Source organism: Amycolatopsis sp. NPDC104819 (assembly GCF_055583145.1).
In genome coordinates, this window is the sequence record NZ_JBVJON010000008.1 from 308,832 (window position 1) to 365,648 (window position 56,817).

The 56,817-nt window shown below is 69.2% G+C and carries 52 protein-coding genes and 1 tRNA gene (1 of these 53 cut by a window edge); 36 read left to right on the forward strand and 17 right to left on the reverse strand.

The genetic code is table 11. From position 1 onward, the window contains the following. Positions 1-126: 126 nt before the first annotated feature. The 6 genes from ACZ63E_RS26570 to ACZ63E_RS26595 all read right to left on the reverse strand — a co-directional run bounded on the left by ACZ63E_RS26570 (position 127) and on the right by ACZ63E_RS26595 (position 6,965). The gene (locus ACZ63E_RS26570; protein WP_465338819.1) at positions 127-846 is read right to left on the reverse strand and encodes a S1 family peptidase; all 720 of its coding nucleotides are present in this window, start codon (positions 844-846) and stop codon (positions 127-129) included. Positions 847-1,080: 234 nt separating this feature from the next. After that, positions 1,081-2,010, reverse strand: a complete 930-nt coding sequence (locus ACZ63E_RS26575) for an anchored repeat-type ABC transporter permease subunit (RefSeq protein ID WP_465338820.1) — start codon at positions 2,008-2,010, stop codon at positions 1,081-1,083. After that, the gene (locus tag ACZ63E_RS26580) at positions 2,007-2,729 is read right to left on the reverse strand and encodes an anchored repeat-type ABC transporter ATP-binding subunit (RefSeq protein WP_465338821.1); all 723 of its coding nucleotides are present in this window, start codon (positions 2,727-2,729) and stop codon (positions 2,007-2,009) included. The genes ACZ63E_RS26575 and ACZ63E_RS26580 overlap by 4 nt, the downstream gene beginning before the upstream one ends. After that, positions 2,726-3,550 carry a TIGR03773 family transporter-associated surface protein gene (locus tag ACZ63E_RS26585; RefSeq protein WP_465338822.1) on the reverse strand — a complete coding sequence of 275 codons (825 nt, stop codon included), beginning with the start codon at positions 3,548-3,550 and terminating at the stop codon, positions 2,726-2,728. Before ACZ63E_RS26585 ends, ACZ63E_RS26580 begins: the two co-directional genes overlap by 4 nt. Next, positions 3,547-5,067 carry an anchored repeat ABC transporter, substrate-binding protein gene (locus ACZ63E_RS26590; protein ID WP_465338823.1) on the reverse strand — a complete coding sequence of 507 codons (1,521 nt, stop codon included), beginning with the start codon at positions 5,065-5,067 and terminating at the stop codon, positions 3,547-3,549. Before ACZ63E_RS26590 ends, ACZ63E_RS26585 begins: the two co-directional genes overlap by 4 nt. Continuing rightward, positions 5,067-6,965, reverse strand: a complete 1,899-nt coding sequence (locus ACZ63E_RS26595; protein ID WP_465338824.1) for a TIGR03773 family transporter-associated surface protein — start codon at positions 6,963-6,965, stop codon at positions 5,067-5,069. The genes ACZ63E_RS26590 and ACZ63E_RS26595 overlap by 1 nt, the downstream gene beginning before the upstream one ends. 133 nt (positions 6,966-7,098) lie before the next feature. On the opposite strand from ACZ63E_RS26595, the gene ACZ63E_RS26600 reads away from it, so the two are divergent. Continuing rightward, positions 7,099-7,749, forward strand: coding sequence for a choice-of-anchor M domain-containing protein (locus ACZ63E_RS26600; RefSeq protein WP_465338825.1), 651 nt, complete (start codon positions 7,099-7,101; stop codon positions 7,747-7,749). Positions 7,750-7,768: 19 nt separating this feature from the next. Next, entirely contained in the window at positions 7,769-8,410 is a 642-nt protein-coding gene (locus ACZ63E_RS26605; protein WP_465338826.1) for a choice-of-anchor M domain-containing protein, read from the forward strand. On the opposite strand, the gene ACZ63E_RS26610 is transcribed toward ACZ63E_RS26605, so the two are convergent. After that, positions 8,394-8,771, reverse strand: coding sequence for a hypothetical protein (locus ACZ63E_RS26610; RefSeq protein WP_465338827.1), 378 nt, complete (start codon positions 8,769-8,771; stop codon positions 8,394-8,396). The two genes, ACZ63E_RS26605 and ACZ63E_RS26610, sit on opposite strands and share 17 nt — an antisense overlap. A 158-nt stretch (positions 8,772-8,929) precedes the next feature. Between ACZ63E_RS26610 and ACZ63E_RS26615 the strand changes: the two genes are divergently transcribed. From ACZ63E_RS26615 to ACZ63E_RS26665, 11 genes are all read left to right on the forward strand, one after another. After that, on the forward strand, positions 8,930-9,115 hold the full coding sequence (locus tag ACZ63E_RS26615) for a hypothetical protein (protein ID WP_465338828.1): 186 nt from the start codon (positions 8,930-8,932) through the stop codon (positions 9,113-9,115). A gap of 43 nt (positions 9,116-9,158) precedes the next feature. Beyond that, on the forward strand, positions 9,159-9,284 hold the full coding sequence (locus ACZ63E_RS26620) for a hypothetical protein (protein WP_465338829.1): 126 nt from the start codon (positions 9,159-9,161) through the stop codon (positions 9,282-9,284). Between the two features lie 4 nt (positions 9,285-9,288). After that, positions 9,289-10,104 (forward strand): DeoR/GlpR family DNA-binding transcription regulator, encoded by an 816-nt coding sequence (locus ACZ63E_RS26625; protein WP_465338830.1) that lies wholly within the window; start codon positions 9,289-9,291, stop codon positions 10,102-10,104. A gap of 187 nt (positions 10,105-10,291) precedes the next feature. Then, positions 10,292-11,833, forward strand: coding sequence for an FGGY family carbohydrate kinase (locus ACZ63E_RS26630; protein ID WP_465338831.1), 1,542 nt, complete (start codon positions 10,292-10,294; stop codon positions 11,831-11,833). Next, positions 11,826-13,340 (forward strand): FGGY-family carbohydrate kinase, encoded by a 1,515-nt coding sequence (locus ACZ63E_RS26635; RefSeq protein ID WP_465338832.1) that lies wholly within the window; start codon positions 11,826-11,828, stop codon positions 13,338-13,340. The genes ACZ63E_RS26630 and ACZ63E_RS26635 overlap by 8 nt, the downstream gene beginning before the upstream one ends. 23 nt (positions 13,341-13,363) lie before the next feature. Beyond that, on the forward strand, positions 13,364-14,446 hold the full coding sequence (locus ACZ63E_RS26640) for an NAD(P)-dependent oxidoreductase (RefSeq protein ID WP_465338833.1): 1,083 nt from the start codon (positions 13,364-13,366) through the stop codon (positions 14,444-14,446). A gap of 15 nt (positions 14,447-14,461) precedes the next feature. Next, the gene (locus ACZ63E_RS26645; RefSeq protein WP_465338834.1) at positions 14,462-15,535 is read left to right on the forward strand and encodes a substrate-binding domain-containing protein; all 1,074 of its coding nucleotides are present in this window, start codon (positions 14,462-14,464) and stop codon (positions 15,533-15,535) included. 13 nt (positions 15,536-15,548) lie between these two features. Beyond that, on the forward strand, positions 15,549-16,373 hold the full coding sequence (locus tag ACZ63E_RS26650; RefSeq protein ID WP_465338835.1) for an ATP-binding cassette domain-containing protein: 825 nt from the start codon (positions 15,549-15,551) through the stop codon (positions 16,371-16,373). After that, a complete protein-coding gene (locus ACZ63E_RS26655) occupies positions 16,366-17,625 on the forward strand; it encodes a sugar ABC transporter permease (RefSeq protein WP_465338836.1) in 1,260 nt (419 codons plus the stop codon). Before ACZ63E_RS26650 ends, ACZ63E_RS26655 begins: the two co-directional genes overlap by 8 nt. Before the next feature lie 47 nt (positions 17,626-17,672). Beyond that, positions 17,673-18,293, forward strand: coding sequence for a histidine phosphatase family protein (locus ACZ63E_RS26660; RefSeq protein WP_465338837.1), 621 nt, complete (start codon positions 17,673-17,675; stop codon positions 18,291-18,293). 595 nt (positions 18,294-18,888) lie between these two features. Beyond that, entirely contained in the window at positions 18,889-19,383 is a 495-nt protein-coding gene (locus ACZ63E_RS26665; protein ID WP_465338838.1) for a hypothetical protein, read from the forward strand. Here the strand turns inward: ACZ63E_RS26665 and ACZ63E_RS26670 are convergent. After that, positions 19,380-20,297 carry a LysR family transcriptional regulator gene (locus ACZ63E_RS26670; protein ID WP_465338839.1) on the reverse strand — a complete coding sequence of 306 codons (918 nt, stop codon included), beginning with the start codon at positions 20,295-20,297 and terminating at the stop codon, positions 19,380-19,382. The genes ACZ63E_RS26665 and ACZ63E_RS26670 overlap by 4 nt on opposite strands. Positions 20,298-20,659: 362 nt before the next feature. Here ACZ63E_RS26670 and ACZ63E_RS26675 point away from each other — a divergent pair, with 362 nt between their 5' ends. The 3 genes from ACZ63E_RS26675 (at position 20,660) to ACZ63E_RS26685 (ending at position 22,508) form a co-directional block, all read left to right on the forward strand. Next, on the forward strand, positions 20,660-21,193 hold the full coding sequence (locus ACZ63E_RS26675; protein ID WP_465339097.1) for a YbhB/YbcL family Raf kinase inhibitor-like protein: 534 nt from the start codon (positions 20,660-20,662) through the stop codon (positions 21,191-21,193). Between the two features lie 81 nt (positions 21,194-21,274). After that, positions 21,275-21,886 (forward strand): hypothetical protein, encoded by a 612-nt coding sequence (locus ACZ63E_RS26680; protein ID WP_465338840.1) that lies wholly within the window; start codon positions 21,275-21,277, stop codon positions 21,884-21,886. Then, positions 21,879-22,508 carry an alpha/beta hydrolase family protein gene (locus tag ACZ63E_RS26685; protein ID WP_465338841.1) on the forward strand — a complete coding sequence of 210 codons (630 nt, stop codon included), beginning with the start codon at positions 21,879-21,881 and terminating at the stop codon, positions 22,506-22,508. The genes ACZ63E_RS26680 and ACZ63E_RS26685 overlap by 8 nt, the downstream gene beginning before the upstream one ends. A gap of 134 nt (positions 22,509-22,642) precedes the next feature. Here ACZ63E_RS26685 and manD read toward each other — a convergent pair whose 3' ends face one another. Together manD and ACZ63E_RS26695 are read right to left on the reverse strand one after the other, a co-directional pair. After that, complete coding sequence (gene manD / locus ACZ63E_RS26690) at positions 22,643-23,884, reverse strand: D-mannonate dehydratase ManD (RefSeq protein ID WP_465338842.1); 1,242 nt, start codon at positions 23,882-23,884, stop codon at positions 22,643-22,645. Positions 23,885-23,898: 14 nt separating this feature from the next. After that, positions 23,899-25,845 (reverse strand): glycoside hydrolase 5 family protein, encoded by a 1,947-nt coding sequence (locus ACZ63E_RS26695; protein WP_465338843.1) that lies wholly within the window; start codon positions 25,843-25,845, stop codon positions 23,899-23,901. Between the two features lie 139 nt (positions 25,846-25,984). Between ACZ63E_RS26695 and ACZ63E_RS26700 the strand changes: the two genes are divergently transcribed. Genes ACZ63E_RS26700 through ACZ63E_RS26715 form a run of 4 tightly spaced genes read left to right on the forward strand, consistent with a single transcriptional unit; the run spans position 25,985 to position 30,115 of the window. Continuing rightward, positions 25,985-27,256 carry an ABC transporter substrate-binding protein gene (locus tag ACZ63E_RS26700; RefSeq protein ID WP_465338844.1) on the forward strand — a complete coding sequence of 424 codons (1,272 nt, stop codon included), beginning with the start codon at positions 25,985-25,987 and terminating at the stop codon, positions 27,254-27,256. A 12-nt stretch (positions 27,257-27,268) separates the two neighbouring features. Continuing rightward, positions 27,269-28,186 carry a carbohydrate ABC transporter permease gene (locus tag ACZ63E_RS26705; RefSeq protein ID WP_465338845.1) on the forward strand — a complete coding sequence of 306 codons (918 nt, stop codon included), beginning with the start codon at positions 27,269-27,271 and terminating at the stop codon, positions 28,184-28,186. Positions 28,187-28,231: 45 nt separating this feature from the next. After that, the gene (locus ACZ63E_RS26710) at positions 28,232-29,047 is read left to right on the forward strand and encodes a carbohydrate ABC transporter permease (RefSeq protein ID WP_465338846.1); all 816 of its coding nucleotides are present in this window, start codon (positions 28,232-28,234) and stop codon (positions 29,045-29,047) included. 36 nt (positions 29,048-29,083) lie between these two features. Continuing rightward, complete coding sequence (locus ACZ63E_RS26715) at positions 29,084-30,115, forward strand: LacI family DNA-binding transcriptional regulator (RefSeq protein WP_465338847.1); 1,032 nt, start codon at positions 29,084-29,086, stop codon at positions 30,113-30,115. Positions 30,116-30,124: 9 nt separating this feature from the next. On the opposite strand, the gene ACZ63E_RS26720 is transcribed toward ACZ63E_RS26715, so the two are convergent. Further along, the gene (locus tag ACZ63E_RS26720) at positions 30,125-31,147 is read right to left on the reverse strand and encodes a LacI family DNA-binding transcriptional regulator (protein ID WP_465338848.1); all 1,023 of its coding nucleotides are present in this window, start codon (positions 31,145-31,147) and stop codon (positions 30,125-30,127) included. A gap of 299 nt (positions 31,148-31,446) precedes the next feature. Between ACZ63E_RS26720 and ACZ63E_RS26725 the strand changes: the two genes are divergently transcribed. From ACZ63E_RS26725 to ACZ63E_RS26755, 7 genes are read left to right on the forward strand one after another with little or no spacing between them, the layout of a single operon-like run. Further along, positions 31,447-33,108, forward strand: coding sequence for an ABC transporter substrate-binding protein (locus ACZ63E_RS26725; RefSeq protein ID WP_465338849.1), 1,662 nt, complete (start codon positions 31,447-31,449; stop codon positions 33,106-33,108). Next, complete coding sequence (locus ACZ63E_RS26730) at positions 33,109-34,107, forward strand: ABC transporter permease (protein WP_465338850.1); 999 nt, start codon at positions 33,109-33,111, stop codon at positions 34,105-34,107. Then, the gene (locus ACZ63E_RS26735) at positions 34,104-35,000 is read left to right on the forward strand and encodes an ABC transporter permease (RefSeq protein WP_465338851.1); all 897 of its coding nucleotides are present in this window, start codon (positions 34,104-34,106) and stop codon (positions 34,998-35,000) included. The genes ACZ63E_RS26730 and ACZ63E_RS26735 overlap by 4 nt, the downstream gene beginning before the upstream one ends. Continuing rightward, positions 34,997-35,986, forward strand: coding sequence for an ABC transporter ATP-binding protein (locus ACZ63E_RS26740; RefSeq protein WP_465338852.1), 990 nt, complete (start codon positions 34,997-34,999; stop codon positions 35,984-35,986). The genes ACZ63E_RS26735 and ACZ63E_RS26740 overlap by 4 nt, the downstream gene beginning before the upstream one ends. Continuing rightward, a complete protein-coding gene (locus ACZ63E_RS26745) occupies positions 35,983-36,747 on the forward strand; it encodes an ABC transporter ATP-binding protein (protein ID WP_465338853.1) in 765 nt (254 codons plus the stop codon). The genes ACZ63E_RS26740 and ACZ63E_RS26745 overlap by 4 nt, the downstream gene beginning before the upstream one ends. A 47-nt stretch (positions 36,748-36,794) precedes the next feature. Beyond that, a complete protein-coding gene (locus tag ACZ63E_RS26750; protein WP_465338854.1) occupies positions 36,795-39,236 on the forward strand; it encodes a glycoside hydrolase family 2 protein in 2,442 nt (813 codons plus the stop codon). Continuing rightward, positions 39,233-40,384 (forward strand): lactonase family protein, encoded by a 1,152-nt coding sequence (locus ACZ63E_RS26755; RefSeq protein ID WP_465338855.1) that lies wholly within the window; start codon positions 39,233-39,235, stop codon positions 40,382-40,384. Before ACZ63E_RS26750 ends, ACZ63E_RS26755 begins: the two co-directional genes overlap by 4 nt. 300 nt (positions 40,385-40,684) lie before the next feature. Here ACZ63E_RS26755 and ACZ63E_RS26760 read toward each other — a convergent pair whose 3' ends face one another. Continuing rightward, the gene (locus ACZ63E_RS26760; RefSeq protein WP_465338856.1) at positions 40,685-42,229 is read right to left on the reverse strand and encodes a carboxylesterase/lipase family protein; all 1,545 of its coding nucleotides are present in this window, start codon (positions 42,227-42,229) and stop codon (positions 40,685-40,687) included. 59 nt (positions 42,230-42,288) lie between these two features. Continuing rightward, positions 42,289-43,293, reverse strand: a complete 1,005-nt coding sequence (locus ACZ63E_RS26765; protein ID WP_465338857.1) for a glycoside hydrolase family 26 protein — start codon at positions 43,291-43,293, stop codon at positions 42,289-42,291. A 295-nt stretch (positions 43,294-43,588) separates the two neighbouring features. On the opposite strand from ACZ63E_RS26765, the gene ACZ63E_RS26770 reads away from it, so the two are divergent. The 5 genes from ACZ63E_RS26770 to ACZ63E_RS26790 all read left to right on the forward strand — a co-directional run bounded on the left by ACZ63E_RS26770 (position 43,589) and on the right by ACZ63E_RS26790 (position 50,432). Beyond that, positions 43,589-44,950, forward strand: a complete 1,362-nt coding sequence (locus tag ACZ63E_RS26770; protein ID WP_465338858.1) for an extracellular catalytic domain type 1 short-chain-length polyhydroxyalkanoate depolymerase — start codon at positions 43,589-43,591, stop codon at positions 44,948-44,950. Between the two features lie 98 nt (positions 44,951-45,048). After that, the gene (locus ACZ63E_RS26775; protein ID WP_465338859.1) at positions 45,049-46,491 is read left to right on the forward strand and encodes a glycosyl hydrolase; all 1,443 of its coding nucleotides are present in this window, start codon (positions 45,049-45,051) and stop codon (positions 46,489-46,491) included. Positions 46,492-46,609: 118 nt separating this feature from the next. Next, on the forward strand, positions 46,610-48,085 hold the full coding sequence (locus tag ACZ63E_RS26780; protein ID WP_465338860.1) for a glycosyl hydrolase: 1,476 nt from the start codon (positions 46,610-46,612) through the stop codon (positions 48,083-48,085). Positions 48,086-48,103: 18 nt separating this feature from the next. After that, positions 48,104-49,675: a glycoside hydrolase family 30 protein gene (locus ACZ63E_RS26785; RefSeq protein ID WP_465338861.1), complete on the forward strand. Its 1,572-nt coding sequence runs from the start codon at positions 48,104-48,106 to the stop codon at positions 49,673-49,675. A 511-nt stretch (positions 49,676-50,186) separates the two neighbouring features. Continuing rightward, positions 50,187-50,432 (forward strand): hypothetical protein, encoded by a 246-nt coding sequence (locus tag ACZ63E_RS26790; protein ID WP_465338862.1) that lies wholly within the window; start codon positions 50,187-50,189, stop codon positions 50,430-50,432. Here ACZ63E_RS26790 and selB read toward each other — a convergent pair. The 3 genes from selB to ACZ63E_RS26805 all read right to left on the reverse strand — a co-directional run bounded on the left by selB (position 50,404) and on the right by ACZ63E_RS26805 (position 53,511). Beyond that, positions 50,404-52,143, reverse strand: coding sequence for a selenocysteine-specific translation elongation factor (gene selB / locus ACZ63E_RS26795; RefSeq protein WP_465338863.1), 1,740 nt, complete (start codon positions 52,141-52,143; stop codon positions 50,404-50,406). The two genes, ACZ63E_RS26790 and selB, sit on opposite strands and share 29 nt — an antisense overlap. Further along, on the reverse strand, positions 52,134-53,417 hold the full coding sequence (selA, locus tag ACZ63E_RS26800; RefSeq protein ID WP_465338864.1) for an L-seryl-tRNA(Sec) selenium transferase: 1,284 nt from the start codon (positions 53,415-53,417) through the stop codon (positions 52,134-52,136). The genes selB and selA overlap by 10 nt, the downstream gene beginning before the upstream one ends. Further along, positions 53,417-53,511, reverse strand: a tRNA-Sec gene (locus ACZ63E_RS26805). Before ACZ63E_RS26805 ends, selA begins: the two co-directional genes overlap by 1 nt. A 54-nt stretch (positions 53,512-53,565) precedes the next feature. Between ACZ63E_RS26805 and selD the strand changes: the two genes are divergently transcribed. Then, positions 53,566-54,558, forward strand: coding sequence for a selenide, water dikinase SelD (gene selD, locus ACZ63E_RS26810; RefSeq protein WP_465339098.1), 993 nt, complete (start codon positions 53,566-53,568; stop codon positions 54,556-54,558). A gap of 36 nt (positions 54,559-54,594) precedes the next feature. On the opposite strand, the gene ACZ63E_RS26815 is transcribed toward selD, so the two are convergent. After that, positions 54,595-55,122, reverse strand: a complete 528-nt coding sequence (locus tag ACZ63E_RS26815; RefSeq protein ID WP_465338865.1) for a MauE/DoxX family redox-associated membrane protein — start codon at positions 55,120-55,122, stop codon at positions 54,595-54,597. 167 nt (positions 55,123-55,289) lie between these two features. On the opposite strand from ACZ63E_RS26815, the gene ACZ63E_RS26820 reads away from it, so the two are divergent. The 3 genes in view from ACZ63E_RS26820 to ACZ63E_RS26830 are tightly spaced (at most 31 nt apart) and all read left to right on the forward strand, a layout consistent with a single transcriptional unit that may run on beyond the window. Continuing rightward, positions 55,290-55,955, forward strand: coding sequence for a hypothetical protein (locus tag ACZ63E_RS26820; protein WP_465338866.1), 666 nt, complete (start codon positions 55,290-55,292; stop codon positions 55,953-55,955). 11 nt (positions 55,956-55,966) lie between these two features. Continuing rightward, positions 55,967-56,491, forward strand: coding sequence for a hypothetical protein (locus tag ACZ63E_RS26825; RefSeq protein ID WP_465338867.1), 525 nt, complete (start codon positions 55,967-55,969; stop codon positions 56,489-56,491). A gap of 31 nt (positions 56,492-56,522) precedes the next feature. After that, positions 56,523-56,817, forward strand: partial view of a hypothetical protein gene (locus tag ACZ63E_RS26830; protein ID WP_465338868.1) — the 5' portion only. It continues 206 nt past the right edge of the window; the window shows 295 of its 501 coding nt (coding positions 1-295); its start codon is at positions 56,523-56,525; its stop codon lies off the right edge, out of view.

A 56,817-nucleotide genomic window follows, 5' to 3' on the forward strand; every position in this document is an offset into this window, starting at 1 on the left:
GGGTGGGTACCGACAGCGAGCCTTCTGCGTTTTCTTTCTTGCCGTGGTGGGGGGGGGGGGGGGGGTCCTCCCCCCCCCCCCCCCCCCCCCACGACCAACCGTACGGCTGGGAAACCCGGTGCGGGGTCAGGATCCGATCTGCTGCCTGATCCAGGTCAGGTGCTGGGCGATGCCGGTGTAGAGGGTGCTCGTCGCGCACTCGCCGCCGTTGTCACCCGGGCCGTGCGTCTCACCCACCAGCGTCCAGCTGCCGGTCGTGCCGACAACCGCCGGACCGCCCGAGTCACCGTGGCACGCCGAATGCGTGCGATCGCCGGAAATGCACACGTCACCCGAACCGCCACCACCGGCGTAGCACGAACTGCTCGGCAGCACCCGCAGGTCGATCTGGCGCAGCGTGGTCGGAGTGCTGCAGCTCGGCCAGCTCGTGCAGCCCCAGCCCAGCAACCGGGCGGTCGTGTTCGCCGCCGGGTTGCTCGTCGCCATCGGGACCGGCGCGGCGCGCACAGCCGCGGACAGGTGCATCAGCGTGAGGTCCGTGCCGGACTTGGTGATCCGGCGGTCGATCCGGCCGACCTCGCCGCCGGAGTTCTTGTTCGTGGAGCCGATGCGGCCCTGCGACGCGCTGCCGCAGTGGTTGGCCGTCACGATCCACTGGGGCGCGACCAGGCTGCCGCCACAGCCGTTGCTCAACGAGACCATGAAGCTGTAGGTCTCGGTCGCGGTCGTGCCGCCGATGATGCCGGGCTGGGCACCCGAGGTCTGCTGGGCCTGCGCGACTCCGGGTGTCGTGGCCACGAGCGCGGCGGCGAGCACCCCGAGTGCGGTCGAAAGAAGCCTGCGCATGATCGCTCACAATCAGCGGCGTCGTTGCCGCTCGGTAGTCGGAACGGTCGGGGAGAACCGGAAAAGACCGGCGCTCAGCACGATCTCCCGGCTGCGACGGGCGCGACCACCGTCATCGGTAGGAAGACGAAAGTAGCGGATCGTTCCGGGTCCGCGGCGAAACGCGGAACACCACCCTCCTGGGCTTCTCCATGGCCAGGCCGCCCTCCTGCGCCGATCCGGAAACGTTCACAGTCACGTCCGCGATCGCAGCCGGGAGATGTCGCCTTCGACGACACCGCGTCGACGATCACCCGAAGCATCGTCGCCCGTGACACTCCGGGAGGAGCCGGGGCGGAACCGCGCGAGGAGGCCGTGTCTCGGGGCAAGCACCCAGCACACGAGGAACACAGCGGTGGCGACCAGCACGATCAGCCCGCCCGCGGCGAGGTTGAGCGAATACGACAGATACAGCCCGATCGCCGCCGACACCATCCCGATCACCGGCGCCAGCACCATCATCACCCCGAGCCGGTCGGTGAGCAGCCGCGCGCACGCGGCCGGGGTGATCAACAGGGCCAGCACCAGGATGTTGCCCACCGCCTGCAGCGAAATCACGATCGCGACCGTGACCATCGTGTAGAGCGCGATGTCGAACCAGAACACCCGGATGCCCAGCGCCCGGGCGGTCTCCCGGTCGAGGCCGACCGTGACCAGTTCCTTGTGCACAGCGGCCGCGGCGAGCAGCAGGACCGCGCCGGCGATCGCGACCACGTGCACGTCGCCGTCGCTGATGCCGAGGATCTGCCCGAACAGGAACGACTCCAGCGAGCCGGAGTAGCCGGGCGCGCTGGAGAGGATCACGATGCCGAGGCCGAACGCTGCCGCGAAGAACACGCCGATCACGGTGTCCTCCTTGAGCCGTTTGTTCTGCGCGAACACCGCGACGCTCAGCGCGGTCAGCAGCCCGGCGACCGCCCCGCCGAGGGCGAGGTCGAACCGGAACACGAACGCGATCGCGACCCCGGGGAACACCGAGTGCGAGACGGCGTCGCCGATGAAGGCCATGCCGCGCAACACGACGTGGCTGCCGATGACCCCGCAGACCACGCCGGACATCATCGCGACGAGGAACGCTCGGCGCATGAACTCGTGCTCCCACGGCGCGAGCAGGAAGTCGATCATCGGGCGATCCCCAGTGAATGGATGAGCTGGTCGGAGCGGGTGACGCCGAACGCACGCAGCCACACCTCGGGATCCCGCAGCTCCTCCGGTGGTCCTTCGGCGACGATCGTGCGGTTGAGCAGGCACAGCCGGTCGCACAGCGCGGCCGCGGCGGGCAGGTCGTGCGTGGTCATCAACACCGCGTTGCCCTCGCCGGTCAACGTCCGGAACAGGACGGTGAGCAGTTCCTGGGTGGGCACGTCGAGCCCGGTGAACGGCTCGTCGAGCAGCAGCAGCCGCGGGCGGAGGGCCAGCGCGCGGGCGACCAGCACCCGCTGCCGCTGCCCGCCGGACAGCTCCCCGATCGGGCGCCGGGCGAGGCCGGTCAGGTCCACCCGGCGCAGTGCGTCGCGGACGGCGTCGCGGTCGTCCCGGCCCGGGCGGCGGAGGAAGCCGATGGCCGCGGTGCGGCCGGTGAGGACGGCTTTCTCCACCGAGATCGGGAAGTCCCAGGCGAACTCGTGGCGTTGCGGAACGTAGCCGATCGTGCAGTCGAGCCGGATCGTCCCGGTCGTCGCCGGGAGCAGGCCGAGCACAGCGCGCAGCAACGTTGTCTTGCCCGCGCCGTTGGGGCCGATCAAGCCGACCAGCTCGCCGTCGGCCAAGCTCAAGTCCACTTCGGACAGAGCTTCGCGGCCGCCGAGCCGGACGCTCAGGCCGGTGATCTCCAGCGCCGTCACGAGCCGCTCCGGCTGCGCCGGAACCGGAGCGCTACAACCAGCGCGCCCGCGAGGGCCACGCCGCCCGCCGCATACCACCATCCGTAGTTCGGCGCGCCGTCTTCGCGGGGCGCGACGACCGCCTGAGGTGGAGTTGACGTCCCGGATGTTGCCGGGGGTGCAGCCGCCGCGAAAGCCGCCGCCGGGTCGCCATCGCCGACGTAGATCCGCAGCTGTTCCCGGTCGCCCAAGGTCTTCCCGTCAGCCGCCGTCTGCATCTCGATGTCCAGGGCGTAGGCGCCGGGAGCCGAAAAGGCCCAGTTGCCGTGGACGTGCGAGACCGCCTCGATACCCGTCTCCTGGGGGAAGGGCCTGGCGCTGTCGAAAACCTCCTCGGGCCGGCCGAAGTTCCCGTTCAGGAACAGGGAAAACCGGCCCGGCCCCGTGACGGCGTGCAGCCGCCACGTGACTTCGCGGGTGACCAGCCCGGCGATGGACGGGTCCTGCGTGTTCCACCCCGGCCACAGCACTCCGGGCCGCTGGACCTGCGGCAGCAGCCACACCGGCGCGCCGGGCGAACCGAGGAATGCGTAGTCCGCGCCCGTCGGCACTTCCATCTTCGACGCCGACACGGCGTGCAGGACGACGTCGGGCAATGACCGCCAGGTCGCCGGCTGGGTGGTGTCGTCGCGGACCTGGATCTTCCAGGCACCGTCGACCATCCGGGGGCCCATGTCCACGTGGCCGTCGGCGATGACCGTCGGCGGAGCAGGTGCGGCCACAGCAGCCGGGACCGTGACGAGGGCGGCCGCGAGCACGAGGGCCGCGAGACGGCGGATCACACGCCACCGCCGAGGCAGCCGCGCAGCTCGTCGGCGTTGTGCCGCATCATGCTCAGGTAGTCGCGGGCATGCTCGTCGAAAGCATCGCCGTAGAGCAGGCACACCCTGACGTGCTGGTCGGCGGCGACCTGGGTGAGGACCGTGGCGCGCTGGGCGAGGTTGGGCTCCATGAACACGGCCGGGACGTGCAGGTTGCGGATGGTCTCGGTGAGCTTGCGGACCTGCTCGGCGCTCGGTTCCGAGGCCGGGTTCGGCACCACGAAACCGGCGACGGTCAGGTCGTAGGCCTTGGCGAGGTAGCCGAAGGCGTCGTGGGTGGTGATCAACTGTCGGCGGTCCTTCGGGATCCCGGCGATGCGCTGCCGGAGGTAGGTGTCCAGCTCGTCGAGCCGGGCGGCGTAGGTGCGGGCGTTCTCGTCGTAGGTGGCCGCGCCCTGGGGGTCGCGCTGCTTGAGGGTGTCGCGGATCAGCTGGACGTAGGCCTTGGCGTTGCGGGCGTCCTGCCACAGGTGCGGGTCGATCTCGCCGTGGACGTGCTTGCCGAGGACCGCCTGGGGCAGCTGGTGGATTGAGGCGCCCGGCTTGCCGAGGAACGCGAACCGCGGGTCGTCGGGCACTGTTTCCAGGGCCCGGTTGGGCACGTCGACGACAACGTCGTCCGCGGGAACCGGGTGCTGCTGCCCGGTGTCGTTGTCGGTGTAGGCGTAGACGCCGCCGGTGTCGAGGTCGACGGCGAGGTCGGTGTGCCCGACCCCGATGATCGCGGGCTTGCCGGCAACGGTGTGCGGGTCGACGCCGACGGCGAAGGTGAACGTGCCGGCGCCGATCGGCGCCGGGGCGGCCTGGCCGTTCACCAGCTGCGCCGACAGCGTCAGCCGGTAGACCCCGGGCGCGCTGAACGCCCAGTTCAGGTGCGTGTGCGCGGCCGGCGGCAGTGTGGTGGTGTCCTTGGCGTCGAGTCCGTCGGCGGAGTCGAAGTAGACATCGGGCTGTCCGAGGGCTTCGGTCAGGTAGACCGCGACCGTGCCGGGCCCGTCGACCTTCGTCGCGGACAGCCGGATGTCGGACGTGCGGGTCGCGCCCCGGGCCTTGCCCTCGCCGCGGACGGCGAGGCCGAGCCACGCGACGTCCAAGCCGATGTCCTCGACGAGCGGCATGACCGTGGCGCCATAGGTCTCCGCGGCTTCGGCCAGTGACACGTTCGGGGTGCCGGGCCGGGCGTTCGCGTCGATGGTCTTGATCAGGGCGTGCTCTTCGAGCAGCAAGTGGTTGGTGAACGTGACGTCGGCCTTGGCCACGTTCGTCGCGTCCCGGGGTGTCGGCTCGTAGGAGTGCGGGTCGCCGCCCGAGGGCACGATCGAGGTGACCGACACGCGGTCACCACCGACGTTGCGCACCAGGTCGGCCAGGATCTCGGTGGTCGTGACCACCTGCAAACTCCCACCGGTCGCCGCGCCGCTGGAGCACGCGGTCGCCAGCACGCCCACGGCCAGCAGCACCGAAATCGTTCGCCGCATCACCGCTCACCGTCCACGGCAGACTTCCGCCGGCGGACCAGGAGCAGGCAGGCCGTGCCGCCGAGCAATGCCAGCCCGGCCAGGGAAACCGGTCCTGCGAAAGAGAACCCCGTCGAAGCCAGCCCGGCTCCGTGTGAGCGGGCGGCGACATCGTCCGCGCAGGTGCCGACCGGTGGAGTCGACGTCGTGACCGGCAGCGCCTGCTTCGGATCGACCGGCCCGACGGCGAAGGTCACCGTCTGCTGGTCGCTCGACTGGGCTCCGGAGGCGAGCTTCGCGCTGTGGGTGAAGGTGATGTGGTAGATACCCTGCTTGGTGAAGGTCCAGTTGCCGTGAGCGTGCGTGCCCAGCCGGACCGCGTAGCTGTCCGGGACACCGTCGCCGCTGTTGAACGCGAGCACCGGCTTGCCGAAGGGGTCGAACTCGAACACCGCGAGCGCGCCGGGACCGTCCACTTTGTCCAGCCGCCACGTGACGTCGCCACTCACGTCACTGCTTTTCAGCTCTTCGGTGTTCCAGCCCAGCCACAGCACGCCCGCCTGCTGGGTCTGCGGGATCTGCCAGATCCGGTCACCCGGCTTGCCGAGGAACCCGAACTGGGCGCCCTCGGGGACGTTCGTGGCCGCCTTGTCGACGACGTGGAACACGACGCTGCCGGGACTGCGCCACGTCGTGGTGCCCGCGACGGTGCCGTCCTTGACCTGCGAGACCAGCTTCCCACCGACCACGCGCACGGCGTAGTCGGCGTGCCCGTCGGCCAGGACGACCCCGGCGCTCGAGGTCACGGGGCCCGCGGGCACGCACGGTTTCGCGGTGGCCACGGGCGCGGGCACCACGGCGCGCGAAGACATCGTCGGCGAAGAAGAAGGCGGCGCGCTGGACGATGACGACGTCGGTGCCGACGAGATCGGCGGTGGCGGGGTGCCGTCACCGGTCACGACGTGCTCGACGGCGGCCGAGCGCGCTTCGGTGAAGTCGGTCGAATACCTCGGCACGAACCGCGCGGTGAGCGAATGACGGCCGGAGGTAAGCGACGAGGTGTCCACAGTGGCCTGTCCGCCCGCGACGGCCGCATGGCCGAGGACGGTGCCGCCGTCGGCGAACTCCACCCAGCCGGGGGCGTTCGCCGGGGTGACCGCGCCGGTGAGCGTCAGGTTCTCCCCCACCGCCGTGGCCGCCGGGGACGTGGTGAGGGCCACGCTGCTCGTGGTCGCCGGGATGTCGGCGACCGTCGTGCCGCCGACGAACCAGGTGTAGTCCACGAGCCCGGAGCTCACCTGGTGCCCGGCAGTGTCCGTCGCGGTGGCTTCGAAGGTCACCGTGTACCGGCCGAGCGCGCTGAACGCCCAGTTCGCGTGGACGTGACTGCCGACGGCCTGGTGCAACGACTTCGGGCCGCCGTCGTGGGAGCTGAACACCCGCAGCGGCAAGCCGAAGGAGTCGGTCTGGAACACCTCGAGCGCACCCGGGCCGTCGACGCCGGCCAGGCGGAGGTCGATCGCGTCCCCGGCGAACGCGCCGGCGGTCAGGCTCTCGGTGTCCCAGCCCGCGAACAACAGGGAGAAGTCCTGGACCTGCGGCGCGACCCAGACCGGCGTCCCGGCGGCACCGAGGAACGAGTACTCCGGGGTGTCCGGGACGGGGATGCGGGAGATGTCGTTGTCCCGCAACTGGAACAACACGTCTTCGGGCGCGAAGTACTGGTGCGGTTCGTTTCCGACCCGGGTCTGCAGCTTCAGGCGCCCGTCGGCGTACTGCACGTCGACGGTGTCGGTGTGCACGTCGTTGAGCACGGTCCGCTGCCGCGACGCCGGCGCCGGCCCGGCCTCGGCGTGCGCCGCCGGAGCCGTCAGCGGGAGCGACACCGCGGCAACGCACGCGGCCAGCAGCGCGCGCACCGGTCTTGACCTACCCAGCATGGAACCTGCCCCCATCGTGTGAAAACACATGCACGAACGCTGTCTTGTTAATGAATATCATTGTCGTTAATGTTCTGTCCAGTCCGTCCTCTTCCTCACTCAAGGAGTTCTTGTGCGTCGTCGTCCTGCCCTGCTGGCCTGCAGTGCCGTCACCGCGGCTCTGCTCGCCGGGCTCTTCGCCGCCCCGGCCCACGCCGCGTCCCGTGTGGTCCTCGACCACGGTCACGTCGACGCGGTCGACGTCGAGTACGAAGACGGGGCTCTCGAGCTGCACGTCCACGACGAGTCGGTCGAGCCGTCGGTCGAGTACGACCCCGCCGAGGTGCTCCTCAAGGCGCTGCCCGGTGCCCGCACCACCGTTCCCGCCGACGCGTCGTACCGGTTCCTCGGCCCGGCCGGCGCGCCGGTCTCGATCCTCCCGGAAACGCAGGACCCGGCCCTGCTCTGGCCCGGCTTCAGCACCGAGGAGCTGACCACCGGCGTCTTCGCGAACGACTCGCTCAAGGTCACCCTCAAGTCCGTGCGCGGCCCCGGCAAGGCCAGCGTGTTCACCACCGACCCGTTCGGCGCGGCCACCGTGCTGCTCGACAGCGGCGACGGCCTGCCCGACGCCCTGCCCCTGCCGGTCGGGCTGCACGAGCACGTCAACTGGGGGTTCACCAAGCCCGGCGTCTACCAGCTCACCTTCCAGGCCACCGCGACGCTCACCACCGGCGCCAAAGTGTCTTCCGCCCCGGCCGTGCTCACCTTCTGCGTCGACTGATCACGAAAGAGGTCTTCCCATGCGCGTGAAAACCCGCTCGCTGACCGCCGTGGCGATCGCCGCCGCGCTCAGCCTCGTCACCGCCCTGCCCGCCGGAGCCGCGACGACGGTCCTCACCACCGGGCACGTCGACGTCCTCGACGTCGACTACGCCTCGGGCGCCCTCACCGTCCAGTTGCTGGACGGCACGGGGAGCCCGAGCGTCAGACGGGCACCGTCCACTGTGGAACTGGACGTGCTCGCCGCCGCGAAGACCACAGTGCCGAACAACTCCGCCTACAGCTTCCTCGGCACTCCCGGCTCGACGGTCTGGATCCTGCCGCAGACGCAGAACGCGAACCTGCTGTGGGCGGGGTGGAACAGCACCGACGTCCCCACCGGCATCTTCCAGGGCAACACACTGACGATGAGCCTGCTCAGCGTCACCGGCGGCAACCTCAGCATCTACACCCAGTCGCTGGGCACGCCGACCGTGCTCTACAACAGCGGCGACGGCCTGCCCGACGCCAAGCCCCTCTCCGCCGGCGCGCACACGCACGCCAACTGGGCGTTCAGCACCGCCGGCACCTACACGGTGACCTTCCGGATCAGCGGCACCCTGACGGCCACCGGCGCGACCGTCTCGGCGGACGCGACCTACACCTTCAAGGTCCTACCCTGAGCCCCGGCCGGGCGCGCCGCCTTGGCCCCGGCGCGCCCGGCCCTGCTGACCAAACCCCTCGTACGGATCGACGGGGCGCGGCGACGGACCGTGCATCCTTGACGTCGATGAACGGGACGACGTCGCCGTCGACCGGATCCTTGGCCTGCTCGGCGGTGTAGGCGCCGGTGACCTCGAGCGACGAGTCCGGCTGCAGCACCGGCGGAATCTGCCCATCCAGGCCGACCTTGACGGGCTGGGCGGCCGCCGCGCAGCAGTTGAGCACCATCCGGACCAGGTACCGCGCCCCGGCGTCGCCGAAGGCCGCGCTCGTCGCGTCCGCGCCGGCCGTTCCCGTAGCGGTCGAAGTGCCGATCGTCATCGTCGCCGCCGACACCGACCTGGTGGGAACGCTGATCGCCGGCTACCTCGCGGGCGCCTGGCTGTGCGGGTGGCCGGGCATCGGATCGCCGGCTGTCCTCGCGGCGGGCGCGATGGTCGCCCGGAGTTCTGGCCGGTTCCGCGGATGCGCTCGCCGTGGTGCTCGAGACGGTGAAGAACGCCTGCATCCCCTGGCTGGTAGGCCGCTACACCAGCGCTCGCCGCGCCTACATCGCCCGCGATCTGCACGAGGTGATCTCCCACCACGTCACCTGCCCGCTGCTGCGCCTGATGACCGGCATCGTGCTCATCCTCACCACGTGGTGGCCACCGTCTTCGGCCTGATCCACCTGCGCTCGGCGCGGTCCACGCTGGCGGAGACGGCGTCGTGACCGCCCGGCTCAAGACCGTGCTCGGCGTGGTGATCGTCGCCGTCCTGCCCGCCGCCGGAGGGGACCTGAGCACGCCGGCCCGGAACGCTCCCCCGGCCGGACGGCAGTTGATGCGATGCTGAAGAGGTGTCTCAACGAGTCGGCTCCAGCTCAGGCCACAGCGGCAATCCGGAACTGCGGCGCGCCGCCATGCAGCGGCTCATCTCCGAGGCCGGGTTCATGCGGGTCGACGATCTGGCCAGCGAATTCGGCGTCAGCATCATGACCGTGCACCGCGACCTCGACACGCTCACCCAGCGGGGGTTCCTGCACAAGGTGCGCGGCGGCGCCACCAGCGCACCGACCGTGACCTTCCACGGCGACCTGCAGCATCGAATGCAGGCCGAAGCAGCCGCGAAGAGCGCGATGGCCGCCGAGGTGATCGCCTCCGAGATCCGGCCGGGCCAGGTCGTCGCCTTGGACGACAGCACCACCGCGCTGGCGGTCGCCCGCCTGCTGCCCGAGCGAGCCCCGCTCACGGTGGTGACCCACTTCCTGCCGGTGATCCGCGCGCTCGCCGGCCAGGTCGACATCGACCTCATCGGGCTGGGCGGCCGGTACGTGGCCGCCTACGACTCGTTTCTCGGCCAGGCGACCGCCGTGGCGGCCGCCGATCTCAGCACCGACGTCCTGATCATGTCGACGACCGCGGTGACCGGGGGGACCTGCTTCATCCAGTCCCAGGACACCGTCATCACCCGTCGCGCCCTGATCGCCGCGGCGTCCCGCACGATCGCCCTGATCGACCACACCAAGTTCGGCCGCCGGGCCCTGCACCGCCTGGTCGACCTGCAGACGATCGACCGCGTGATCGTCGACGCCGACACTCCGTCGAACGTCCTCACCGATCTCCGCGGCCGAGGCGTGACCGTGGACGCCGCCCTCACCGAGCATGGTATCTAGTGTTAAGTCATCGGTTACCCGAAGTCAGAAGACTCTCAAGCTTTACCACTTTGAACAGGTAATATGACTTTGAGTGACCATTGGTCACTACGCCTGAATGTTAAAACTTGCTAAGTTGAACTCCGGTTGGCTGTAATACAGATCACGGCACGCACTGAAGCGTGCCAAGCCATCCGGAGGAACGCCCATGGCTGCCAGCGGCTCCGCAGCTCGTCCCGTCGCGGTGTGTCTCGACGCGGGGACCACGGTCATCAAGGCGGCCGTTTTCGACGAAGACGGGCACGAACTGTTCGCCGTCAGCCGCGGCACCACGGTGTCGCACCCGTCCCCCGACCGCGCCGAACAGGACATGGACGCCGTCTGGGAAGCGGCGACTTCCGCGGTCCGTGAAGCGGCGGAACGTCTCGACCGCCCGGTGGAACTCCTCGCGCTGACCGCACAGGGAGACGGAGCGTGGCTGGTCGACGGGCATCACCGGCCGGTGCGGCCCGCGGTGCTCTGGAACGACGGACGTGCCGCCGCGATCGTCGAAGATTGGCGGGCGCGCGATGTCCTCGCCGAGGCGTTCCGGATCAACGCGTCCCTGACCAGCGCGGGCCTCCCCAACGCCATCCTGCGCGCCCTGATCACCGAGGAGCCGGACACGACCAGCCGCGCGGCTGCGGTGCTGACCTGCGGAAGCTGGCTCTTCCTGCGGCTGACCGGAGTGCTGGGCATGGACTCCACCGACTCCTCGGCGCCCTGGCTGGATCTTCGGCTCGGCCGGCACAGTGACGCACTGCTCGAGCTGTACGGTCTCGGTCCGCAGCGGCACCTCGTGCCGCCCCTGCTCACCGCCGACGACCGGGTGCAGGCGCTCAACGCCGAGGCCGCGGCGCAGCTCGGGCTCCCAGCGGGACTCCCGGTCGTGCTCGCTCCCTACGACATCGCCTCCACCGCGATCGGCTCCGGAGCGACCGAGCCCGGCCACGCATCGTGCGTTCTGGGCACGACGCTGTGCACCGAGGTGCTGGTGGACAGCGTCGACACCACCGGGCAACCGGCGGGTCTCACCCTCGCGCTCGACACACCGGACCTCCTGCTGCGAGCGTTCCCGACCCTGGCCGGCTGCGGAGTCATCGACTGGCTCGCCGGCCTGCTGCGGTTGCCCGTTCCGGACGCGGTCACCGAGCTCGCCGGCCGAGCCTCCCCAGGCGCCGATGGCCTGCGGATCCTGCCCTACCTGTCGCCCGCAGGCGAGCGAGCACCGTTTCTCGACTTCACCGCCAGCGGCCTCATCACCGGCGTCCGTTTCGGACACCAGCCGGAGCACTTCGCACGCGCTGTGCTGGAGGGCCTCGGCCACGTGATCCGCGACTGCCTGAACGCCGCCCCCGGCCGGCCCACGCAGCTGCGGTTGTGCGGCGGCGGCGCCGCCGGCAGCTCGTGGTGCCAGATGATCGCCGACATCACCGGGATCCCCGCGATCGTCACCACCGACAGCCAGGTCGGCGCCAAGGGCTCGTTCGTGTACGCCTCGGCCCTGCTGGGCCGGTATCCGGATCTCACCGCCGCCGCGGCGGCGCTGGTCCGGACACGGCAGCGGTTCGACCCGGTTCCCGAACTGACCAGCTTTTACGACGGGGAGCACGCGGAGTTCCTTCACGCACGCAACTTGGCGTCCGTCGGCCGCATCTGGCACGCGAGCCCGGACGTCGCGGCAGCCTCGGAACGAGGAACACATGCTTGAGCATTCGCCCACCGATGTCGTCTGGATCGGCCTCGACCTCGGCACCCAAAGCTGCCGGGCACTGGCGGTCGACGACCACGGCAGCACCATCGGCCATGCAGCAGTTCCGCTGCACGGCCACCGCGACGGCAACCGTCACGAGCAGGATCCGCGGGACTGGTGGGCCACCACCGCCGATGCCCTCGCCACCGTCACCGCGACGGTCGGCGCGCGGCCGGTTGGCGGCATCGCGGTGTGTGCGACGTCGGGAACGGTCCTGCTGACCGACTTCGACGGAACTCCCCGTACCCCCGGGCTCATGTACGACGACGCCCGCGCGGGTGCCCTGGCCGGTGAAGCGCAGGACGCGGGGGCCGATCTCTGGCTGAAACTCGGCTACCGGATCCAACCGGCGTGGGCTCTGCCGAAGCTCCTGTGGTGGCGGGACCACGACCTGCTCACCGGCGATGTCCGGCTGGCCCACCAACCCGACGTGGTCGCCGCGGCCCTGACCGGGCACGCGGTCGCATCCGATTCCAGTCACGCGCTCAAAACCGGTTACGACCAGCTCGACCGCTGCTGGCCACAACCGGTCCTCGACCGCCTTCAGCTCGACCCGGCCGTCCTCCCGCCCGTGGTTCCCCCCGGAACCACGCTCGGTGTGGTGTGCCACGACGCGGCCGAACGAACCGGACTGCCCGCCGGCACCCCCGTGGTGGCCGGGATGACCGACGGGTGCGCCGCGCAGCTCGGCGCCGGTGCCCTGGCGCCCGGCGAGTGGAACTCCGTCCTGGGAACGACATTGGCGCTCAAAGGCGTCAGCACCACGCTGCTGCACGACCCGACCGGAGCCGTCTACTCGCACCGTGCACCCTACGGCGACCTGTGGCTGCCCGGCGGCGCATCCAGCAGCGGCGCCGGCGCGGTGAAGTCCCTGTTCCCCGGTGCCGACCTCGAAACCTTGACCACGGCCGCATCCGAGGTCGCCGACGTCTCGCTGTGTTATCCCCTGACCGGGCAGGGGGAACGTTTCCCTTTTGTGGCCCCCCAGGCACGCGGATTCCTCGGCGATGGTGCCCTCGACCGGCCCGGCACCGACACGGCCCGCGCTTTCGCCGCGGTGTGCACCGGCGTCGCACACGTCGAGCGGCTGTGTTTCGACGTCTTGCGCGGCGCCGGGGCCGACGTCGCCGGACCGATCAGCTTCACCGGTGGCGGAGCGCGCAATGCGTGGTGGAACCAGCTGCGGTGCGACGTGCTCGGTGTGCCGGTCCGCTTGCCCGCCGACCCGGAACCCGCCCGGGGGATGGCGGTCCTGGCCGCCGGTGCGGCGGACGGCGACATCCCGGCCGCGGCACGACGGCTGATCCGCGTGCGCGACACCCTCGAACCCGACTTGGCCCGTGGCGCCGCGCTGGCCCCGGGCTACGACGCCTTTGTCACCGCCCTCGCCGACCGTGCCTGGCTGGACTCCGAGGTGGCGACCCAGGCCAAACAGCGCAACCGGACCCGTTTCGCCGCCCGCTGAACCACTCCGAGAAGGGCTACCTCATGGCACCGCCCGTCCCCATCCTGCTTGCCGGCGACCACTTCGTGCTCAACCGCCTGCTCGCCGACGCCCTGCACACCGAATCCGGTCCCGATGCCTGGGCCGTGCGCGAGCTCGCGCTGCCGTGGCCGCACGAACCGTTTCGTGCCATCGCCGAAGTCGACGAGGCTTCCGGATCGGAGGACGCCCTGATCGAAGCCCTGCAGGGTGTTCGTGTGTGCCTGACCCAGATGGCGCCGCTGACCAGCCGGGTCCTGGAAGCCTGCCCCGACCTGGAACTGTTCGCGGTCAGCCGTGGCGGCCCGGTGAACGCCAACCTCGGGGCCGCCACCCGGCACGGTGTCGCCGTCACCTACGCCCCCGGACGCAACGCCGTCTCCACCGCCGAGCACACCTTGGGCCTGCTCCTGGCGGCGATGCGCCGCATTCCCGACAGCCACCTCAGCGTGCTGTGCGGACAGTGGAAGAGCGACCTCTACGCCTACGACGCGACCGGGTTGCAGGTCCACGGGACCACGATCGGCCTGGTGGGGGCCGGCGCGGTCGGCGGCCACCTGGCGACCGTGCTCATCGCGATGGGTGCGCGTGTCTTCGTTCACGATCCCTACGTCGATCTCGCCGCTCTCCCGCGGGGTGTTGTGGTCGTGCCGCTGCCGGAGCTGCTCGCCCGCTCCGAGGTCGTGTCCCTGCACGCTCGGCTGACCCCGCAGACCCGCAAGCTGATCGGCGCCGCCGAACTGGCGTTGATGCGGGACGGTTCGGTTCTGGTCAACTGTGCCCGTGGCGGCCTGCTCGACTACAGCGCGCTGGCCGCCGCACTGCGCGAAGGGAAGTTGTTCGCCGCGGCCCTGGACGTCTACGACGTCGAACCCCTGCCCGCGGACCACCCCATTCGCGACGCGCCGCACGTGGTGTTCACCCCCCATCTGGCCGGAGCGACCAAAGCCGTCGCCCAGCGCGCCGCGGCCATGGTCGCCGACGAAGCGAGCCGCTGGCTGCGCGGTGCGGAGCCGGCGCACTGCGCCAATCCCGACGTCCTGCAGCACCGCCGTCAACCGGCGGCCACCCCGACCGATCACCGCTGAACGGAGCACCCCGCCATGAGCACCTCGAGCAAGCTCACCCTCGTCGCGATCACCGCCGCTCTGGCCTGCGTCTCGACCGCCTGCGCCGACACCACCGGCAGTTCCGGCGCCGCCGGTGACGCCGCCCAGGCCAAGATCGCCTTCCTGATGCCCGACATCGCCTCGACCCGCTACGAACTGTCCGACCACCCACTCTTCGAGGCCAAGGTCAAACAACTCTGCGCGGGCTGCTCGGTCGTCTACGCCAACGCCAACGCCGACGCCTCCCAGCAGCAACAACAGGCCAACTCCGCACTGGCCCAGGGCGCCAAGGTGATCGTGCTCGACCCGGTCGACTCGACGGCGGCCGCGACCATCGTCAACACCGCGCACGCCCAGGGTGCGGCGGTGATCGCCTACGACCGGCCGATCCCCACCATGCCGCCGGACTACTACATCTCCTTCGACAACGAGAAGATCGGCGCGAAGATCGCGCAGTCGCTGGTCGACCACCTCAAACAGACCGGCGCCCAGGGCGGTGTCCTCGAGGTCAACGGCTCCCCCACCGACGCTGCTGCCGGTCTGATCAAGAAGGGCATCCACAGCGCCCTCGACACCAGCGGCCTCCGCTTGCTCGCCGAGTACGACACCCCCGACTGGCAACCGGCCAAGGCGCAGGACTGGGTCAGCGGCCAGATCACCCGGTTCGGCAAGCAGATCGCCGGGGTGGTGGCGGCCAACGACGGCACCGGCGGTGGGGCGATCGCGGCGTTCAAGGCCGCGGGCGTCGTCCCGGTTCCCCCGGTCACCGGCAACGACGCCGAACTCGCCGCCGCGCAGCGGATCGTCAACGGCGACCAGTACAACACCATCTCCAAGCCGATCAAGATCGTCGCCGAAGCCGCCGCGGACGTCGCCGTCCAGTTCAGCCAGGGCAAGAAGCCCGCCGGCAAGACGACGCTGTTCAACACCCCGACCCAGCTGTTCGACCCGACCGTGGTCACCACCGGCAACCTCAAGCAGGCGCTCGTGAGCAGCAACGAACTGAAGGTCACGGCCATCTGCACCCCGGAGTACGCCGCCGCGTGCGCTCGTGCCGGCATCGCCTGACAGCGAGGAGATCATGTCCACCACCACCAGTACCGGTGCAGCGGATCGTCCCGCTCTGTCGCTGGCCGGAATCAGCAAGAACTTCGCCGCGGTGGCGGCGTTGACCGACGTCCACCTCGACGTCGCCGCCGGGCAGGTGACGGCCATCGTCGGTGACAACGGCGCCGGCAAGTCGACGCTGGTCAAGGTCCTCTCCGGGGTCCACCGCGCGGACACCGGCACCATCACCTTCGGTGGCGAGCAGGTCCGCATCACCAGCCCGGCGGACGCCCGCCGGCTGGGCATCGCGACGGTCTTCCAGGACCTGGCCCTGTGCGACAACCTCAACGTCGTCGAGAACCTGTTTCTCGGGCGGGAACTTCGCCGATCCCGGCTCGACGAGACGACCATGGAAACCCGGTCGTGGGAGCTGCTCAGGCAGCTCTCGGCGAAGATCCCCAGCGTCCGCGTCCCGGTCGCGGCCCTGTCCGGTGGGCAGAAACAGACCGTGGCGATCGCCCGGTCGCTGCTGGGCGATCCCCGGATCATCATCCTCGACGAGCCGACCGCGGCGTTGGGCGTGGCCCAAACCGCCGAGGTGCTCAACCTCATCGAGACCCTCCGCGAACGTGGCCTCGGCGTGATCATGGTCAGCCACAACATGGACGACGTCCGCGCCGTCGCCGACCACATCGCGGTCCTGCGTCTCGGCCGCAACAACGGCGTGTTCGACGCCACGACCACCTCGTCCGAACAGATCGTCGCCGCGATCACCGGCGCGACCGACAACGCGGTGACCAGGCGTACGGCACGAACCGCCGCCGCGACCAGCTCGAAGGGAGCCGGCAACGATGACTGAGGTCAGCACACCCGCCCCGGCCGGGCGCACCGACATCGACCGCGCCGACGAACGACTGCGCGACGACGCCGGCATCCGCGGGGCCCTCACCGCCTTCATCGACCGAGTGCGCTCCGGAGATCTCGGGGTACTGCCCATCATCATCGGGCTGGTGATCATCTGGACGGTTTTCCAGGCCCTCAACCCGATTTTCCTCTCCAGCGCGAACCTCGGCAATCTCGCCGTCGAATGCGTCTCGGTCGGCGTCATCGCCCTCGGCGTGGTCTGTGTCCTGCTGGTCGGCCAGATCGACCTCTCCGTGGGCTCGGTCAGCGGACTGTCCGCGGCGATCACCGCGGTCACCTTCGTCAACCAGGGCTGGCCGTCCTGGCTGGCGGTCCTGGCCGCGCTCGCGGCGGGCGCGGTGATCGGCTGGCTCTACTCGCAGCTGTTCACCCGGTTCGGCGTCCCCAGCTTCGTCGGCACCCTCGCCGGTCTGCTCGGCTTCCTCGGCCTGCAGCTGTACCTGCTCGGCAGCAAGGGCGCGATCAACCTGCCCTTCGACTCGGAACTGGTCTTCTTCGCCCAGTTGGCCTTTGTGCCGGCCTGGTTGTCCTACGTCCTGGTCGTCGTCGCCGCTGCCGCGATGTTCGTCATGGGCTTTGCACGGGCCCGGGAACGCCGGGCGGCGGGGCTGTCAGCCCGACCCGCATCTCTGCTGGCGCTGCGGAGTCTCGCGGTCCTCGTGGGTCTGGGTTTCGCGGCGTGGTACCTGAACCAGAGCCGTGGCGTCGGTTGGATGTTCGTCGCCTTCGTCGGCTTGGTGCTCGTTTTCCACTACCTGCTGACCCGCACCGGTTGGGGCCGCTCCGTCTACGCCGTGGGAGGCAACGCCGAAGCCGCCCGGCGTACCGGCATCAACGTCACCAGGATCTACACCTCGGTGTTCGTGCTCTGCTCGACCCTGGCGGCGCTCGGCGGGGTCCTCGCCGCCGCGCGCCTCGCCGCCGTGAACCAGGCCAGCGGCGCCGGCGACGTCAACCTCAACGCGATCGCCGCCGCCGTCATCGGCGGTGCGAGCCTCTTCGGCGGACGGGGGAAGGCGTCCGCCGCCTTGCTGGGCATCATCGTCATCCAGTCCATTTCCAGTGGCCTGACCCTGCTCAACCTCGATTCCTCGTTCCGTTTTATGGTCACCGGCGCCGTCCTCGCCGTCGCGGTGTCCCTCGACTCCCTGGCCCGCAAGTCCCGGGCAGCCCACGGAGCTGCCTGAGCCGCCAGTGGAGCCGTGTACAGCGAAACCAGTGGGAGGGAATGCAGGTGACAGACGTCGTGCTGGCACGCCATGGTCAGAGCGAATGGCACACGGACAACCGCTACGCCGGCCGCAGCGACATCGACTTGACCGAGACGGGCCGCTCGCAGGCCCAGCGCTTGGCCTGCTGGGCCGCGACGGCAGGTCTGTCGGCGTGTTTCAGCTCTCCGTTGCGGCGAGCACGCGAGACACTCGTTCCGGTGTGCGAGAAGACGAAGATGCCGGTACGAGTGGACGACCGCTTGCGCGAACTCGACTTCGGTGACGGCGAGGGACGTACCGCCGCCGAAATGGCACACCGGTTCGGCGAAAAGTGGACGGAGTTCACCCTGGACCCGGTGGTCAACCACCTGCCGGGTGGCGAAGACCCGGCCATGGCGATCGACCGGGCAATGGCTTTCCTCGACGACGTCTCCGGCGAATATCCCGACGGCCGGGTGCTGATCGTCAGCCATTCGACCTTGATCAGGCTACTGCTCTGCGAACTGACGGGTATTTACCTTGCCGACTACCGCCGGGTGTTCCCGGTCATGCGCAATGTCGGTTTGACCGAGATCAGGCTCACCGGGAACGCCGGCGCCCTTCTGCAGTTCAACAGCCAGCCGGTGGGCGAACCCGATCCGTAAGCACCTTGACACCGGAGAGCGACACGGTGCTCGGACCAGCCAGGCGGTACGCTCTCGCCGCAGAACGTCACCTCGCGACCCGCAAAGCGGTGCGCATCCGCTCACGATCGCGGATGACGCACCTGGCCGCGCCGAAGAGGCCGGCCGGGATGACGATCGCCAGGCCGAGATGCAGGCCGCAAGCTGCTGCGCCGACGGCACCGAGGTCTCGCGCCGAGGTCGGGCAGCGTGCCCGCGATCAGCGGCCCCAGCGCACCTCCGAGCGGATACGAAGCAGCGAAGTACAGGGCCATCGCCGTCCCATGCAGGCGTGGTTCGACCACGTCGGCCACGGCCGGGTACGCGGCCAGGAGACCGTACGCGCCGGTGATCACACGACCCGCCGGTGAACGCCGGCTGGCACGATCGGCGACGCGGCCACCGAGGGGCAGCCCGAGAAGTCCGGTGACACCGATTGTGGTACCTGTGAAAGCACCACCAACAGCCATGCTGGTGCCGAAGTACCGCTGGAACAGCGGCACGCTGAACATCGCAACCGCGTAAGCGGCGATCTGCGAGCCGATCCCCCGCGAGCACCAGCCACCACAGCGTGCGTATGCGCGACAGACTGCGGAACGGCGCTCCCACCTGTGCCGTGGTCGCCGGCGCCGCCTCGGACGCGCCGCGCGCCGGTTCGCGGATGAAAGCCAGCAAACCGGCGACCACCAGCCCGAGCACCGCGGCGAGGAAGAACGCGGCTCGCCAGTTTCCGAACTCCTCCGTGGTCGAGCCGACCGTGAAGAACGCGAGCACCAGCCCGACCGGCAGGCCCAACTGCCACAGATCGGTCGCGCGAGCCGCTCAGGCCGAACTGGTGGCGGCCAACGAGCCTGCCGGGCTCGACGAGGCCGAGGTCTACGCGATGATCGACTCACTCGGCAAGGTCAGTGCCGCACTGGCCGACGGTCAGCCGGGCCGGCTGGCTCAGCTCTACGAATCCGGGCGATCCGTGACCGGGCGTCGGGCCGGAGATTTGCATGCTTCAACAATTTCCACTCCCCTGAACACTGAAATCTACTTCGATTTCCGCCCGGCTGCTTGGCGTAGCTAGAGCAGCGGTCCGAGTCTCTCGACGATGTGCGGAGGCGTGATGATTGTGTCGTCACACACCGCCATGAGAAACGCCTCTGTGATGGGGTCAGGCCGCACCCTGGTGTAGACACTCAGTTCTCGTCTGATCGGCGGGTTCGGCCGAGCGACCACTCCGTCGAAATGCAACGGAATGATGTTGCTGGGCACCAATGCCAGGCCCAGGCCGGCTCGCGCCATGGCGAGAGCGGACGGACCCTGCTCGGTGAACACCGATACCTGGGGAGAGAACCCGGCCGCTTCACACGCGTTTGCGAGAAAGTTTGACAATCCGCTGCCACTGATGAAGTGGATCCACTCGCAGTCGCGGAGGCGGCGCAGGTCGACGTCGCGCTCGTCACCGGGAAGCGAGCAGCCGGGCGGGCCGACGATCACGAACTCTTCGGCGCCCATCACTTGCGATGGTCCGTCCCACGCATCCGGAGTGGGGCCGACGGCGAGGTCGGCTTGCCCTGCCTCCATCGCGGCGATCAGATCGTCGGTGTGCCGGAACTCGACCAGGTGGGCGCGTACCTCAGGATAGAAACGGCGCCACGTCTCGAGTGCTGCGGGAAGCACACCGATACTGATCGAGTACAGCGTGCCGATGTGCAGCTCGCCGGTCTTCAGCCCCGCGATTCTCTTCGCGGCCATGCTGACCCGCTCTGCGTGCGAAAGGCTCGCCCGCGCGTGCGGCAAAACGGTCCGTCCCGCCGGCGTCAACCGCACTTTCCGGGGAAGGCGCTCCAGCAGCGGTCCACCCAGCTCGGTCTCCAGTGCCATGATCTGATGGGACAGTCCGGATTGGCTCACGTGCAGCCGATCAGCCGCGCGGGTGAACGAACCCTCGTCCACGACAGTGACGAAGTACTCAAGCTGCCGAAGCGACACGACCATCCTTGGACGGTAGCAAATCACGACGCATGCCACCGAGAGCGACTGTCCTCACCAGACTCCACCACCCACGCCCACGGGTCATACGTCCGTCGGAGCCATGCACAAAATCTCTGAACACCAGCGAAAGTACCTGTTGGACTTCCACAGCCGCAGTGACCAGGCTTCATGCCATGGCGAAACGATCACGCTTCACTCTGTTCACGTCCACTGCACGCCGACGAGCGGTCGGTATCGGCGTGGTGGCGGCGGCTGCAGCCACCGTCCTGACGCTCGGCACGACCGGCGGCGCGTCCGCCGCACCGGCAACCGACGCCGCGCCGCAGGCAGCCACCACAGCCCAGCACGGTGGCCTGCTGTTCGGCCTGGGGCGCCCCAATCCCTATCGGTACCTGCCGCGGGTGCCCTCGTTCAGCCTTCGCAGCACCACGGTCAGGAACGGCAAGGCGCTTCCGCCCGCGCAGTTCTCCAAGCTGTTCGGCGTCCCCGGCGGGCAGGACCGGTCTCCCCAGCTGTCCTGGTCCGGCTTCCCGAAGTCGACCAAGAGCTTCGTGGTGTCGATGTACGACCCGCAGGCGCCGACGGGAAGCGGCTTCTGGCACTGGGCGGTGGCCGACATCCCGGTCGGCACGACCTCTCTGCCCGAGGCTGCCGGTGACCCGTCCGGCACATCGCTGCCTGCAGGTGCGTTCCAGCTGGCAGGGGACGCCGGGGTCAAGCAGTACGTCGGTGCGGCTCCGCCCGCGGGATCAGGCGAGCACGACTACTACATCACCGTTACGGCGCTCGACGTCCCGGTCAGCGGCGCGCCCGCGACGGCCACGCCGGCGCTCCTGGGCTTCACCATCGGTGGTCACACCGTCGCACGAGCCACCATCGTGTGCCCCACGAACGGCTGACCTCACACCACAGTGGCGGGCCGCCTGCACCTTGGCCCGCCACTGTGGACCTCGACTCCACCAGCCAGGGAAGGCTGATTCATGTCGGATATCCATGTTCTTGCGTTGCACGGCTACCACGGCAGCGCCGACGTACTCCGTCGCCAGATCACACCGCTGGCGTCACAGCTGTCCCCGTCGATCAAGTTCACCCACGTGAGTGCTCCGTCGCTGGCGGTCGGGGACTTCGGCTGGTGGCACGAGGGCTTCCGAGGATGGGAGCGCAGCCGCGACTGGGTCTTCGACCTCACCAGGAGCCGGCATTTCGACGGCGTGTTCGGGTTCAGTCAAGGTGCCGCACTGACTGGCCTGCTGGCCGCGGTCCAGGAGACTGGTTCCACCCTCGCACCGGCATTCAAGTTCGCCATCATGGTCGGCGGCTTCACCAGCAACGAACCCCGGCATCAGCCTCTTTTCGCCAAGCCGATCTCGATACCGTCGATGCACATCGCCGGCCAGACCGACGGCATCGTGCCGATGCGGGACTCGCTGCGGCTGGCCGCCCGGTTCGACCAGCCCGCCGTGATCGAACACCATGGCGGCCACGTCATTCCCGGCGACGCCGCCATCGCCCGCCAGGTTGATCGATTCGTTCTCCGCTGGGGCGCGCAGGTTGCGCACGAGACCACCGCCCACGGAGCCATCGATGGTTGAGCCGCGTCAAGAGTTCGTGCCCACCCCTGTCGGGCGGGCACGACTCGACTGGTTTCCCGCCGCCGAGCCACGGGCGACCTTGTTTCTGGGCCACGGAACCGCAACCGGAGTCGAAGCCGGCGACTTGCAAGCGTTGGCGCAACAGCTGCCCCTTTCCGGCGTCTCTGTCGTCCTCGTGACTCAACCGTATCGAGTGGAGCACGACCGTTCAGTCAGTGATGAGGCGTCCCTGGACCAAGCATGGGCGTCGATCAGGCCGATGATCGGCACGCGATCGGATCGAGTGGTCGTCGGCGGCCGTAGCGCCGGCTCGCAAGTCGCATGCCGCACAGCACAGTCTTTCGGTGCTGTCGCGGTGCTGGTGCTTGCTTACCCGATGCTCGGTCCGGGCCGAGCCGAAGAGTTGCTGAGTGTCGGCGTCCCGACGCTGGTGGTACAAGGCAGAAGTGACCCGTTCGGGCGCCCATCGGACTTCCCGCCGCTTCCCGCGCATATGCAGATCGTGGAGGTGGCCGGCACAGATCACCTGTTCCGACCGGTCGACGGCACAACTTTTGCGGCCTCACTGGAGTTGATCGTGGAAACAGTGCGCAAGTGGCTGGACACGGTGACGACGGGATAATTGGCAAGGTCATCACCGCGGAGTGAACAGCTGACTCGACGGCGACGCAGACGGCAGGTCCGGCAACCCCCTCGTCCTGCCGGACCGGCCGAGACTTTGCGCTGCGCACCCGCAGATGTCGTTTTTCGCGTGTGCTACCAGTCGTGCACAGTCCCGTCCGCGAGCCGGTTCACGGGAAGGTACGCCGGCTGGTAGGGGAATTTGCCTGCGCCGACGGTGTCGATGTCGACGCCCAGGCCGATCCGATCCGATGGGTGAAGCAGCCCGTCGGTGAAGGTGAAGCCCGTATCGAAAACATCGAGAGTGTCCGAGTCGTGGGGCATGTACTCCTGGATACCGAAGTTGTGGATGGCCAGGTCGAGGTGCAAGGCGGCGGCCATACCGACCGGTGAGATGTCAGTGGGGCCGTGCATGCCCGACCTGATGCCGTAGACAGCGGCGAAGTCGAGGATCTTCTTCATCGCGGACACGCCGCCGGCGTGAGTGCAGGCGGCTCGGACATAGTCGATGAGCCGCTCCGACAGCAGGGTGGTGTAGTCGTGGATCGAGTTGAACACTTCGCCGATCGCCAACGGTGTGGTGGTGTGCGCACGGATCTGACGCAGCGCGGTCTGATCTTCGGCCGGGGTGACGTCTTCCAGCCAGAACAGGTCGTAGGGTTCGAGGTTCTTGCCCAGCCGGGCCGCCTCGATCGGGCGCAGGCGGTGGTGCGCGTCGTGCAGTAGCGGCAGCGCTGGTCCGAACTCGTTGCGCACGGCCTCGAACACGCCGGGAACGTGCCGAAGGTAGGCGCGGGTGTCCCAGCTTTCCTCGACGGGCAACGCTTGTCCGTTCCCCGCTCGGCGGGCGGGTTCGTAGTCGTAGCGTGGACCGTCGCCGGAGATCGCTCCGGCGACGCCGTAGACGGAGCCGAGGCTCGGGATCCCTGTTTGGACTCGGATTGCGCGGAAACCGTGTTCGAGGTGGGCGCGGATCGAGTCGAACAGTTCGGGGAGGTCGCGGCCGGAGGCGTGGCCGTAGGCGAGCGCGCCGGTGCGGGATGCGCCGCCCAGTAGCTGGTACAGGGGCATGCCCGCGGCCTTGGCCTTGATGTCCCATAGCGCCATGTCGACCGCGGCGATGGCGGCCATGGTCACCGGTCCGCGGCGCCAGTAGGCACCTCGGTAGAGGTACTGCCAGGTGTCCTCGATGCAGGTGGCGTCGCGGCCGGTGAGCAGGGGCACGACGTGCTCGGACAAGTAGGTGGCGACGGCGAGCTCGCGGCCGTTGAGGGTGGCGTCGCCGACTCCGGAAATTCCCTCGTCGGTCTGAATCCGCAGGGTCACGAAATTGCGGCCCGGACTGCAGACGATGACCTCGGCGTTGCTGATCTTCATTGTTCTCCCGGGGTTCAGGACTTGAGTTCGGTGACGGCGACGCCGAAGGGTGGCAGATCGAGCGCGCCGAGCACATCGCCCTCGAGCGAGACCAGGTCGCCGCCATCCACCTGCGGTCTCACGACCCGGCCGCCGGCGTGCTGGCTGATGAACCAGACGAAGCGACGTCCGTCCTCGTGCTCCATCACCCCGCACTGCACTCGCGGATCGTCAACGGTGACCGAGGTGACGACACCGGCTTCGGCGGCAAGAGCCGCGTAGATCCGCCAGGTGTTCTCCGGGTTCACCCGGGCGGTCGTCGCAGCCATGTGTTCGAGGGGGTAGGTGCACAAGACCATCGCCCCCGAGCCGGTGCGATACCGCAGCAACGCGGGACGGCCGTGCCCGTCGACGGCGATCACGTCAGCTCCATCGGGTTCCAATGGCAGGTACGCCCGCGAGTTCGCGGTCCCGGCCGCGGTGAACCGCAGCTGCGCTCCCTCGGGGATCCCACCAAAGGCCGTGCGGAAGACGAGGCGGACTTCTTCGTCTTCGATCGGCTCGACCAGCCCGTAGTGCAACTGCTTGCGCACACCGAACAGCTCATCGAGATTCGGCCACCACGTGCCGCGCTGGTTGCCGTGTTCGCCGGTGAAGTACGAGGCGTAGACCGTGGCTCCCCGCTCGGCCGATTCCCGCAGCCGGCGCCACGTCGGCGCCAGCAGCTGTTTTGTCGACGGCAGGAGGTAGAGGCGGCAGTCCTCAGGCAGGCCGTCGGCTTCCCGGGCCAGGCCGACGGGCAGGTCGGCCTCGCGGGCGGCGATGTAGGCCTGACGCGTGTGGGCCGCGACACTGGTGGAGTCGGTCGGCTGGGTGAACGCGTACGGAGCCTCCAGGAACGACGAGACGATGAGCGCGACATCGGTGTCGGGGCGGCGCAGCCGTGGAAAGTCGACACGGGTCAGGACATCGGTGAAAGCCTGCACCTCGCGCAGCTGGGCCTTGGGCCGCCCTCGGTGATCGGTGAGCCCGAAGTGCATCTCGAACGGGTGGTGCCGATACGGATCCTGGTCGGCCAAGTCGTCGAAGTCGGTGTTGTTCCAGGGAATCCAGCCGGTCGCCCCGGCCAGTAGCGTCGAGTGCAGGACCTGACGGTAGTAGTGCGCGGCGTTCTCCTCCGACACGTAGTCGGAGGTGACTCCGAACTCTTCGAGAACGATGGGTTTGCCGCCGATGTCGAGCAGCTCGCAGACGAACGCGGCGCCGAGGTGTGAGCGCAGGAGGTCGTCTTCCATCCGGTAGACGTGCGGGCCGTGGAAGTCGATCAGCGGGGCGAGGTCGCGGACGCGGAATCCGTTGTCCGCGCCGGTCACCTCCACGCCCCACGCGCCGTCGCCCACCGAGACCGGCTGATGCCCGCCGGCGTCGCGGATCGCGGTGATGAGCGTCCGGGCCCAGGCGGTGACCGCCGCGTGGTCGAGAGTACCGACGCCGCGGTGGCGCCAGTCGGCGTAGATCGGGATCTCGTTGCTGAGCAGCCAGCCCGCCACCGCCGGGTGGTCTTTCCACCGAGCCACCAACTGCTCGACGAACCAGCGTTGCTGCTCGACGAACGACGGGTCGCCGAAGACGTCGCGACCATGGCGCCAGGCCGGGTCCCAGTTCTGAGCGGACATGTGCCCGACGACGAACGTGGGGATCGTGGTCATGCCGAGCTCGAGGTGACGGTCGAGGAAGTCGTCGAACCGTTCCAGCAGCAGCGGCTCGAGGGTGTGCTCCGCGGGCATGAAGTCGGGCCAGAAGAAGAAGCTGCGCGTGAGGCCGATGCCGTGGTCGCGCATCATTCGCAGCTCGTCGCCGACGATGGCGGCGTCGTAGTGCAGCCACATCCGAGGGCCACCGGCCCGGGACCAGTAGTTGACCCCCACCCACACGACGGGGGTCCCGTCGGCCTCGGTCAGCTTCACCGAGCTGCGCTTCATCGATCAGCCTTCCCTCGCACGTCACAGCGCGTTGAAGGTATATCGATTAACTCAACTAAGTCGAGTCCTTGAACTCGGCCTCTCCTGCTGCTATGTTCCCGACACTCGGCAGTGGTATAACGATTACCTAGGAGGCGTGATGCGCCGTCTGCACCCGTGGCGTGCCGCACTTCTCACGCTGCTGTTGGCCGCCGGCTGCGGGACCGCCCTGGACCCGATGACCGACGCGCCCGGCACCCTCGTCGTGCACTCCAAGCTGTCCGCGGGCACCTCCGGCGCCACCGACTACGCGTGGGCCGTCACGGAGTTCGAGCGCGAAAACCCCGGCACGCGAATCAAGAACCTCTACAGTTCCGACGACATCTTCAACGTCTACGAAACGGCCCGTCTGGCCGGCAAGGAAGCCGACGTCGTCCTGGTCAACCTCTACGACAAGGCCTGGGCGTGGACGGAAAACGGTGCCACCGTGCCGGTCGGGGACTATCTGCGGGACTGGGGACTGACCGGCCGGGTCACCCCGGACGCACTCCGCCAGTGGACCGACTCGCAGGGGCGGCTCCGAGGCTTTCCCTGGCAGGGGTTCACCTGGCCGGTGCTGTTCAATCGCGACCTGCTCGCCCGGGCCGGCGTCGCCGGCGTGCCCACGACGGTCGACGGGCTGCTCACCGCCGCGGCACGGCTACGTGGTCAGGGCATCACGCCGATGGCGATCGGCGGGAACGACTGGTCCGGGGAAAAGCTGCTGCTGCAAATCGCCCAGGCCTACCTCGCGCCGGCCGACGCGCAACAGGTGTACAGCGGCGGCGGGTTCTGCGCATCCCCCGCCGCCATGCGCGGCCTGGAGCTGTTCACCCGCCTGCGCGACAGCGGCCTGTTCGCCCCGGGCGCGGAAGGATTCACGGCGGACCAGATGAACGCCGACTACTTCTCCGGCCGGGCCGCGATCATGCCGGCCATCACCTCGACCATCGCCAAGGTTCCCGGCAACGTGGGTGCCCACACCACCATCAGCGGGTTCCCCTCGCCACCTGGCGGAACCTTTCCGAAACCGACCGTCTACACCGGAGCGACCTCCACCGGCATCTGGCTCACTCCGAACGGGGCCGGGAAACTCCCGCTGGCAGAGAAGTTCGTCAAGTTTCTCTACCGGCCCGACGTGGTCCAGCGGTTCATCGACAGCAGCGGCTACACGATGAACTTCCTCGGCCAGGCCCCATCGACCCAGCACCCGCTGGTCACGACATCCGACCGGATCTCAAGCGGGGACAGCGTGAACCGAGCCGTGATGCCCGACAGCCTGGTCCCCGCAGCGGTGTCCGCACCGCTGATCCGCGCCACCTCGCTCGCCTACCACCCCGGCACCGCAGCCGGCGACCTGTGCGCGGCTCTCGACACCGCCTACCATTTCTGAGAAGGACCGCCCATGTCGACGACGTTGTCGCCACCAACCGCTCGCGTCACCTCCACCCGGGTGGTAGTCCGCCGTTCCGGACGGCCGACGGTGCCGGCCATTCCCGCGCTCGCCTGGTACGGCGTGTTCATGGTCGGTCCCATCGGCGCGATCTTCGTCATCTCCGTGCTCCGGTGGCCCGGGATGCTGGCCGACATCGGGTTCGCCGGCCTGGACAACTACCGGACCGTGCTGACCGACCCGCTGTTCTGGGAGGCGGCCGGCAACAGCGCGGTCCAGCTGGCTGTCGCGATACCGGTGATGATTGCCGGAGCGTTCATGCTCGGCTACTACGTATCAACCAGACCCCGGGGACACCGAATCCTGCGCGTCGTGATCTTCACTCCAGCGCTGATCTCCGCATCGGCCAAGGCCATGATCTTCTACGGGGCTTTCTCACCCAACGGGATGATCAACCACCTGCTGGCCGGCCTCGGCCTCGGCGACCTGCAGCACGCGTGGCTGGCCGAGCCGTCGACCGCGCTGGCCTGCATCATCGCCATCGACATCTGGAGCGGCATCGGCTACACGGCGATCCTCTATGCCGCGCGGCTGACGGCGATCCCGGCCGAGGTGTACGAAGCCGCCGAGCTGGACGGCGCCGGGCACTGGCGGCGCATGTGGCGGATCACCTTTCCGATGGTGCGCGACTACGTCGGCGTCACCGTCATGCTGCAGGTGCTGTGGACGTTGTTCACTTCGGCTCAGAACGTGCTCCTGCTGACCCAGGGTGGGCCCGGCAACTCCTCGACCACCCTGTCCTATCTCGTCTACGAAAAGGCGTTCGTCCAGTCCGATCTCGGCTACAGCCAGGCCGCCGGCGTCTTGCTGTTCGCGCTCGGTCTCGCAGCCATGCTCACCATCCGCCGTCTCTTCCGGCCCGCCGACTGACCGAGAGGAGAGCCCCCTGTGCACACCCGTCGTCCGCAAGTGTCCGTGGGCCGGGCAGCCGCGCACGCCCTGGCCTGGCTCTACGCCCTGGCCCTGCTGCTTCCCCTCTACTACCTGGTGATCTCCTCGTTCAAGGACAACGACGAGATCTTCGGCCGGCCGCTCACACCATCCACTTCCCCGGTTCCCGGCAAGTACGCCGATGCCGTCACCGACGCCCGGCTCGACCTGGCAATCCTCAACTCCCTGATCGTCACCGCGCTGTCCCTCGTCCTGGTGCTCGTGCTGGCGGTCCCCGCCGCTTACGCGCTCGCTCGTTCACCCGGACGCGCGTCCCGGCTGATCGAGCGCGGCTTCTCCCTGGGTTTTCTCGTTCCGGCGTTCGCCGCGCTGCTGCCGACGTTCCTGCTCGCCGCGGCGACCGGCATGTTTCATACCCGCGCGTTCCTGGTGCTGTTCTACCCAGCGACGTCGCTGCCCCTGGCGGTGGTGCTGCTGACCCAGTTCATGCGGACCATCCCGGCCGAGGTCGAGGAGGCCGCACGGCTCGACGGCGCCGGCACTCTCACCGTCCTGCTGCGGATCGCCGTCCCGATGGTCGTGCCCGGCATCGTCACCGTGACGATCCTGAGCTTCCTGCAGTTCTGGAACGAGTACCTCTACTCCCTGGTCATCATCGGCCCGGACCAGGCACAACGTACGATCCAGGTGGCTGTGCCGACCCTGCGTTCCACCTTGGAGACCGACTTCGGGAAGTTGGCCGCTGGTACCGTGGTCACGCTGATCCCGGTGTACATCGCGTACGCCTTGCTACAGCGACGGATGGAAGGAGCGATGGTCGGTGGGGCCCTCAAGATCTGAGTTGGGTCGCCCTGGCCGAAACCGGACGGTTTTTCCATGACCGCGCGACGAGCGACGATCAGCGACGTCGCCGCGCTCGCCGGCGTTTCCGTCGCGGCCGTCTCCAAGACTGTCAACGGCAAAGGAAACATCTCCGAGGCCACCCGGGCACGCATCATGGCCGCGGCCACCAAGCTCCAGTGGTCCCCTTCCGCTGCCGCGGTCGCCCTGCGCAACGCCCGCACCCGGGCCATCGGCATGGTCGCCCGCCGCTCCCCTGACCTGCTCAGCACCGATCCGCACTTCACGGAACTGATATCGGGAATCGAAAGCGTGCTCTCCCCACGGGGATACGGGCTGCTGCTCCACATCGTGGGTGAGCAGCCGCAAGCCGAAGAGGACGCCTACCGGCAACTCGCCGAGCAGCGCCGGGTCGACGGAGTGGTCCTCACCGAAAGCCGGATCGGGGACAGCCGGTTCGACTTGCTGCGCGACCTCGGCCTCCCTGCCGTACTCGTCGGCACCCCGTGGCAGGCCGACCCCATTCCCAGCGTTCAAGCCCTCGATCAGCACGACGGCCTGAGCGACGCTGTCGGGCACCTGCTCTCGCTGGGCCACACTCGGATTGCCTACGTCTCGGGCCCGGAAGACCGCGTACACACCAGCGCACGGCGACGCTCGGTCCAAGGGGCGCTGCGCGAACATGGCATCACGCCAAGTCACCAGATCGTCTCCGACTTCACGGCCGCCGGGGCCGCCAACACCGTCGACGAGCTGCTGTCCACGGGCGTCCCGCCGACCGCCGTGTTCTTCGCCAACGACACCATGGCCGCTGCGGCGGCCGGCGAGGTCCGCCGGCGCGGCTTGGACGTGCCGGGCGACCTGTCGATCATCGGACACGATGATCTGCCCCTGGCGTCTCTGGTCTACCCCGCGTTGACCACTGTCCGTCAGGATCTGGCCGGTCTCGGTCGGGCCGCGGCGCTGTCGCTGCTGAAGGCCCTGGGTGTGGCAGCCGATGACGACGTGACGATCGAATCCCCGAAGCTGGTGATCCGTGAATCCACCGGACCAGCGCGGCAACGATGAGCCGCGGCGTCAGTTCGGCTCAGGGGCACGAGCAGTGCTCGCCCGGGGGATCAGGATCGGCGGGGGCACTTGCCGGTGTTCGGCCACCCCCGAGGACAGCACCTGATTGAGGGTTTCGATGGCCAGCACGCCGTGCTGGGTGATGTGCCGATCCAGCGCGGTGACGGCGGGCCGGACCAGCTGGCACAACGCCGAGTCGTCCCAGGACAGGATCGACAGCTGCTCGGGCACGGAGATGCCCATCTCCTGAGCCGCGGCCATCGCTGCCAAGGCCATCACGTCGTTGTCGAAGATGATCGCGGTCGCCCGGTTCCGCTCCGACAGCAACCGGCGGGCCGCTCGGGCGCCGCTGTCACCCGAATAGTCCCCGTGCACCGTCTTCGACCACTCCACCTGGTGCGCTTGCACGGCCCGCGTGAACGCCTCGTCACGACGCAGCGTGTGCGAGAACTGCTCCGGACCGGCCACGCGCGCGATCCGCCGGTGTCCCAGCGCAGCCAGGTAGCCCACGACCTCCTCCATCGGCGGCCCGTCGTCGCTCCACACACACGACAGGGCGGCCGACTGCGGATACCCCAGGGCCACCGCCGGCAGGCCGATTTCCGCCAGCAAGCTCGAACGGATGTCGTCGTCGTTCAGATCGACCACGATGACGCCATCGACCCGACGCTCCGCCCACCATCGGCGGTAGGTCTGGATTTCGGCGTCGCGGTCGTCGGTAACGGCCAGCATCAGCGCCATCGACGGGTCCGAGCGCAACGCGGCTTCGATGCCGGAGACCAGCTGCATGAAGAACGGCTCGATCCCCAACACCTGCGCCGGCCGGTCCACGATCAGCCCGATCGCACCCGTCCTCGACCTTGTCAGGGCTCGCGCCGCGGTGCTGGGGCGCCAGCCCATTCGATCCGCGATCTCGATCACCCGCTGACGTGTCGCGGCGGACACCCCCGGCTTGCCGTTGAGCGCATACGACACGGCACCCGTCGAGACGCCGGCCGCATCGGCGATGTCCGTGATGGTCAGCCGTTTCATCGTCCTCCCTCACTCAAACGCTTCACCCCACATCGAGGCTACCGGACTCCTCACCGGGACCCGCATGCCAGGAGTGAGCGGCGCCAGCGGAGAACACGGGCGGAGGCACAACGCTCTGCGAGGCATTGACACGACGTGATCGGGGTTACAAGATGTGAAGCGCTTAACTCGCCGCCGCCCGATAGGCCACCCATCCCCTAGATCACATGCCGACAAACCACGAGCGCAACAACCGACGGCGGCACTGCGTCACGACGTGGCCAACTCGGCGTTAATCGCTTAATACGCTTGGAGTTCCTATGAAGGCCGGCACCGCCGCCGGAAGGCACCGTCGCCTCCTCGTCCCCGCCCTCGCCGCCACGCTCGGTCTCGCTCTGACCTCGTGTTCGGGCAGCGGCGAGAGCAGCGCCGGCGACACGATCATCACGGCCAACACCGGCGCCTCGGGCGCGTTCGTGCGCAACTTCAACCCGTTCCTGCCCAACCAGGCCCAGGCCGGCTACGGCGGCACCATCTACGAATCGCTGTCGTTCTTCGACATGGCCGACCGCCGCCCGCCGGTACCGCAGCTGGCCACCGCCACGACGTTCTCCCCCGACGGCAAGACCCTCACCGTCACGACGAGGGACGGCGTGAAGTGGCAAGACGGGCAGGCCTTCACCGCCCAGGACGTGGCCTTCACCTTCGATGCCATGATCAAGCATCCCGAGCTCAACACGAACGGGCTCAGCCTGGCCGCGGCGACGGCGCCCGACGACCACACCGCGACCATCACCTTCACCAAACCCGCGTTCAACCAGCTGTGGAGCACCGCGGGCCGCACGCTGATCGTGCCGAAGCACATCTGGGAGAAGATTCCCGACCCGGCCACCGAGCTCAACCCGAACCCGGTCGGCACCGGCCCGTTCACGCTCGACTCGTTCTCCCCGCAGACGTTCCTGCTCAAGAAGAACCCGAACTACTGGGAGCAGGGCAAGCCCGCCATCGACGGGATGCGCTTCGTCTCCTTCAGCGACAACACCAGCGCGAACCAGTCGCTGCTGGCCGGGAAGATCGACTGGGGCAACACGTTCATCCCCGACCCGCAGAAGAACTGGGTCGCCAAGGACCCGAAGACGCACCTGATCCCGTCGGCGGGCATCTACCAGACCAGCCTCGTGCCGAACCTGACGAGCTGGCCCACGAACGACCTGGCCGTACGGCAGGCGATGAACCTGGCGCTGGACCGCAAGCGCATCGTCGACACCGTCTACTTCGGCGTCGCGAAGGTGCCGAGCCCCGAGCTGCTGCAAACCCCGCGCGATGACTCCTACCGCAGCGCGGCCCCGGTGCAACGGGACCCCGCCGCCGCCCGAGCCGCGCTCGAAAAGGCCGGCTACACCCGCGGCGCCGACGGTATCTACCTCGACCGGAGCGGCAAGCGGCTGGAGGTCTCGATCAAGGTCGTCACCGGCTACACCGACTACATCCAGGCCCTGCAGCTGATGCAGCAGCAGTTCACCGAGGCCGGGATCGCGCTGACGGTCCAGCAGGTCTCCAGCGCCCAGTTCAACTCCGACCGCTCCACCGGCACCTTCCAGCTGCTGATCGACGGTCTCGGCGGCAAGCCCGACCCGTACCAGCTCTACAACCAGGTGCTGTCCTCGGCGACCACCGCCCCGATCGGGCAGAAGGCCGCGTCGAACTGGTCGCGCTTCTCCGACCCGCAGGTCGACGCCGCACTGGCCGCGATGGCCGCCACCAGCGACGAAGCCGTGCTCAAGCAGCGCACCCAGGAAATCGGGCGGGTCCTGACCAGCGAGCTGCCCTACGTCCCGATCTTCCAGAACAGCCCGAACGCGACCTTCCTCGCCACCAAGGTCACCGGCTGGCCCTCCGACGACAACCTCTACGCACTGTCGCGTTCGGACATCTACCCCGACACCGGGTTCGTCGCCAAGAACCTGAAGCCGGTCAAGTAGATGCGCTTCCTGGGCAAGAAACTCCTCTTCTACGCGGTCGCGTTGCTCGCCGCGTTGTCACTGAACTTCCTCATCCCCCGCCTCGCGCCGGGCAACCCGGTGGACGCGGTGCTGGCCCGCCAGTCCTCGATGGCGCCGGTCTCCCCCGAGGCCCGCCACTCCCTGGAGCTGCTGCTCGGGGTGGGCGACCGGCCGCTGTGGCAGCAGTACTTCGCCTACCTCGGGCAGGTCTTCACCGGCGACCTCGGCCGGTCGGTGACGTTCTTCCCCGCTCCGGTCGGCGACATCATCGGCCAGGCCCTGCCGTGGACGCTGGGCCTGGTCGGCGTGGCCACGATCGTGTCCTTCACCCTCGGCATCTCCCTCGGCGCGCTGGCCGGCTGGTTCCGCCGCGGCGTCGTGGACTCACTGGTCGCGGGGTCCACGATGCTCGCGGCCATCCCGTACTTCTGGCTCGCGCTGGCCGCGGTGTACTTCCTGGCCGCCGGGCTGGGCTGGTTCCCGCTCGGCCTCGGCTACGACGTCGAGGTCGAGCCGGGCTGGAGCGGAGAGTTCGTCGGCAACGTCGTCTACCACGCGCTGCTGCCGGCGGTCACGATCGTGGTCAGCTCCCTGGCCGGATGGCTGCTGGGGATGCGCAACATGATGGTCTCCACCCTGTCGGAGGACTACGTCGTGACCGCGCAGGCCAAGGGGCTGAGTCTCCGGCGGGTGATGGTCACCTACGCCGCCCGCAACGCCGTGCTGCCGAGCGTGTCCGGGGTCGCGGTGTCGCTCGGGTTCGTCGTCGGCGGCGCGATCGTCACCGAGGCCGTCTTCTCCTACCCCGGCATCGGGTTCACGCTGCTGCAGGCGGTCCGCAACAGCGACTACCCGCTGATGCAGGGCATCTTCCTGATCATCACCCTCGCGGTGCTGGGTGCGAACCTCGCCGTCGACCTGCTGTACGCGGTCATCGACCCGCGCGTGCGCACGACTGCGAAAGCAGGTGCCCGATGACCCAGGCCGTCATCACCCCCGTCCGCACCGCCGGCCAGGTATCCGCGCTCGTACGGAGGCCGAAGTTCCTGCTCGGCGCGGCGATCGTGGGGCTCTACACCGCCATCGCCGTGGTCGGGCCGCTGCTGGTCGGCGACCCGCACGCCGCCGGCCCGGACCTGCTCGCCCCGCCGTCCGCGCAGCACCTGCTGGGCACGACGAACAACGGGCAGGACGTCTTCGCCCAGCTGATCGTCGGCTTCCGCTCGTCGTTGCTGGTCGGGCTGCTCGCCGGCGTGGTCACGATGCTGCTCGCGGCACTCGTCGGGGTCGTCGGCGGCTACGCCGGAGGCTGGGCCGACGAACTGCTCAACCTGATCAGCAACGTCTTCCTCGTCATCCCGGCCTTGCCGCTGATCGTGGTGGCCGCCAGCTACCTGCACTCCAGCGGCATCGCCGTGATCGCCTTGCTGATCGCGGTCACCAGCTGGGCCGCGTCCGCTCGCGTGCTGCGCGCCCAGACCGCGTCGCTGGCGCACCGCGACTACGTCGACGCCGTCCGGGCTTCCGGCGAACGCGCGTGGCGGATCGTCGTCGTCGAGATCCTGCCCAACCTCTACCCGATCCTCATCTCCCAGTTCGTGTTCGCCATGATCGGCGCCATCCTCGGCGAAGCCGGCCTGTCGTTTCTCGGCCTGGGCGACCTGAACTCCGTCACCTGGGGAACCATGTTGTTCTTCGCCCAGAACGGCGAAGCGCTGTCCCAAGGCGCGTGGTGGTGGTTCATCCCGCCCGGCCTGTGCATCGCCGTGCTCGGCGCGGCCTTGACCCTGCTCAACATCGGGGTCGACGAACTGATCAACCCACGGCTGCGGGTCCAGCGCCGCGGCGGCGCCAAGGGGGACATCCGATGACCGGCGCACCGGTGCTGCAGGTGCGGAACCTGCACGTCGACTACGAAACCCCGGCCGGGCCCGTGCACGCCGTCCGCGGAGTCGACCTGGACGTGCACCGCGGCGAACTCGTCGGCATCGTCGGGGAAAGCGGTTGCGGGAAGTCCACCTTGGCCTACGCCGTCACCCGGTTGCTGCGCGCACCCGCCCACCTCGTCGACGGCACCGTCATCTTCCAAGGAGCCACCGACGGCGAACCGATCTCGGTGACCGACCTGACCGGGCGGGCGCTGCGGGCGTTCCGCTGGGACCGGATGTCGATGGTGTTCCAGGGCGCGATGAACGCGCTCAACCCGGTCCAGCGCGTCGCGGCGCAGCTGCAGGACCTGTTCCACGCCCACCGCCCGGCCATGACCAAAGCGGAGCGCCGGGCGCGCGTGGGTGAGCTGCTGGAACTGGTGGGGCTGCCCGACCGCGCCGCACGCTCGTACCCGCACCAGCTCTCCGGGGGCATGCGCCAACGGGTGATGATCGCGATGGCGCTGGCGCTCGAGCCCGACGTCGTGGTCATGGACGAGCCCACGACCGCACTCGACGTCCTCGTGCAGCGGGAAATCCTCGACGCCGTTTCCGAACTGCGGGAGCGGCTGGGCTTCGCGGTCGTGTTCATCACCCACGACCTGTCGCTGCTGCTGGAGATCAGCGACCGGATCGCGGTGATGTACGCCGGGCGCGTCGTCGAGCTGGCCGACAGCAAACGGCTGCGGGAGGAACCGCGCCATCCCTACAGCGCCGGGCTGCTGAACGCGTTCCCGACCCTGCGCTCGGCCCGGCAGAACCGGCACGGGATTCCCGGTCATCCACCGGACCTCTCGTTGCCGGTCGCCGGGTGCGCGTTCGCTGACCGGTGTGAGCTCGTCCTCCCCGAGTGCACCACCGCCGATGTGCACTTGCGACTCGTCGAGGGCGCCGACGTCGCCTGCCTGCGCGCGGAGGAGACCCGATGACCGAGCTGAGCGCCCACGACCTCGTCCGCGACTTCCCCGGCGGAGTGCGCGCGGTCGACGGGGTCACCTTCACCGTCACCTCCGGGCAGACCCTGGCCCTGGTCGGCGCCAGCGGCAGCGGCAAGTCCACGGTCGCCCGGATGCTGTGCGGGCTCGACCGGCCCACCAGCGGCACGATCACCATCGGCGGACAGCCACGACAGGCCGGATACCCAGCGCTGCGTGAATACCGCAAACACGTCCAGATGGTGTTCCAGGACCCGTTCGCCTCCCTCAACCCGGTCAAGCCGGTGCAGCACCAGCTGGCCCGGCCGTTGCGTGTGCACGGCCTCGCCCGCGACCGGCATGACGAGCGTCGTGCCGTGCTCGACCTGCTGGACCGGGTCAACCTCCGCCCCGTCGAGCAGTACGTCGGCAAGCTCCCGCACGAACTGTCCGGCGGGCAGCGGCAACGGGTGGCCATCGCCCGGGCCCTGGCACCGCGGCCGCAGGTGCTGCTGGCCGACGAACCGGTGTCCATGCTGGACGTCTCCGTCCGGCTGGACATCCTCAACCTGCTCGAAGACCTCAAGCGCGACAACGATCTCGCCGTCCTCTACATCACCCACGACCTCGCCACCGCCCGGCACTTCTCCGCCACGATCATGGTGATGAACGCCGGCCGCATCGTCGAGCTCGGCGACTCCGACGAGGTCATCTTCCGGCCGGCGCACGAGTACACCCGCCGCCTGGCCGCCGCCGCGCCCGACCCCTGGCGCTGAACTCAGCGGCACCATTCCGGTCACCAACCCAGAAAGGGACACCACCCGTGCGGATCGACCTCGGCGAAAGTCACTGGACGCTGCGCGCTTGCGGCCCCCTCACGCATGTGCCGATCGAGCTGGCCCGCCGCATCGCCGAAGGAATTCCCGGATCGGTGCCCGGCACCGTGCACACCGATCTGCTCGCCGCCGGGCTCATCCCCGACCCCTACCTCGACCGCAACGAGGCGGATCTGCAGTGGATCGGCCTCACCGGATGGCGTTACGAAACCACCTTCGACCGGCCGGACGCCCGTGGGACGGTCGAGCTGGTCTTCGACGGACTCGACACCATCGCCGAGATCGAGCTCAACCACCGGGTCATCGCCGAAACCCGCAACATGCACCGCTCCTACCGCATGCCGGTGACCGACCTGCTGACCGACGGCAACACCCTGGCGATCACGTTCAGCTCCGCGGTCCGGTACGCGCGCGCCGAACGTCGACGGCTGGGCGACCTGCCCAACATGGGCAACGACGAGCCCGCCAACTTCATCCGCAAGATGGCCTGCAACTTCGGCTGGGACTGGGGTCCCAAGCTCGTCACCGCCGGCCTGTGGAAGGCCGCCGCCCTCGAGGTCTGGGACGTCGGGCGGCTGCGTCAGGTGCGGCCGCTGGTGAGCGTCGACCACGACGGCAACGGCATCGTCGAAGTTCACGCGGACGTCGACGGCGGCGACGACCTCGTAGTGCGGGCACAGATTGCCGGAGTCGACGTGACCAGTATGACCGGAGAGTCCTTGGCGGTCTACGTCCCGCAACCGAACTTGTGGTGGCCACACAGCCTGGGCGACCAGCCGCTGTACCAGCTGACCGTCACCCTCGAAGCCGCCGACGGATCCACTGTGGACACATGGTCGCGGAAAATCGGCTTTCGCACGATCGAACTCGACACGAGCCCCGACGACCTGGGAGCCGCGTTCACCTTCCGGGTCAACGGGGTTCCCTTGTTCGTCCGCGGCGCGAACTGGATTCCCGACGACTGCTTTCCGCACCGCGTCGACGCGGCCCGCTATGACCGCCGTGTCAACCAGGCCACTGACGCGAACATCGATCTGCTGCGCGTGTGGGGCGGCGGGATCTACGAGAGCGACGACTTCTACGCCGCCTGCGACCGGCGCGGTGTCCTGGTGTGGCAGGACTTCCTGTTCGCCTGCGCCGGCTATTCGGAAGAGGAACCCCTCCGTACGGAGGTCGAGACCGAGGCCCGCGAGGCGGTCGCCCGGCTCACTCCGCATCCGTCGCTGGCGCTGTGGTGCGGTAACAATGAGAACTACCTGGGCTGGTTCCACTGGGGCTGGCAAGACGACCTGGCCGGCCGCGACTGGGGCGCCGGCTACTACGAATACCTGCTGCCCGCCGTCGTCGCCGAGCTCGACCCCACCCGGCCCTACATTCCCGGCAGCCCCTGGTCGGGCGACCCCGCACGGGACTCGCAGGACAACGACCACGGCTGCGTGCACATCTGGGACGTCTGGAACGACCGCGACTACCACGGCTACCTCGAACGCGTCCCCCGCTTCGTCTCCGAGTTCGGCTGGCAAGCCCCACCCGCCTGGAGCACACTGACCTCGGCCGTCCACGACCACCCGATGGCTCCGGACTCGCCCGGCATCCTGCACCACCAGAAAGCCAAAGACGGCAACGGAAAGCTCTGGCGCGGCCTGGCGAACCACTTTCCGCTGCCAGAGAGGGTGGAGGACTGGCACTACCTCACCCAGGTGACCCAGGCCCGCGCGATCCGCACCGGGATCGAACACTTCCGCAGCCACCGGCCACGCTGCATGGGCACGATCGTCTGGCAGCTCAACGACTGCTGGCCGGTCACCTCGTGGAGCGCGATCGACGGCGCCGAACGCCGTAAACCGCTCTGGTACGCCCTGCGCGACGCCTACGCCGACCGCCTGGTCACGATCCAAGAGCGGGACGGCGAGCTGACCGCGGTCCTGGTCAACGACTCCGCCACCACGTGGAAAACTCCTCTCGAGCTCCGCCGGGTCACCGTCGACGGGGCGATCCTCGCCAAGACCGACACCACCGCCGAGGTGCCCCCGCGCAGCGCGCTGGCCATAACCACCGGCGACGTCGGCGTGGCCGGCGACGCGGCACGGGAGCTTCTGGTGGCTGAAACCCGCGACGAGCGCGCGCTTCGATTCTTCGCCGGAGACCTCGAGATCGCCCACCCGGAGCCGCAGCTCGACACCGACGTGATCCGCACCGCCACGGGGTACAACGTCACCGTCACCGCCCGGTCTCTCGTCCGTGATCTCGCGATCTTCGCCGACCGGCTCGCCCCGGACGCGGAAGCGGACCAGTGCCTGCTCACCCTGCTGCCCGGGGACCACGCCACCATCCACGTCACCACCCGCCGCACCCTCGACCCGCGGCAGCTGGTGAGCCGCCCGGTCCTGCGGTGCGTCAACGACGAAAACCGCGTGGAGGCCCGATGAACCGGCAGCACACGAGGCGGCGCTTCTTCCAGCTGACGGCTGCCACCGCGGCTGCGACATCGGCCGGGGCCACAACCGCGCAGGCCCGGCAGCTCGAGGCCGTGGAGGAGGACCGCACGGTCTTCGTCGGCGCCTACACCGCTCAGGGCGGTGCGACCGGTATCGGGCGGAGCACCTACCTCACCGGCACCGGCGGCCTGACCCGCCCGGTCACCGCGGCGGTCACCGAGAAACCGTCCTTCCTCGCGCTGTCCGCGGACCGCAGCGTTCTCTACGCTGTCAACGAGCGATCTTCCGGGGCAGTCAGCGCGTTCCGGATCACCGGGACCGGCCTGCAGGCCCTGGGCTCTCGGTCGACCGGCGGATCCGGACCGTGCCACCTCACCGTGCACTCCGCCGGCCGGCACGTGCTGAGTGCCAACTACGACAGCGGGAGCGTCGCCGTCCACCCGATCAACGCCGACGGCACCCTCGCCACGCGCAGCGACCTGGTCCAGCACACCGGCTCCGGCCCGGACCCCGACCGGCAACGTGGACCCCACGCCCACATGGTGTGCAACGACCCGAGCGGGAGCTTCGTCCTCGTCGCGGACCTCGGCACCGACTCGGTATACACCTACCGCCTGGACACCGGTACTGGACGGTTGAGCCGGGTCGCCCAGGCCCATCTGACCGGCGGCAGTGGTCCGCGCCACCTCGCGTTCCACCCGTCGGGTCGGTACGTCTACGTCGTCAACGAGCTGAACAGCACGATCACGACCTGCGCGTACGACCGGACGAGCGGCACGGTGAGCCCGGTGGCTTCGCTCAGTACCATCCCGCCGGGCACGCCACCCGCGAGCCGCAACTACCCGGCCGAGGTCGCCGTGGCGGCGGACGGGGCAACCGTGTACGTGTCCAACCGGGGCCATGACAGCATCGCCCGGTTCGCCGCGCAGGACGACGGCGCGGCACTGACGTTCGTCGACACGACTCCGTCCGGCGGAGCCACTCCCCGGCACATCTCCCTCGACCCGGCCGGTGCTTGGCTGTTCGCGGCCAACCAGAGCTCGGGGAACGTCACCGCCTTCCGCGTCGCGGCGGACGGTTCGCTGACCCGCGGGCCCGCCACGGCCACCCCCGCACCGGTGTGCGTGGTTGCTTTGTGACGGACGACCGGCGCGGCTTCATCGCCGAAGTGGCACCCACCGGTCCAGTGACCTCAAAAACAGCAGGCAGGTCCCGCGCCGCCGACGTGACACGGACGCGAGCCGGCTGCGCACCATATCGAATCCGACGTGGTTTCCCATGCTGCGGCGGATCGAGGCCGCTGCGGGCACCCCGCGAGGAGTGCCCGCAGCGACGACCGGACGACGCGGGCCGCCGCCCTCGCGTCGGCCGGGGACCGGCAATTCGACAAGATGCACGATCAACGAGCGTGGGTTTGCACGATCACCTCGCGGCCTCGTTCAGTGGTCCTTGAGCAAACCCTGCTCCTGCCAATATCCACATCGATGGTCGGCGGCAAACCCGGTCGTGAGGCGGTCGGACGGGAGTTTGAACTGCCGGGTCACCGGCAACCGAGCCGTATAGCGAGGCCACGGCACGGTTGCGGCGTGGACGAACAAGCCCCAGTCCGTGCGCATCCGCTGGGCCAGGCGTTCCTGTTCGGCGTTGAGTCCGGTGAGGAACTTCTGGGTTCCGTCGGTGCGGGTGAAGCGGAAGAGGTACTCGAGTTCGGTGGTGTGGTACGCGCCCCAGGAGAAGCCGGGAGTAATGCCTTCAGCCGGCGCCGTGGCGTCGGCGAACTCGTAGGCGTAGGTGGACGTTGTCGCGGTCAGGGTGTTCTCGATGGTCCACGCCCGGCAGACCCGGTCGGGGTCACTCGCGATCGCTCCTGCCGCGTCCGGAGGGGACATGGTCGAGTAGCGCCGGAGGATCTCGTCGGCCTGTGCCGGGTAGCGGGACCGGACCCACGCCTGCAGCGTGTCCGCGGTCGCGGGCTGCGCGATGCCCGGGTAGGGGCGGTTTTCGTCGTGGGTGTTGCCGACCAGCACCGGGACGTGCGTGTAGCGACCGGCGGGCAGCGCGGTCCGCGGGTCTTCCGGTAGCGCCGTGCCGCCGATGACCGGGGTGCCGGGCGGGCTCGGCCGGTCGATCAACGTCTTGACGTCGAGGGCGCGCAGGCACGCGGCGACATCGGCCACCTGGCCGCACCCGGTCGAGGCGGCGAGGTCTTGTCCCTGAGCTTCGCGAGGAGCACGCTGGTCGGCGTCACACGCTCCGCTTTGGATGATCGCGGCCCGGAACAGCCCGGCAGCGGGTGGGGAGGCCAGCAATCGGCAGGCGGCTCGCCCGCCGGCGGACTGCCCGGCGACCGTGACGGCGGCGGGGTCGCCGCCGAAGTCCCGGATGGTGCGCTGTGTCCAGCGCAGGCCGGCGATCTGGTCGAGGAAGCCGTACTGACCGGAGACGCCGGCCGGTGACTCGCGCGACAGCACCGGATTGGCGAGGAACCCGAGCCAGCCCAGGCGGTGGTTCACCGTGACGACGATCGTGTGCGTCTGCTGCGCGAGCTGCGCGGCGTTGTACTGCGACGCGGACCCGTTGATGCCGCCGCCACCGAAGATCCAGTACAGCACCGGGAGACGGGCGCCGGGGCGGGTGTGCGTCGGCCGCCACACGTCGACGAACAAGCAGTCTTCCGTGACGGTCTCCGGGCCGTTGGAGTTGTCGCTTTGCGCGCAGGCCGGGCTCGGCGCGGCGGCGTCGCGCACGCCCGCCCACGTGGGCGGCTCCTGCGGCGCACGCCACCGCAGTGGTCCCACCGGAGCGGCCGCGTAAGGCAGGCGCCCGAAGAACTCGGCGCCATCGCGCACGACACCCCGGGCGGTCCCCTGCGTCGTCCGCACCTCGGGCCGGGTGGCGGCCGCGGCGGAGACTCCGCCTTGCGCCGTCGCGGTCAGTGCCAGCAACACCGTCAGCAGCAGACCGAACTTGCGGCCTCGAGTCACTACTACCTCCTGGCTGGAGAACCATGCGGGATCACGCCGGGCGCCTCTCGGCACCTCCATCAACCGCGCTGCATCGCGTTGAGTGTCAGCACCCGCCCGTCGAAGTAGGTACGCTGGATGGCCGCGTTGGAGTTGCTGCCCTGCAGGTACTCCGACCATTCCATGAAGTAGGTCCACTTCGGTTGCGAAGCCAGCAGCTCCGGTGACGGGATGGTCCCGGTCTCGCCCAGCGCGATCGGCTTGCCGCGTGAGACGTTCAGCATCGCCTGGTAGTCCGAGGCCGACGAGTTGGCCTTCTCCCAGACGTCGAGCGCCGCGACGTCGACGTAGGCGTCACCCGGGTAGTAGCTCGCGATCGAGCCCATGTTGACGTCCTTGACCGCCCAGTCCCACACGATGCTCGTGAGCCCCTGGCTCACGAAGTAGTCGTGGGTTATCCGGTACAGGCCCGCGCTGCCGCCCAGGCCGGGGCGTCCGCCCCACCACGCCCAGCTGTCGTTGAGCTCGTGCAGCGGACGGAACAGCACCTGCACACCCGCGTCCTGCAACTGCCGAAGATACTGCACAGCTTCAAAAAGCCTTGCTTTGTAGCGGTTGTTGAGAGTGGAGCCGTTGGTCATCAGCTCGCTCCACTGGGCGTCGCTGAGCTTGGCCTGGACTCCGGACCCGAAGTCGCAGGAGCTGCCGACCGTCGGCGCGCACATGTGCCACGTCATGGTGACGATGGCGCCGTGGCTCCATTCGAGCTTGGCCTGGTTGATCACCGCTTGCCGGTTCGCGACATCCGCGGGAAGGAAGAGGAAGTCCCCGCCCCACAAGCCCGGGTACTGGCCGGTGATGTCGTGCACTTTGCTCGTGTAGTAGGAGGGCTGGCCGGCCGGCTCCTTGTTGTGCTGGCCGGCGATCGTGTACTGGCCGGAGATCTGCCGGAGGTAGTTGAGGGTGCCGCCTGCCTGCGGGCCGGCTACCGCTGTACTGGGCGCCACCAACGCGGCGGCGGCGAGAGCGGCCGAGGCCAGTGCGGTCAGCAGCCGCGTTCGGATGGTGCGCAAGCGTGGGGACACGGATGACTCCCTTGGCATCGAGTCCGCCGGAGCGAGGAGCTCCGACACAATTAAACGCTTAAGGATGCTCCGCTCGCCGCCACCTCGTGTCAAGGCTTCCGGTGATGGTCCGACCAACCCTGTCCTGCTCGTTGACAATTCTTGACCGACACCTGGCTCGCTGCTCTACTGACACGATCGGGCGCTTAAGCGGTTTATTCGGCGCAACCAACCCTTCTGGCGCTCGATTGGTCCGCCGGCCACCCGAAGCACCCGGGTCCATAACCACAGACTCAGATCGGGAACGGAGCCCGCCTTGTCCTTCCGAACTCTTCTCGCCGGCGCGGCCGTGGTGGCGGCTCTCGCCGCAACTGCGTTCGCCGCACTTCCCGCCGGTCAGGCCGGCGCCGCGGCCGGACCTGGTCCGCTCACCGGACTGGCAGGAAAGTGCGCCACCGTCACCGGCGGTAACACCGCTAACGGCACCCGCGTCCAGCTGAGCGCCTGCACCGGCAGTACGGCCCAGAACTGGACGGCCGGGGACGACGGCACGATCCGCGCGCTCGGCAAGTGCCTCGACGTCCAGGGCGGCGCCGGCACGAACGGCACCCCGATCCAGCTGTGGGACTGCATCGGCAACACCCACCAGGTGTGGAGCTATGCCGGTGCGACCGGCCGTCTGGTCAACCCCGCCACCGGCGGCTGCCTGGACGTCACCGGACAGTCCAGCGCCGATGGCACACCACTGCAGCTGTGGGCCTGCAACGGCCAGACCAACCAGCAGTGGACGCTGCCCGGCGGCACCCCGCCGTCCTGCACCCGGTCGGTGCCACCCGGCCGCTCCACCCAGCAGGTCACCTTCGGCGGGCAGCGCTATCCCGTCGTCATCCAGGTCCCCCCGAACGCTCCGCAGACCGCCCCGCTGGTGCTCAACCTGCACGGCAGCGGCAGCAGCGGCGACGGCCAGTACAGCTACTCGAACATGGCGGCAAGCGCCAACGCCAACGGGTACCTGGCCGCGTTCCCGCAGGGCGCGATCCCCTACCAGGGCGCCTACTCCTGGAACGTCCCCGGAGTCGGCACGCCGCCTTCCGGCGCCCGCGACGACGTCGCCTTCCTCGACCAGGTGATCACCGCGCTCACCGGCACCTTGTGCGCCGACCCGCACCGGACCTACCTCACCGGCTACTCCGGCGGCGCCCGCATGACCTCGGCCTACGCCTGCGCCCGGCCCGGTCAGGTCGCCGCGATCGCGCCGGTCGCCGGGCTGCGGGCCGGCCGCCCGACCCCGGGCAACACCTCGGTTCCCGACCCGGCCTCCTGCCGGCCCGGCCTCCCGGTGCCGGTGATCGCCTTCCACGGCAAGCAGGACGGGACCAATCCCTACAACGGCGGCGGCACCGACCTGTGGCAGTACTCCGTCCCCACCGCCCAGCAGCGGTGGGCCACGATCGACGGCTGCACCACCGGCCCGGCGGACACCCAGGTCACCACGCACGTCACCCGTACGACCTACAGCGGCTGCCAGGGCGGCGCCGAGGTGCAGCTCTACTCCGTCTCCGACGGCGGGCACACCTGGCCCGGCTCCCCCCAGAACAAACCGGAGAACGGCAACACCACCCACGAGATCGACGCGAACTCGCTGATGTGGACGTTCTTCGCCGCCCACCAACGATGACTTCTCCCCAACCCACCGAAGGAGAACGTGTTGACAACGAAGACAACACACCAAGCCCCAGGACGAACGCTCATGCTGGCGGCAGCAGGGAGCTCACTGTGAAATACCGGTCATCGATCAGGGCAAAGGTCGCGGCCGCCGCCGTCTCGGTGCTCGCCCTCGGCAGTACCGTCCTCTTCCAGACCCCGGCATCGGCCTTCGGCGCCTCGACACCGGCCAACGTCGTCAACTACCTGAAACAGATCAGCGGCAACCACATCATCAGCGGCGTCCACAACAAGGAGCCGCTCAGCAACCCCACGCAGTACACCAACCAGATCCACGACATCACCGGCAAGTACACCGGCCTCTGGGGTGGCGAGCTCGGATTCACCAGCTCGGACATCGCCAACCGCCAGACGATGATCAACCAGGCGAAGACCGAGTGGGCCAACGGATCACTGGTCGCACTGACCTGGCACATGTGCAAGCCGAACGTCGCCACCTGCGCATTCGAAGGCGGCGTGAAAGGCACGAGCCTGTCCGACTCCGACTGGAACCAGCTGATCACCAACGGCACGGCGCTCAACACCGCGTACAAGAACAAGCTCGAAACCGCTGTGCAGTACCTGCAGCAGTTGAAGGATGCTCAGATACCCGTTCTGTTCCGGCCGTTGCACGAGATGAGCGAGGGCTGGGCGTGGTGGGGCGGTCGCGCGGGCGCCAACGGCAGCTCCCGGCTGTTCCAGATCACTCATGACTACCTGCTCTCCCGCGGGCTGACCAACCTGATCTGGGTCTGGAACGTCAAGGACAACGGCAGCTCGTCTTCAGTACCCGGTTTCTACCCCGGCGACAACTATGTCGATGTGGCCAGCCTCGACCCATGGGTGCACGGATTCCCGCAGCCGGACTGGTACCAGGCCATGGTCAACGTCGCGCACGGCAAACCCATCGCCCTGGCCGAGGTCGGCAACACCCCCACCGCCTCCGCTCTGGCCGGGCAGCCGCTGTGGACCTACTTCATGATCTGGTCGGAGTACATCTCCACCTGCAACTGCAACTCCACCATCCAGAACACCATGAACAACGCCCGAACCCTCAACCAGGGCGGGTTCACCATCCCGTCCGGTGGCCAGCCACCGACGACGCCGCCCACGACCCCTCCCACGGGATCGCACACCGGCGCCATCACCGGCGTCGGCGAGAAATGCATCGACGTCGCCGGATCCAGCACCGCGAACGGAACCGCAGTCCAGCTCTACGACTGCAACAACTCCACCGCCCAGCAATGGACCGTCGGCACCGACAACACCATCCGCGCCCTCGGCAAATGCCTCGACGTCACCGGACAAGGCACCGCCAACGGCACCACCATCCAGCTCTGGGACTGCAACGGCTCAGGCGCCCAGCAATGGACCCCACAAACCAACGGCCACCTCCGCAACCCGCAATCCGGCCGCGACCTCGACGTCCCCGGCGGCACCACCACCAACGGAACCCGCCTGCAAATCTGGGACACCAACACCAACCCCTGGCAAACCTGGCAACTCCCCACCTGAACCAGGCGAAACAACAGCACAACACGGCCTGTCGTGCGGCAACGCCCGGCGCCGCACGACAGGCCACCTTCCGCCGCCTTGGAAAACGAGACACTCACCCTCGTGAAAGGCATTTGTCATGTCCCTATCCAGAGGCAAAGGCGCCTCGATCTTCGCAGCAATCGCCGCGATCGTGGGCGCAAGCATCATCGTCAGCCAGGGTCCCGCCGCCGCGGCACCACCGGGGCCCGCCAGCGTCACCAAGACCGACGTCGTCAACTACCTGAAGAGCATCACCGGCAACCACGTGCTGTCCGGCCAGCAGGGTGGCGCGAACAGCAACCCGGGTCAGTGGGTGCAGAAGGTGCACGACATCACCGGCCAGTACCCCGGCGTCTGGGGTGGCGACTTCGGGTTCAGCCAGAACGACATCGACAACCGCCAGACCGTGATCAACCAGGCCAAGACCGAGTGGAACAACGGCACCATCCCGGCCCTGACCATGCACGCGTGCCGGCCGGACGTGGCGACCTGCAGCTTCGAGGGTGGTTCGAATCCGGTCAAGGGCAGCAAGCTCTCCGCTGCGGAGTGGACGCAGATCGTCCAGGACGGGACGTCGCTGAACACCGCCTACAAACGCAAGCTCGACCAGTTCGTCCAGTACTTCCAGCAGCTCAAAGACCTCGGTATTCCCGTCATGTTCCGGCCGCTGCACGAGATGAACGAAGGCTGGGCCTGGTGGGGCGGACAGGCCGGCGCCAACGGCAGTGCCCGGCTCTACCAGATCACCCACGACTACCTCGAATCGAAGGGCCTGAACAACATCATCTGGGTGTGGGCGTTGAAGGACGTCGCCGGCGGAGCCGGCCAAGCTCGCAGCTACTACCCCGGTGACAACTACGTCGACGTCATCGGGCTCGACGTCTGGGTGCAGAAGTTTCCGGCGCCCGATTGGTACAACTCGCTCCTGAACATCGCCGGATCTGCCAAGCCCATTGCCCTGGCCGAGGTCGGCAGAGTGCCTCAGCCGTCGGATATGGCGGCCCAGCCCAAGTGGACGTACTGGAGCGTGTGGCTGGACTGGCTGACCAAGCCGGACTACAACTCCAACTCCTCCATCCAGGCCGGCTACTTCGACTCCCGCACCTACAACCAGGGAGAAATCCACATTCCCACCGGGGGGCCGAACCCGCCGACCACGACGCCGCCCACGACCCCACCCACGGGATCACACACCGGCGCCATCACCGGCGTCGGCGGCAAATGCATCGACGTCGCCGGATCCAGCACCGCGAACGGAACCGCAGTCCAACTCTACGACTGCAACAACTCCACCGCCCAGCAATGGACCGTCGGCACCGACAACACCATCCGCGCCCTCGGCAAATGCCTCGACGTCACCGGACAAGGCACCGCCAACGGCACCACCATCCAGCTCTGGGACTGCAACGGCTCAGGCGCCCAGCAATGGACCCCACAAACCAACGGCCACCTCCGCAACCCACAGTCCGGACGCGACCTCGACGTCCCCGGCGGCACCACCACCAACGGCACCCGCCTCCAGATCTGGGACACCAACACCAACCCCTGGCAAACCTGGCAACTCCCCACGTGAACCAACCCGGGGCCGCCGTTGACGGCGGCCCCGGCTCACGTTGTACCGAAGTACGAAGCAACCGAAGGAGCAATCGTGTTCAGCGGACAAAAGCGCGTGACCCGTTACCGGGTCGGCGCGTTGATCGTGTCTACCACCTTGGTCGCGGCAGCGTCGTTGACCAGCGCAACGCCCGTCGGCGCCGCACCGGCCGGCGCTGTCACGCAGTGGACGACACACGACAGCCAGCAGAGTGACCCGGTCGGAACCGCCGTTCCCTTCTCTTCCCGCCCCACCCACCAGGCGGCGGCCGCGGCACCCCCCGCACCCGGCACCACCATCTACGTCGATCCGGCGCAGAAGTTCCAGACGGTCAGCGGGTTCGGAGCATCGATCACCGACTCGTCCGCAGCCAACCTGCACCGGCTCGACGAAACCCAGCGAACCGCCGTGATGAAGCGCCTGTTCGACCCGACCACCGGCGCCGGAATCAGCTTCCTGCGCCAGCCCATCGGCGCTTCCGACTTCGCGGTCGGCTCGGCCTACAGCTACGACGACATGCCCGCCGGCCAGACCGACCTCGCCCTCGAGCACTTCTCCATCGCACACGACCAAACGCAGATCATCCCGCTGCTGAAGCAGGCCAAGACTCTGAACCCGCAGCTGACCGTCATGGCATCACCGTGGAGCCCCCCGGGCTGGATGAAGACGTCCGGCTCGATGATCGACGGCAAGCTGAAGGACGACCCGGCGATCTACAAGGCTTACGCCAACTACCTCGTCAAGTTCCTGCAGGCCTATCGGGACGCCGGCGTTGATGTCTCGTATCTGACCATCCAGAACGAACCGCAAGCCCTGCTGCGCCTCGATTACCCGGGCACCGACCTGGGCACCGCTCAGGCCGCGAAGGTCATCAACGAGCTGGCTCCCGCGATCAAGCGGGCCGGTCTGCCGACCAAGATCCTGGGCTTCGACCACAACTGGGCCCTGCACTGGTACGACGCCGCGGCTCTGCAGGAAGCCAACGGCGACCCCGAGGCCGACTACCCGTTCAAGCTCCTGAGCACCAGCGCCGCCAAGTCGATCTACGGCACCGCCTACCACTGCTACTACGGAGACCCCACCGCGCAGACCGCGCTGAAGGCCTCCTACCCCGGTCAGCAGATCTTCATGACCGAGTGCGAAGGACTCACCATCGACCGGGCCATCGGTTCCCTGCGCAACTGGGCGAACAGCGTCGTCGCGTGGAACATCGCCCTGGACGAGAACCACGGTCCGTTCATCGGTGGCTGCAAGACGTGCACCGGCCTGATCACCATCGACTCGAAGACCAACGCCGTCACCTACAACCCGCGCTACTACCTGATCAGCCAGTTCGCGAAGTTCGTCAAGCCCGGCGCGGTCCGGATCAGCAGCACCGCCATCAACACCATCGAGGGTCAGCCGCTCGCGGTCCAGTCCGTGGCCTTCCGCAACCCGGACGGCACCAACGTCCTCGTCGTCAACAACACCAGCACCACCGAACCGCAGGCCTTCACCGTGAGCGCGGGCCAGCGAACCTTCACCGCCACTCTCGATCCGTCGAGCACGTCCACCTTCACCTGGCAGTAGCAGCGAAGACGGGAGCGTGGCCGGCCGAACACTCAAGGCCGGCCATGCTTCCGGTGCCTACTCTCGCCTAAAACACTAACTGACGCGGACGCCGGCCAGACGCGTACGGCCGGCGCGGTCACCGGGCTCATCACCGGCGCGACGATCCCGCTCCAGCTCGCGCTCACCGAGTCCAATCCGGACTTCTCGGCCACGATGATCCTGCTCGTGTCCGTGATCGGTCTCGTCGTCGGCCTGCTGAGCGGTTATCTCGGCACCCGGTTCGCGGCGATGCTGCGCGCTTCGGCCACGATCGAGGAGGATGACTGATGCATACGAGACTGCGGCGAGCCCTCCTCGCTCTGACGTTCAGCGCCACGCTCACCGCGGCCGGGACGACGCCCGCCTTCGCCTACGCCCCGGTCGACGTTTCGTGCCCAGCGGCGGCATCGCGGGCAAAACCGGGCAGCTGCTCATGAACGGCCCGGGTGGTGCGTAGGGGCGGGAGGCGAATTCGGCGACGGTCGCCTCGGTGGCCATCCGGCTGCGGATCTTGCCGATGCCGAAGTCGGCGAGCACGGGCAGTCACGCCGAGATGTTTCTGCTGGGCACTGTCTTCGCCGAGAAACTCTTCACCGGCACCGAGGCCACCGCGAACCGGTTGATCGCTGTCATCGACGCCGTGCCGCTACCCGCGCTGACCGTGAACGCCGGACCGCTGTGGCAACCGGTACACGCGCCGTCCGCGCCTACCGGTTTCCCGCTCGGCCACCGGTGATCCGGCGGGTGCCGTCGCCGAGCGGTTCGGTCAGCCCGGCCGCGTCGAGGGCCTCGAGCAGCGGGATCATCACCCGGCGCGTGCTGTCCAGGGCACGTCGGGCTTCGGAGACCGTAAACGGCTTTCCCAGCTCGGCCAGCGTTTCGATCGCGCGTCCGCGTGCGTCCGGGCCCAGCACGATCCCGTCGGCGACCGCGCTGAGCCTGCCCAGCCGGACGGCGGCGGCGAGTTCCCGTTTGCCCAGGCCGAGTGCGAGGAGGTCGGCGGCTTCCGGCGCCCGGAACGGGTGTTCGGCAAATCGCTTCGCGAGCACGGCGACCGCGCGCTCGACCTCGGCGGTCAGCCCTGCGCCGGGGCGCCGGACGAGGCCGCCGTCCGCGACCAGGCCTTCGTTCAGGATGGCCTGGACCAGGTCCGCGGCCGGTAAGCCGAGCCGCTGCCGGAGGACGTCGACCGGCATTCCCGCCGCGACCGGGTGCTTCCGCGACCACTCGGCCACGACCGCCGGGACCCGGCCGCGCAGCTCGGCGAGACGGGCCGGGTCGGCGTGCCAGTCGCCGAGGCGCTCGCCCACCTCCGGGAGTCCGAGCGCGGGAAAGTCGTCGTGGCGCAGGAAACCCTCGCGGCGCAGAAGATCCCAGCCCGGCTGCGGACTGGCCAGTTCCTCGCCGCGGGCCCGCGCGCCGCCGCGGCGGGCCAGCGATGGCGGGCGAACGTCGAGGACGTCGAACCCCGCCGGGATCCGGTGCTCCCCCGGGTCGCGCAGCAGTCCGCGGTCCCCCACCCGCAGCGGCAACGGCGTCGCGAGCAGCAGCCGCGCGGCGTCCGGCCCCAGTGGGCGGACCCGCACGGGTACCGCGGCGGACCCGAGGTGCGCCACGAGGTGCCGGTGGAGGCCGGCGGTCGCGGCGCGCAGCCGGACGTCGACCTCGGTCGTGGTACGCCACGCGCCGGGCGTCAGCAGGGCGTCGCCACGTCCGGCCGCGTCCCGGCCGACCCCACGCAGGTTCACCGCTACCCGCGCCACAGCGGACACGCTCTCGCGCGGCTCGCCGAGCGCTTGGAGCCCTCGAACGTGGACGCGGGCATCACCGAGCATCAGCTCGTCGCCGACGCAGAGGGTCCCCGCGCCGAGTGTCCCGGTGACGACCGTGCCCGCGCCCTTGATCGTGAAGGCGCGGTCGATCCAGAGCCGCACGTCCGCATCCGGATCCGGCGCCGGCAGCCGGCCGGCCAGCTCGGCCAGCTGAACGCGTAGTTCGTCGAGTCCGGTCGTGCTGCCGGTGCTCACCGCCGGCACCTTGCCGAGTGAAGTCGCGGCGATCTCGGCCCGGGCCGCCGCGGTCGCCGCGGCGGGGTCGGCGCGGTCGGCTTTGGTGACGACCAGCAGACCGTGCTCGACGCCGAAAGCGTCGAGGGCGGCCAGGTGCTCGGCCGACTGGGGCATCCAGCCCTCGTCGGCCGCGACCACGAACAGCGCGGCCGGCACCGGCCCGATCCCGGCCAGCATGTTCGGGACGAACCGCTGGTGGCCCGGGACGTCGACGAACGCGATCTCCTCGTCGCCGAGGCGCGTCCAGGCGAACCCGAGGTCGAGGGTGAGGCCGCGGCGGCGTTCTTCGACCAGCCGGTCCGGTTCCATGCCGGTGAGCCGGCGGATCAGCGTGGACTTCCCGTGGTCGACGTGCCCGGCCGTGGCGATCACCCGCATCGGCGGACGGCCTCCCTCAGCGCCGCGTCGGCGGCTGGGCGGACCGTCCGCAGGTCGAGCAGGCACCTGTCGCGCACGATCCGGCCGACGACCGGCGGCTCGCCCAGCCGCAACGCCGTCGCGTACCGGGCGGGCAGGGCGACCGCCGCGCTCGGCAGGTCGACGCCGGGAGCGCCCCCGCCGCCGACGACCGCCGTGGACGTCACCGCCTCGGCGTCGATTCCGGCGGACCGCAACGACGTCGCCAGTGCTTCCGCCCGGGTCCGGAGTTCGCCGAGGTCGGCGTTCAGGGCGGCGCGCACCGGTGGTTCCGGCCCGCGCAGGGTGGCTTCGAGCGCGGCCAGTGTCAGCTTGTCGACACGCAACGCCCGGGCCGCGGGATGGCGTCGCAGCCGTTCGATGACGGTGGCCTCGCCGAACAGCAGCCCGGCCTGCGGACCGCCGAGCAGCTTGTCCCCGCTCGCGGTGACGACGGTCGCGCCCGCGGCGAGCGCCGTCGAGACGTCCGGCTCGTCCGGTAGCAGCGGGTGCGGGGCGAGCAGGCCGGATCCGACGTCGGCGACCACCGGCACACCGAGCCCGGCAAGCTCGGCAATCGACGCCTCGGCCGTGAAGCCGATAACGCGGTAATTCGACGGGTGGACCTTCAGCACGAAGCCGGTGTCCGGGCCGATCGCCGCCGCGTAGTCGCGGACCGAAGTGCGGTTGGTGGTGCCGACTTCGCGCAGCCGCGCGCCGGTCGAGGCGAGCAGGTCGGGGATGCGGAAGCCGTCGCCGATCTCGACCAGCTCACCGCGCCCGACCACGATTTCCTTGCCCTGCGCCAAAGCCAGCGCGCACAGCAGCAGGGCGGCCGCGTTGTTGTTGACCACGTGCACCGCGCCCGGAACCGCGTCCGCCAGCGCGGCCAAAGCGCCACGGCCGCGTTTCGCGCGCTCACCGGTCTCGAGGTCGAACTCGACGTCGGTCGTGCCGCCCGCGGCGACGACGGCGTTCAGCGCGGCCGGCGACAGCGGCGCCCGGCCGAGGTTGGTGTGCACGAGGACGCCGGTCGCGTTGAGCACCGGCCGCAGCGACGACCCGGTCACCGGCAGCCGGGCCAGGACCTCGTCGACGACCTCGCCGGGCTCGATCCCACCGGCTCGTGCCCGCTGCTGGGCGGCCACGACCAGCGCTTTCACCAGGTCACGGCCGAGTGTCTCGGCGGCCTTCGCGATGCGGGGCTCGGCGAGCACGGTATCGGTGCGCGGGATCGCCCGCCGCGGGTCAGGCATGGCGGAGGCGGACGGGAATCGAACCCGCCAGCGGCAGGACCTGCCGCTCAACGGTTTTGAAGACCGCGCCGGCCACCAGGCCGGGTACGCCTCCTTGCACCATCCCGTCATCCTGCCAAGCTCGCGTACCTTGCGCATCATGGACCTCATGAGCGTCCGGCTGACCCAGTACGCCCATGGTGGCGGCTGCGCGTGCAAGATCCCGCCCGGCGAGCTGGAGGACGTCGTCCGCGGCCTCACCGCCGCGACGCCCGCGCACCCCGCGGGAGAGCTGCTGGTCGGCCTGGACGACGGTGACGACGCGGCCGCGGTCCGGCTCGCCGGCGGGGTCGCGCTGATCCTGACCACCGACTTCTTCACCCCGGTGGTCGACGACCCGTACGACTGGGGCCGGATCGCCGCAGTGAACGCCCTGTCCGACGTCTACGCGATGGGCGGCACACCGGTGGTCGCGGTGAACCTGCTCGGCTGGCCGCGCGACGTCCTGCCGTTCGAACTGGCCGCCGAGGTGCTGCGCGGCGGGCTGGACGTCTGCGGCCAGGCGGGCTGTCACCTCGCGGGCGGGCACAGCGTCGACGACCCCGAGCCCAAGTACGGCCTCGCCGTCACCGGCACCGCCGACCCGGACCGGTTGCTGCGCAACGACGCCGGCCGCGCCGGTGTCCCCCTGACGCTGACCAAGCCGCTCGGGATCGGCGTGCTCAACTCGCGCCACAAAACCACCGGAGAACGGTTCGAGCAGGCGATCGCCACGATGACCACGCTCAACCGCGACGCTTCGCAGGCCGCACTGCGGGCGGGGGCGGTGTGCGCGACCGACGTCACCGGCTTCGGGCTGCTTGGTCACCTGCACAAACTGGCCCGCGCGAGCGGCGTCACGGCCCGGATCGACCCAGCCGCCGTGCCCTACCTCGACGGCGCCCGCGAGGCGCTGCGCGACGGCTACGTCAGCGGCGGGACCCGGCGCAACCTCGACTGGGTCCGCCCGCACGCCGACCTGTCGCGGATCACCGAACACGAGGCGCTGCTGCTGGCGGACGCCCAGACCTCCGGCGGCCTGCTCGTCGCGGGCGAGCTGCCCGGCCACCCGGTGATCGGCGAACTGCTCCCCCGCGGCGAGCACACGATCGTGACCGGCTGACCGCCGGAAACGCCTGGCGGTTCCGGGAGAAAATCATCAACCGGCACGATTCATTTTTCGTTTGCCGTCTCCGAGCCACCCGGGAATCAGATAATTGGCCATCGCGAGAACCACCCCGGCGGCCAGACAGGACCACCGGTCGGCGCTCGGCCCGAGCACCGCGCATCCGGCGCCGCCCACGGCGAGAACAACCGCGCGTGCCACCACCACCCATGACACCTTCCCCGCCCCGAAACAGCCGCACGGCACCCCGGCCCGGCGAATCCGCAACAACGCCGCATAGCCGGCGAAGGCGCAGTACACCACCGCCTGCACGACGACCGATGATTCCACTGCCGACGGGGCCGTGAGCAGGAGCGCCAGCACGGTCGTGCCCACGAGCAGTTCCACCCCGGAGGTCGCTGCCGCCACGAAGGCCGTCGACGCCGCCGGCAGCAAGCGGTGGGCGCGCAGCACCGCCCGGTGTTCCCGCGGACGCACCGCGTGGGCCGCGCCCGCGCTCGTCAGGAGAATCGCCCCGAAAGCCGCTGACACGGTCGCCGCCGCCGACCAGAAAACGTTCATGGAACCACTCTATTGACCGACAAAAGTGCCGTCCCCATTCGGCCCAATCCCGAAACGATCGTGGCCACGGCCGAATCCGTCGGCTACTCTCACCGAGCGGATTCCCGGAAATCGGAGGTCTCATGGGGGCACAACGGTTGCGGTTGACGGCGCCGAGCGGGGACCGCGTGACGATCACCCTTTCCGAGGCGGCTCCCGTTTCCCACGTGGTCGCCGGAGTCCGTTTCGTCGGCGGCTCGTTCGGCACCGGCTTTCAGATCGGGCCGCGCGGTTACCACGATTTCGCCTGCACGCACGTGGCCCCGGCGCAACCGCGTGAGCGCTTGATCGTGCACGGCCGGGAAGTGATCGTCGCCGAGGCCGACGACAAGCAGACGTCGCTGGCCACGCTGATCGGCACCTACCACGAGCTGATGACCGTCTATGCCGGCCCGGCACCCCGCCGCGACCGCGTGCTGGCCCTGTTCGGCTCCCTGCGGATCGAAGACCACGTCACCGGCATGACCGTCGTGCCCCGCTCGGCGACGCTGCTGGACTCGATGAACGAACACTTCGTGGTCGTGGTGAAGGACCACGGCTCGCTGTCGGTCCCGGCGCCGCGGCACGCCGCCGAACTGCTCCCCTCGCACGCGGGAGCCCGCACGAAACACGGCGAGGTGTGGAAGTCCGCCTATTCGGCGGATGGGGGCGCCTCAGCGGCGTCGGCGCGCTCGTTCGTCCTGGGTTGCCCGGCGGGCACAGCAGAGGTCCATCTCACCGACACGACCGCGACGTCCGAACGGCAGCGGCTCGACTGGCTGGACGAAATCGACATCGCCTGGGACCGGGACTGAGGAGAACCCCGATGGACTCCTCGATCGCGTTGACGCTCATCACGTGGGCGGCGATCATCCTGCTGTTCTTCGGCCTGGCGGCGGTCCTGCGCGAAGTCCGGCTACTGCGCGGAATGATCGACCGGAACACGGACGGGTTCGTGACCGCGCCACCGGATCTGGTCCTCGGCCCGCGGTTCGCCGAACCCGGCGGCGGGATCGTCGCGGCGGTCGACTCCGGCTGTCCGCTGTGCCTGACGGTCGTCGAACGACTCGCCGGGCTCGGAACGACAGCCACGCTGCTGACCCACGAACCGCCTGCGACGTGGACGAACCTGGCCCACGGGCTGACCGTCGTCAGCGACAGCGAAGCTTGGCGGTCGATCTCCCACCTCTCCCCGCCCGTGCTGATGCTGCTCGGGGACACCGGCGAGGTCCGCAAGATGCTGCTCCCGGTCCGCGCCGGGGAAGTGGACACCGCACTGGCCGAATGGACCGGACCACAGGCAGGAGGCGATACCGGTGACGCTGGTGTTGGCGCACATTCCCGACCATGACCGGCCCGGACCGGATGCCGCGGGCACCCGGATGGGCACAAGACTGAAAACCGGCGGCACGCGCAGGACGTTCCTGCGCGCGGTGACCCTGGGCGCGCTGACGATCGGGGCGACGGCGCTCGACTGGTCCGGTATTTCCCGCACCAGGAAAGCGAACGCCGAGACCAGCCCGTACGGCATGCCGGGCTACGACCGCAACGACTGCCACGACGCCTACCCGGACGGTTACGCCGAACTGCCCGACACCAGCGGCGCCTACGTCACCACCTACGCCGCCTGCTTCGGCGGCTTCTGGCGGGGAAGCACCTACTGCGAGGCGGGCTGGC

Bases quoted from the DNA above. Each gene is read 5' to 3' on its own strand.
- ACZ63E_RS26570 (WP_465338819.1), bottom strand. From the start codon at position 846: ATGCGCAGGCTTCTTTCGACCGCACTCGGGGTGCTCGCCGCCGCGCTC.
- ACZ63E_RS26575 (WP_465338820.1), bottom strand. From the start codon at position 2,010: ATGATCGACTTCCTGCTCGCGCCGTGGGAGCACGAGTTCATGCGCCGA.
- ACZ63E_RS26590 (WP_465338823.1), bottom strand. From the start codon at position 5,067: ATGCGGCGAACGATTTCGGTGCTGCTGGCCGTGGGCGTGCTGGCGACC.
- ACZ63E_RS26605 (WP_465338826.1), top strand. From the start codon at position 7,769: ATGCGCGTGAAAACCCGCTCGCTGACCGCCGTGGCGATCGCCGCCGCG.
- ACZ63E_RS26610 (WP_465338827.1), bottom strand. From the start codon at position 8,771: ATGACGATCGGCACTTCGACCGCTACGGGAACGGCCGGCGCGGACGCG.
- ACZ63E_RS26630 (WP_465338831.1), top strand. From the start codon at position 10,292: ATGGCTGCCAGCGGCTCCGCAGCTCGTCCCGTCGCGGTGTGTCTCGAC.
- ACZ63E_RS26635 (WP_465338832.1), top strand. From the start codon at position 11,826: ATGCTTGAGCATTCGCCCACCGATGTCGTCTGGATCGGCCTCGACCTC.
- ACZ63E_RS26640 (WP_465338833.1), top strand. From the start codon at position 13,364: ATGGCACCGCCCGTCCCCATCCTGCTTGCCGGCGACCACTTCGTGCTC.
- ACZ63E_RS26645 (WP_465338834.1), top strand. From the start codon at position 14,462: ATGAGCACCTCGAGCAAGCTCACCCTCGTCGCGATCACCGCCGCTCTG.
- ACZ63E_RS26650 (WP_465338835.1), top strand. From the start codon at position 15,549: ATGTCCACCACCACCAGTACCGGTGCAGCGGATCGTCCCGCTCTGTCG.
- ACZ63E_RS26655 (WP_465338836.1), top strand. From the start codon at position 16,366: ATGACTGAGGTCAGCACACCCGCCCCGGCCGGGCGCACCGACATCGAC.
- ACZ63E_RS26665 (WP_465338838.1), top strand. From the start codon at position 18,889: ATGCGCGACAGACTGCGGAACGGCGCTCCCACCTGTGCCGTGGTCGCC.
- ACZ63E_RS26670 (WP_465338839.1), bottom strand. From the start codon at position 20,297: ATGGTCGTGTCGCTTCGGCAGCTTGAGTACTTCGTCACTGTCGTGGAC.
- ACZ63E_RS26680 (WP_465338840.1), top strand. From the start codon at position 21,275: ATGTCGGATATCCATGTTCTTGCGTTGCACGGCTACCACGGCAGCGCC.
- ACZ63E_RS26685 (WP_465338841.1), top strand. From the start codon at position 21,879: ATGGTTGAGCCGCGTCAAGAGTTCGTGCCCACCCCTGTCGGGCGGGCA.
- manD (WP_465338842.1), bottom strand. From the start codon at position 23,884: ATGAAGATCAGCAACGCCGAGGTCATCGTCTGCAGTCCGGGCCGCAAT.
- ACZ63E_RS26695 (WP_465338843.1), bottom strand. From the start codon at position 25,845: ATGAAGCGCAGCTCGGTGAAGCTGACCGAGGCCGACGGGACCCCCGTC.
- ACZ63E_RS26700 (WP_465338844.1), top strand. From the start codon at position 25,985: ATGCGCCGTCTGCACCCGTGGCGTGCCGCACTTCTCACGCTGCTGTTG.
- ACZ63E_RS26705 (WP_465338845.1), top strand. From the start codon at position 27,269: ATGTCGACGACGTTGTCGCCACCAACCGCTCGCGTCACCTCCACCCGG.
- ACZ63E_RS26715 (WP_465338847.1), top strand. From the start codon at position 29,084: ATGACCGCGCGACGAGCGACGATCAGCGACGTCGCCGCGCTCGCCGGC.
- ACZ63E_RS26720 (WP_465338848.1), bottom strand. From the start codon at position 31,147: ATGAAACGGCTGACCATCACGGACATCGCCGATGCGGCCGGCGTCTCG.
- ACZ63E_RS26725 (WP_465338849.1), top strand. From the start codon at position 31,447: ATGAAGGCCGGCACCGCCGCCGGAAGGCACCGTCGCCTCCTCGTCCCC.
- ACZ63E_RS26730 (WP_465338850.1), top strand. From the start codon at position 33,109: ATGCGCTTCCTGGGCAAGAAACTCCTCTTCTACGCGGTCGCGTTGCTC.
- ACZ63E_RS26735 (WP_465338851.1), top strand. From the start codon at position 34,104: ATGACCCAGGCCGTCATCACCCCCGTCCGCACCGCCGGCCAGGTATCC.
- ACZ63E_RS26740 (WP_465338852.1), top strand. From the start codon at position 34,997: ATGACCGGCGCACCGGTGCTGCAGGTGCGGAACCTGCACGTCGACTAC.
- ACZ63E_RS26745 (WP_465338853.1), top strand. From the start codon at position 35,983: ATGACCGAGCTGAGCGCCCACGACCTCGTCCGCGACTTCCCCGGCGGA.
- ACZ63E_RS26755 (WP_465338855.1), top strand. From the start codon at position 39,233: ATGAACCGGCAGCACACGAGGCGGCGCTTCTTCCAGCTGACGGCTGCC.
- ACZ63E_RS26780 (WP_465338860.1), top strand. From the start codon at position 46,610: ATGTCCCTATCCAGAGGCAAAGGCGCCTCGATCTTCGCAGCAATCGCC.
- selB (WP_465338863.1), bottom strand. From the start codon at position 52,143: ATGCGGGTGATCGCCACGGCCGGGCACGTCGACCACGGGAAGTCCACG.
- selA (WP_465338864.1), bottom strand. From the start codon at position 53,417: ATGCCTGACCCGCGGCGGGCGATCCCGCGCACCGATACCGTGCTCGCC.
- selD (WP_465339098.1), top strand. From the start codon at position 53,566: ATGAGCGTCCGGCTGACCCAGTACGCCCATGGTGGCGGCTGCGCGTGC.
- ACZ63E_RS26815 (WP_465338865.1), bottom strand. From the start codon at position 55,122: ATGAACGTTTTCTGGTCGGCGGCGGCGACCGTGTCAGCGGCTTTCGGG.
- ACZ63E_RS26825 (WP_465338867.1), top strand. From the start codon at position 55,967: ATGGACTCCTCGATCGCGTTGACGCTCATCACGTGGGCGGCGATCATC.